The organism is Bacteroides sp. RTP21281st1_H5_RTP21281_210402 (assembly GCF_040918965.1).
In the GTDB taxonomy this organism is placed as follows: Bacteria; Bacteroidota; Bacteroidia; order Bacteroidales; family Bacteroidaceae; genus Bacteroides; species Bacteroides congonensis.
The window spans coordinates 173,015-217,796 of sequence record NZ_JBCOWR010000013.1 but is presented as its reverse complement, the minus strand read 5'-3'; the positions used below and the strand labels follow the sequence as shown (position 1 = coordinate 217,796).

The window sequence follows — 44,782 nt, the reverse complement described above, 5'->3', positions numbered from 1 at the left end:
ATTCCGAACAGAGAAGTTAAGCCTCGTCACGCCGATGGTACTGCGTAACAGTGGGAGAGTAGGTAGCCGCCGTTTTTTAAGAAGCCTCGCTTGTCTATTTGACGGGCGAGGCTTTCTTTTTTTACTGTTCCGGCATTTATACGACTCTTTTTAACAGTCGCAAACCTTATAATACGTATTAAAAAAGTGAATATTTACAGGTAATTTGTATGTTATGAGGATATTTATTTGTATCTTTGTCGCCCGAATTGTAAGCTAACGATTTAAAAAAGAGAGAAGCTTTGGGAAAATTTGATAAATACAAAATTGACTTGAAAGGTATGCAAACAGACTCTGCTAAGTATGAGTTTGTATTGGATAACCTTTACTTCGCTCACATTGACGGACCTGAAGTTCAGAAAGGAAAGGTTAATGTTACATTGACCGTGAAAAGAACCTCTCGTGCTTTCGAGATGAGTTTTCAGACAGACGGAATGGTATGGGTACCATGCGACCGTTGCCTGGATGATATGGAGCTAACAATCAGTTCTTCTGATAAACTGATGGTGAAGTTTGGAAATGGATATGCAGAAGAAGGCGACAACCTTATTGTGATTCCCGAGGAAGAAGGAGAAATCAATGTTGCATGGTTCATGTATGAGTTTATTGCACTGTCTATCCCGATGAAGCATGTACACGCTCCCGGTAAGTGCAATAAAGCGGTAACAAGTAAGCTGAACAAGCATTTGAAAACAAATGCGAATGATGATAGCGATGATAATTTCGACACGGGTGGAGAGGACATCGTAATAGAGGAAGAAGCGGAGGAACAAATTGACCCTCGCTGGAATGAATTAAAAAAAATATTAGATAATAATTAAAGTTTTAAGAAAATGGCACATCCTAAGAGAAGACAATCAAGTACGAGACAAGCAAAGAGAAGAACTCATGATAAGGCAGTAGCTCCTACTTTGGCTATTTGCCCGAATTGCGGTGAATGGCATGTATACCACACTGTATGTGGCGCTTGCGGTTACTACAGAGGTAAGCTCGCTATTGAGAAAGAAGCAGCTGTATAATTAGTACAGTCATACTGAAACAGCCTGAGGGTAATTCTCTCCGGCTGCTTTAAGTATTATAGTATTGCTAATTTAAAATAGGTTTGATGGAAAAAATAAATGCAGTAATCACAGGAGTCGGTGGATATGTTCCCGATTATATCTTGACTAACGACGAGATATCAAAGATGGTGGATACCAACGATGAATGGATTATGACTCGTATCGGAGTAAAGGAAAGACATATTCTGAATGAGGAAGGATTAGGTAGTTCATACATGGCACGCAAAGCTGCCAAACAGTTGATGAAAAAGACTGGCGCTAATCCGGACGATATTGATTTGGTTATTGTGGCTACGAGTACTCCTGACTATCACTTCCCTTCTACAGCTTCTATTCTTTGCGACAAACTCGGACTGAAGAATGCGTTCGCTTTCGATTTGCAGGCTGCTTGTAGCGGTTTCCTGTATTTGATGGAGACGGGTGCGAATTTTATCCGTTCGGGAAGATATAAGAAAATTATCATTGTCGGTGCCGATAAGATGTCGTCAATGGTTAACTATACAGATCGTGCTACCTGTCCTATCTTTGGTGACGGTGCTGCCGCCTTTATGCTGGAGCCTACTACGGAAGATTACGGAATTATGGATTCGATACTGAGAACGGATGGTAAAGGCTTGCCTTTCCTTCATATGAAAGCCGGTGGTTCGGTTTGTCCGCCATCTTATTTCACGGTTGACAATAAAATGCATTATCTGCACCAGGAAGGAAGAACAGTATTCAAATATGCTGTTTCCAGTATGTCGGACGTTTCTGCTGCCATCGCAGAAAAGAATGGACTGACAAAAGATACAATCGACTGGGTTGTGCCGCATCAGGCAAATGTCCGTATTATCGAAGCGGTGGCTCATCGTATGGAATTGCCGATGGACAAAGTGCTGGTGAATATCGAACATTACGGTAACACAAGTGCTGCTACGCTTCCTTTGTGTATTTGGGATTATGAAGATAAACTCAAGAAAGGTGATAACATCATTTTCACTGCATTCGGCGCCGGATTTACTTGGGGTGCGGTTTACGTGAAGTGGGGTTATGACGGAAAGAAGGAACAGTAACACTCGTTACTAAACTATAACACTCAAAAACGCATCTTATTTCGGTTCGATGCGTTTTTTTGTCTCAACCAATAAAATGAAGAGAAATGCATAAAGCAGGTTTTGTAAACATCGTAGGAAATCCGAATGTCGGAAAATCGACATTAATGAACGCTTTGGTGGGCGAACGTATCTCGATTGCCACCTTTAAGGCGCAGACTACTCGTCATCGCATTATGGGAATCTATAATACGGATGAAATGCAGATTGTTTTTTCTGATACTCCGGGAGTATTGAAACCTAACTACAAGCTACAGGAGTCTATGCTGAACTTTTCTACTTCGGCACTGGCGGATGCGGATGTTTTGCTTTATGTGACTGACGTGGTAGAGACACCGGATAAGAATAATGAGTTTATGGCAAAGGTACGTGAAATGACGGTGCCTGTCTTATTGCTCATTAACAAGATTGACCTTACCGACCAGGAAAAGCTGGTCAAGCTGGTAGAAGAATGGAAGGAACTGCTTCCGCAGGCCGAGATTATTCCGATTTCTGCCGCATCGAAGTTCAATGTGGATTATGTGATGAAGCGGATCAAGGAATTGCTGCCCGACTCTCCCCCTTATTTTGGGAAAGACCAATGGACGGACAAGCCTGCACGTTTCTTCGTGAATGAGATTATCCGTGAAAAGATTTTGCTCTATTACGACAAAGAGATTCCCTATTCGGTGGAAGTGGTCGTGGAAGAGTTTAAGGAAGAGCCGAAGAAGATTCAGATTCGGGCGATCATTTATGTGGAACGTGATTCGCAGAAGGGAATCATTATCGGTAAACAGGGAAAGGCGCTGAAGAAGGTTGCTACTGAAGCCCGCCGTGAACTGGAACGTTTCTTTGGAAAGACTATTTACCTGGAAACGTATGTGAAAGTTGATAAGGATTGGCGTAGTTCGGATAAGGAATTGCGTAATTTCGGTTATCAGTTAGATTAAGAGTATTCATGCGACTGGGATAGTCGTGAAAAAACAAGGTATTGAACTATGAGTAATTTAGTTGCAATTGTAGGACGCCCCAATGTGGGCAAGTCTACCTTATTTAACCGTCTGACGAAAACTCGTCAGGCTATTGTGAATGAAGAAGCGGGGACAACCCGAGACAGACAATATGGCAAGTCAGAGTGGCTGGGCCGTGAGTTTTCCGTGGTAGATACCGGCGGATGGGTAGTAAACTCGGATGATATTTTCGAAGAGGAAATTCGCAAGCAGGTATTGCTGGCAGTGGATGAAGCGGATGTGATTTTGTTCGTAGTGGATGTGATGAACGGAGTGACCGACCTGGATATGCAGGTAGCGGCTATCCTGCGTCGTGCCAACAGCCCGGTGATTATGGTTGCCAACAAGACGGATAACCATGACTTGCAATACAATGCCCCCGAATTTTATAAATTGGGATTGGGTGACCCTTATTGTATTTCTGCTATGACAGGAAGTGGTACGGGTGATTTGATGGACTTGATTGTCAGCAAATTCAAGAAAGAGGCTTCTGAGATTCTGGATGACGAGATTCCTCGTTTTGCCGTAGTAGGCCGCCCGAATGCCGGAAAATCTTCTATCGTAAACGCGTTTATCGGTGAAGAACGCAACATTGTTACCGAGATTGCCGGAACAACCCGCGATTCTATCTATACCCGTTACAATAAATTCGGATTTGATTTCTATCTGGTAGATACAGCCGGTATCCGTAAGAAGAACAAGGTGAATGAAGACTTGGAATATTATTCAGTGATTCGTTCGATCCGTTCCATCGAAGGTTCGGATGTTTGTATTCTGATGTTGGATGCAACGAGAGGGGTTGAAAGCCAGGACTTGAATATCTTCTCACTGATTCAGAAGAACCAGAAGGGATTGGTGGTCGTTATCAATAAATGGGACTTGGTGGAAGACAAATCGGTGAAAGTGCAAAAAGAATTTGAAACGGCTGTGCGTTCACGCTTTGCCCCGTTCGTGGATTTCCCTATTATCTTTGCGTCCGCATTGACCAAGCAACGTATCCTGAAAGTGCTGGAAGAAGCGCGCAATGTATATGAGAACCGGACAACAAAGATTGCGACTGCCCGTTTGAATGAAGAAATGCTTCCGTTGATCGAGGCATATCCGCCCCCTTCAAACAAAGGCAAATATATCAAGATTAAGTATATCACGCAGTTGCCGAATACACAAGTGCCTTCATTTGTCTATTTTGCCAATCTGCCGCAGTATGTGAAGGAGCCTTATAAACGCTTCCTTGAAAACAAGATGCGTGAGAAGTGGAACCTTACAGGTACGCCGATTAATATTTATATCCGACAGAAGTAAGATATATATCCAATAAAAAACGCCCGGAAACGTAATGCTTCCGGGCGTTTTTTATCGGGTAGTTTTTATTTCTCCAACTGGAAATCCTTGCGGCGTAGTACGAAACTGTTACTCAGATACTTTTCACGTACAATCTGATTCTCGGACAATTCTTCGGGTGTACCTTGGAAAAGAATCTTTCCTTCGAAAAGCAGATAGGCGCGGTCGGTAATACTGAGCGTTTCCTGCACGTTGTGGTCGGTAATCAGGATGCCGATATTCTTATCTTTCAGTTTCCACACGATTTGCTGGATATCTTCTACGGCAATCGGGTCGACACCGGCGAAAGGTTCGTCGAGCATGATGAATTTCGGGTCGATGGCAAGGCAGCGTGCAATCTCCGTACGGCGGCGCTCACCACCGGACAACTGGTTACCGTTGTTCTTGCGTACCTTTTGCAGGCGGAACTCCGCTATCAGGCTTTCGAGCTTTTCCTTTTGATATTCTTTGGGCTTGTTGGTCATTTCGAGCACGGCGGCAATATTGTCTTCCACGCTCATCTGACGGAATACGGAGGCTTCCTGGGCAAGGTAGCCGATTCCCGTTTGCGCCCGTTTATAAACCGGATATTTGGTAATCTCCAGGTCGTCGAGGAAGATGCGCCCTTCATTCGGGGTAATCAATCCTACGGTCATATAGAATGAAGTCGTCTTGCCGGCACCGTTCGGCCCCAGCAAACCCACAATCTCACCTTGCTTCACATTGATGGAAACGTGGCTTACAACGGTTCGTTTACCGTACTTTTTCACCAGGTCTTCCGTGCGGAGCACCATCTTGCTTTCTTCCATATTCTAGTTATTTTGCGGCAAATGTAGTAAAAATAAGCCGAAATAATGTACATTTGCAGACAAATAGTGTGAGTTATGATAAAAGCATTGAGAACCGTCGGAAGATATTTCATGCTGATGGGACGGACTTTTTCCCGTCCTGAACGTATGCGTATGTTTTTCCGGCAATACCTTAACGAGTTGGAGCAGCTAGGCGTGAACTCCATCGGAATCGTGCTGTTGATTTCGTTTTTCATCGGCGCGGTGATTACCATTCAGATTAAGTTGAATATCGAAAGTCCGTGGATGCCCCGCTGGACGGTAGGATACGTGACCCGTGAAATTATGTTGCTGGAGTTTTCTTCTTCCATCATGTGCCTGATTCTTGCGGGTAAAGTAGGGTCGAACATTGCTTCGGAGTTGGGAACAATGCGCGTGACGCAACAGATTGACGCGCTCGAGATTATGGGGGTCAATTCCGCCAACTATCTGATTCTGCCTAAGATTTCGGCTATGGTGACCGTTATTCCCATATTGGTGACATTCAGTATATTCGCCGGTATCATAGGGGCCTTTTGTACCTGCTGGTTTGCCGGAGTGATGAATGCCGTCGACCTTGAATATGGTTTGCAGTATATGTTTAATGAGTGGTTTATCTGGGCGGGTATCATCAAATCTCTCTTCTTCGCCTTTATTATTGCAAGTGTGTCCGCTTTCTTCGGATATACGGTGGAAGGCGGTTCGATTGCTGTGGGAAAGGCTTCTACGGATTCCGTAGTGTCGAGCAGTGTCCTGATTCTGTTTGCGGATTTGGTATTAACTAAACTTTTGATGGGATGATTGAGGTTAAAGGACTTTATAAATCGTTTGACGATAAGACAGTATTGAGCGATATCAATGCGGACTTTGAGAATGGAAAGACAAACCTGATTATCGGCCAGAGTGGTTCCGGTAAAACGGTGCTGATGAAATGTATCGTAGGACTGCTGACTCCTGAGAAAGGTGAGGTCTTGTATGACGGACGAAATCTCGTGATGATGGGGAAGAAGGAGAAGAAGATGCTCCGCAAGGAAATGGGAATGATTTTCCAGAGTGCCGCTCTTTTCGACTCCATGTCGGTGTTGGACAATGTGATGTTTCCTTTGAATATGTTCAGCAATGATACATTGCGCGAGCGCACCAAACGCGCCATGTTCTGCCTGGAACGTGTCAACCTGACTGAAGCGAAAGATAAGTTTCCCGGAGAAATCAGTGGAGGTATGCAGAAGCGTGTAGCTATCGCGCGCGCCATTTCGCTGAATCCGCAATACCTGTTCTGCGATGAGCCGAACTCGGGACTGGATCCAAAGACTTCATTGGTGATTGACGACTTGATTCACGATATTACACAGGAATATAATATGACCACGATTATCAATACGCATGATATGAATTCGGTATTGGGAATCGGTGAAAAGGTGATTTATATCTATGAGGGACATAAGGAATGGGAAGGGACGAAAGACGATATCTTCACTTCTACCAATGAACGCCTGAACAACTTTATCTTTGCTTCGGATTTGCTTCGCAAGGTAAAAGACCTTGAAGTGCAAAGCATGGAAGGTTGAAATGGGAAAGAATTGGAATAAGGCAATAAAAAAGGAAATAAGGCTATAAAAAAACTTCTGTCATCAAGTGGCAGAAGTTTCTTTTTTTTCTTGGCTATGTAGCGTCGGCAATTAAGCTCTGGGTCTAGCTTCTTTAACTACCATAGTACGTCCCATGTATTCAGCTCCGTTTAGTTCTGCGATAGCTTTGGCAGCTGCAGCATCGTCTTCCATTTCGATGAAAGCGAATCCTTTTGATTTACCGGTTTCACGGTCCATAACAACTTTAACTGATGATACTGCGCCGTAATCTTCCATCACTTGTTGCAGATCTCCTTCCTTAACACGGTAGTTAAGGTTTCCAACATAAATGTTCATAATGAAAATGATAAAAAATAAATAAATGAATAAAACTCTCTGGACAGATGGTTACTAATAAAAGGATTAAAACGACAGAGAGTTTACAAAAGCGTTTCTGGAACGGAAGTAAAAACCTTGTAATCAAATCGAGAAACTAATGGTCCATCAATCCGGGACAAAGAAAAGAATAATTTTTGGATTGACCATCTTTTTGATGATTTTATTTGCAGAAAATGAGCAAAAAAGGAAAACGATTGTTGCAATGAAGTATTGTTTATCAGCGATTTGTTAGTTATGTATTCTAAATAGATACGAAATAAATCAGCAATGTCTTTTGAAATTTAAAAGATTAGCACTAATTTTGCACCCTCGTTTGAGTATAGAACAAAGTATAAATCAAATAAATAATTGTCAGAATGAACGTTTCATTACAAAACATTGACAAAGTAAGCGCAGAGCTTACTGTGAAGCTTGAGAAAGCCGATTATCAGGAGAAAGTAGACAAAGAGTTGAAATCACTCCGTCAGAAGGCGCAAATCCCGGGATTCCGTAAAGGCATGGTTCCGGTGAGCCTTATTAAAAAAATGTATGGTAAGTCTGTTATTGCAGAAGTAGTGAATAAAGCACTGCAAGAAGCTGTTTACAATTATATTAAAGAAAATAAGGTGAACATGTTGGGCGAGCCGTTGCCTAACGAAGAAAAGCAACAGAATATTGATTTCGATACAATGGATGAATTCGATTTCGTATTCGACATCGCTTTGGCACCTGAATTCAAGGCTGAAGTAAGCGCTGAAGATAAAGTAGATTATTATACAATCGAAGTATCTGAAGAAATGATCGACAACCAGGTGAAGATGTACACTCAACGCACCGGTAAGTACGATAAGGTAGATGCTTACGAAGATAACGACATGCTGAAAGGTCTGTTGGCACAGTTGGACGAAGAAGGTAACACGAAAGAAGGCGGTATTCAGGTAGAAGGTGCGGTAATGATGCCTTCTTATATGAAGAACGACGATCAGAAAGCTATCTTCGCTAATGCAAAGGTGAACGATGTATTGGTATTCAACCCGAATGTTGCTTATGACGGAAACGCTGCCGAGCTGGGTTCTTTGTTGAAGATTGACAAGGAAATCGCGAAAGACGTGAAGTCTGATTTCAGCTTCCAAGTAGAAGAAATCACTCGCTTTGTTCCGGGTGAACTGACTCAGGAAGTGTTCGACCAGGCATTCGGTGAAGGTGTTGTGAAGACTGAAGAAGAATTCCGCGCTAAAATCAAAGAAGAAATTGCGGCAAGATTCGTTGCCGACAGCGATTATAAGTTCTTGATTGACATTCGTAAAGTGATGATGGATAAAGTAGGTAAGCTGGAATTTTCCGATGCATTGCTGAAACGCATCATGTTGCTGAACAACGAAGAGAAAGGCGAAGAATATGTAGCTGAAAACTATGATAAGAGCATCGAAGAACTGACTTGGCACCTGATTAAGGAACAGTTGGTAGAATCCAACGACATCAAGGTGGAACAGGAAGATGTTCTGAAGATGGCAAAAGACACAACGAAGGCGCAGTTTGCTCAATACGGCATGCTGTCTGTTCCCGAAGATGTGCTTGACAACTATGCACAGGAGATGTTGAAGAAGAAAGAAACTATCAACAACCTGGTGAGCCGTGTTGTAGATGTGAAGTTGGCTGCTGCCCTGAAAGCACAGGTAACTTTGGAAAACAAGAACGTTTCTATCGAAGAATTCAATAAGATGTTTGAATAATCGTTCGGTTGAACAGCATATAATGTCACAGAAACACAGAGTTTTTATAAAATTATAACTCTGTGTTTTTTTGTGTCTCTGTATTCTTTTTCGTTTCTTTGTACTTACGTTTATTTTAAATTTTAAGAAAGGAACAATTAACATGGATGATTTTAGAAAATACGCAACCAAGCATTTAGGAATGAATGGCATGGTATTGGATGATGTGATTAAATCGCAGGCCGGGTATTTGAATCCCTATATTCTGGAAGAAAGGCAGTTGAACGTAACTCAACTCGACGTTTTCTCACGCTTGATGATGGATCGCATCATTTTTCTGGGTACCCAGGTAGATGACTATACGGCAAATACGCTTCAGGCACAGTTGCTGTATCTGGATTCTGTAGATCCGGGCAAGGACATTTCTATTTATATCAACTCTCCGGGCGGAAGTGTATATGCCGGACTGGGCATTTATGACACGATGCAGTTTATCTCCAGTGATGTTGCCACCATCTGTACAGGTATGGCGGCTTCGATGGCGGCTGTATTGCTGGTAGCCGGTGCCGAAGGCAAACGTTCTGCGTTGCCCCACTCACGCGTGATGATCCACCAACCGATGGGCGGTGCGCAGGGACAGGCTTCGGACATTGAAATCACGGCCCGTGAGATTCAGAAATTGAAGAAAGAACTTTATACAATCATCGCCGATCACTCGCATACTGACTTTGATAAGGTATGGGCGGATTCAGACCGCGACTACTGGATGACAGCGCAGGAAGCGAAAGAATATGGTATGATTGATGAGGTATTGATTAAGAAATAAAAATGGCTGATTCAAGAACAAAGAAAAAGTGTAGCTTCTGCGGCAGGTCGGAGAATGAAGTCGGATTCCTGATTACGGGAATGAACGGTTACATCTGCGACAGTTGCGCTACCCAGGCTTATGAGATTACTCAGGAAGCTCTGGGTGAGGGCAAGAAAAGCGCCGGAGCTACCAAACTCAATTTAAAGGAACTGCCCAAGCCGGTAGAAATCAAGAAATTCATCGACCAGTATGTAATCGGACAGGACGACGCGAAACGTTTCCTTTCCGTATCGGTCTACAACCATTATAAACGCCTGTTGCAAAAAGACAACAGTGATGATGTGGAGATTGAAAAGTCTAACATCATTATGGTGGGTAGCACCGGAACGGGAAAAACATTGCTGGCACGTACCATTGCCAAGTTACTGCACGTACCGTTTACGATTGTGGACGCTACGGTGTTGACGGAAGCCGGTTATGTGGGCGAAGATATTGAAAGTATCCTTACCCGTCTGCTTCAGGTAGCCGATTATAATGTGGCGGAAGCGGAACAGGGTATTGTGTTTATCGACGAAATCGACAAGATTGCCCGTAAAGGTGATAATCCTTCCATCACTCGCGACGTGAGCGGTGAAGGCGTGCAACAGGGATTGCTGAAATTGCTCGAAGGCTCAGTGGTGAATGTTCCTCCCCAGGGCGGACGCAAGCATCCCGACCAGAAGATGATTCCGGTGAATACCAAGAATATCCTCTTTATCTGTGGCGGTGCTTTCGACGGCATCGAGAAGAAAATCGCGCAGCGGTTGAATACGCATGTCGTAGGTTATACGGCTTCGCAGAAAACAGCGACGGTAGACAAGAATAACATGATGCAGTACATCGCTCCCCAGGATTTGAAGTCATTCGGACTGATTCCAGAGATAATCGGACGCCTTCCGGTATTGACGTATCTTAATCCGTTGGATCGCAACGCGCTCCGTGCTATCCTTACCGAACCGAAAAACTCTATCATCAAGCAGTATATCAAACTGTTTGAAATGGATAACATCAAGCTGACATTTCAGGATTCTGTCTTCGAGTATATCGTGGACAAGGCGGTGGAATACAAGCTCGGTGCCCGTGGATTGCGCTCTATTGTGGAAACAATCATGATGGATGTCATGTTTGAAATCCCCTCGGAGAATAAAAAAGAGTATGAGGTGACGCTGGATTACGCGAAACATCAACTGGAGAAAGCGAATATGGCACGACTACAAACCGCTTAAAATCAGAGCGTAAGGCGACAAAAAATGATTGTTACTGTATTTTCTTGAAAATATTAGTCACATTTTGCTTGGTAATTACGAAGTTGTTTATAACTTTGTTTGGCTCTCTTGAAAAAGGGGGCTTACTTAAAGTTGAACCATGAACTGAATAAAACAACCTAAGTTAAGATGGCAGGGAAGATTAATTTAACAAATGAACTGAAGAAGTATTTCGGATTTAATAAGTTCAAAGGAACTCAGGAGGCAATCATTCAGAATTTGCTCAGTGGTAGAGATACCTTTGTGCTGATGCCTACCGGTGGCGGGAAATCTTTGTGCTATCAGTTACCTTCACTCTTGATGGAAGGTACGGCTATTGTAATTTCTCCGCTTATTGCGTTGATGAAGAATCAGGTGGATGCCATGCGTAATTTCAGTGAAGAAGACGGCATTGCCCATTTTATCAATTCTTCGTTGAATAAAGGTGCGATAGACCAAGTGAAAACGGATATCCTTGCCGGAAAGACAAAATTGCTATATGTGGCACCGGAGTCTCTGACGAAGGAAGAAAACGTAGAATTTTTGCGCTCAGTGAAGATTTCGTTCTATGCAGTAGATGAAGCTCACTGTATTTCTGAATGGGGACATGACTTCCGGCCTGAATACCGTCGGATCCGGCCTATTATTAATGAAATCGGAAAAGCTCCGTTGATTGCGCTTACTGCGACGGCAACGCCAAAGGTACAGCATGATATCCAGAAAAACCTGGGAATGGTAGACGCCCAAGTTTTCAAATCTTCGTTCAACCGCCCGAACCTATATTATGAGGTACGCGCGAAGACTGCCAATATCGACCGGGATATAATCAAGTTCATCAAGAACAATCCGGAGAAATCGGGCATCATCTATTGCCTGAGCCGGAAAAGAGTGGAAGAACTTGCTCAAATCCTTCAGGCGAATGGCGTAAATGCGCGTCCGTATCATGCGGGGATGGATTCGTTGACGAGAACCAAGAATCAGGATGACTTCCTGATGGAAAAGGTGGACGTCATTGTGGCTACTATCGCTTTCGGTATGGGAATAGACAAGCCCGACGTGCGGTTTGTGATTCACTACGATATTCCGAAGAGTCTGGAAGGATATTACCAGGAGACAGGACGCGCCGGGCGAGATGGCGGTGAAGGTCAGTGCATAACCTTTTATACAAACAAAGACCTGCAGAAGCTCGAAAAGTTCATGCAGGGAAAACCTGTGGCAGAGCAGGAAATTGGAAAGCAGCTTCTGTTGGAAACCGCTGCTTATGCCGAATCTTCCGTATGCCGGCGCAAGACGTTGCTGCATTATTTCGGCGAAGAATATACGGAGGAGAATTGTGGAAATTGTGACAACTGTTTAAACCCTAAGAAACAAGTGGAGGCTCAAGAATTATTGTGTACCGTGATTGAAGCGATTATCGCGGTGAAAGAAAATTTTAAAGCAGATTATATAATAGACATACTACAAGGTAAAGAAACTTCGGAAGTACAGGCACATTTGCATGAAGACCTTGAGGTTTTCGGTTCCGGTATGGGTGAAGAGGACAAAACATGGAATGCGGTGATTCGTCAGGCTTTGATAGCGGGTTACTTGAGCAAGGATGTGGAACATTACGGACTCCTGAAAGTGACGGAGGAAGGGCATAAGTTCCTGAAGAAGCCGAAATCATTCAAGATTACAGAAGACAACGACTTTGAAGAGACTGAAGAAGAAGCACCAGCACGTGGCGGAGGTTCTTGTGCGGTAGACCCGGCTCTTTATTCAATGTTGAAGGACTTGCGGAAAAAGCTCTCGAAGAAACTGGAAGTTCCGCCTTATGTAATTTTTCAGGATCCGTCTTTGGAAGCGATGGCTACTATCTATCCGGTGACACTGGATGAACTGCAAAATATCCCCGGTGTAGGTGCCGGAAAGGCAAAACGCTACGGCGAAGAGTTCTGTAAACTGATTAAGCGCCACTGCGAAGAGAATGAGATAGAGCGCCCTGAAGACTTGCGCGTACGTACCGTTGCCAATAAGTCGAAGATGAAGGTGGCTATCATTCAGGCTATTGACCGCAAGGTGGCGTTGGATGACATCGCTCTTTCCAAAGGAATCGAGTTCGGCGAATTGCTGGACGAAGTGGAAGCGATTGTGTATTCGGGAACGAAACTGAATATCGATTATTTCCTGGAAGAAATCATGGACGAAGACCATATGCTCGATATCTACGATTATTTCAAGGAATCTACCACAGATAAGATTGACGATGCGCTTGATGAATTGGGCGACGACTTCACGGAAGAAGAAGTTCGCTTGGTACGTATCAAGTTCATCTCTGAAATGGCTAATTAAAAAAAAGCGAAAAAAATAGGCGTGCAGGTATGCTGTTTTGAATAAAAACTGTATATTTGCACGCAATAATTTTTAAACGCATAGCCCTATGTCATTTATTGCTGATAAGATTGTAATGGATGGGTTGACTTACGACGACGTACTGTTGATCCCCGCTTATTCTGAAGTTTTACCGCGCACTGTCGACCTCTCGACAAAGTTTTCTAAAAACATTGAGTTGAAAATTCCGTTTGTGACGGCTGCCATGGATACGGTTACCGAAGCGAAAATGGCTATTGCCATTGCTCGTGAAGGCGGTATTGGCGTGATTCACAAAAATATGTCTATCGAAGAACAAGCAAGACAAGTTGCCATTGTGAAACGTGCCGAAAATGGTATGATTTATGACCCTGTAACTATCAAGAGAGGTTCTACTGTCAGCGATGCTTTAGGTATTATGGCCGAATACAAAATCGGTGGTATCCCTGTTGTGGATGATGAAGGTTATTTGGTAGGTATTGTTACCAACAGAGATTTGCGTTTCGAAAGAGACATGGATAAACGTATCGATCTGGTAATGACTCCGAAAGAGAGATTGGTGACTACGAACCAGTCTACCGATCTGGAATCTGCCGCACAGATTCTTCAGAAACATAAGATTGAGAAACTTCCGATTGTTGGAATGGATGGAAAGTTGATCGGTCTTGTTACGTATAAAGATATTACAAAAGCAAAAGATAAACCGATGGCTTGTAAAGATGCCAAAGGTCGTTTGCGTGTAGCTGCCGGTGTAGGTGTGACTGCCGATACACTGGATCGTATGCAGGCTTTGGTAGATGCGGGTGCGGATGCCATCGTTATCGATACGGCTCACGGACATTCTATGTTCGTTATTGAAAAGTTGAAAGAAGCGAAAAAACGTTTCCCGGGCATTGACATTGTGGTAGGTAACATTGCTACCGGAGCTGCTGCGAAGGCTTTAGTGGAAGCGGGTGCTGATGCTGTGAAAGTCGGTATCGGTCCGGGTTCTATCTGTACGACTCGTGTGGTGGCAGGTGTGGGTGTTCCTCAGTTGTCGGCTGTGTACGATGTGGCGAAAGCATTGAAAGGTACAGGCATTCCTTTGATCGCTGATGGTGGTCTGCGTTATTCGGGCGATGTTGTGAAAGCACTGGCTGCCGGTGGATACAGCGTGATGATCGGTTCACTGGTTGCTGGAACTGAAGAGTCTCCAGGTGATACTATCATCTTCAATGGCCGTAAATTCAAATCCTACCGCGGTATGGGTTCTTTGGAAGCAATGGAAAACGGTTCGAAAGACCGTTATTTCCAAAGTGGAACAGCCGATGTGAAGAAACTCGTTCCGGAAGGAATCGCTGCCCGTGTTCCTTATAAAGGTACGCTTTTCGAAGTGGTTTATCAGTTGACAGGCGGTCTGCGTGCAGGTATGGGATACTGTGGCGCTGCCAGTATTGAGAAACTTCACGATGCGAAGTTTACGCGTATTACCAATGCAGGTGTAATGGAAAGCCATCCGCACGACGTGACGATTACCAGTGAATCGCCTAATTATAGCCGTCCGGAATAACATATATAAACGGTGAACTGTTAACTAACGGTGAACGGTGAACAAGCTGTGTCAATCAGCGTATGTTTGCTGCTCACCGTTCGTTGTTTGTAAAATAGGAATTGATGATGAAAAGAAGTCTGTTGTCAGGGTGTGTATGTCTCTTTGCAGTCTCGGTCTTTGCCCGGCAAGACCCTGTGTTGATGCGTGTCAATGGGAGAGAGATATCCCGTTCGGAGTTTGAATATTCATATCGTCGCAATACGGCCGATACGGGTACTAATCTTTCTCCGAAGGAGTATGCGGAACTTTTTGCCCGATCCATGCAGAAGGTGGAAGCTGCCAAAGCAGCCGGACTCGACACGACTTACGCTTTTCGTAAACAACAGGAGATAAACCGGACTAAACTGACGGAATCTTATCTGATAGATAAACCGACGTTGGATAGTTGTGCCCGTGCCCTATATCAGAAGATGGGACTAAAAGCACGTAGCGGACAAGTACAGGTCATGCAGATTTTTAAATATCTGCCGCAAACGATTAGTTCCCGTCACCTGGAAGAGCAAAAGACCCGTATGGATTCTATCTACCGGGCTATACAAAATCAACCCGGACTGGAGTTCTCCAGTTTGGTGGAAAAATATTCGGATGACAAGCAGAGCCGTTGGATAGAAGGTTTGCAGGCAACCACTGAATTTGAGAATGTGGCTTTCGCCCTGTCGAAGGGAGAAGTATCCCAACCTTTCTTTACTCCTGCGGGAATCCATATCCTGAAAGTGACAGACCGGAAAGAACTGCCTGCCTATGAGGAAGTCGTCGATAAACTGATGGAGCGTATGCGACGGAGGGAGATATTGGATAAAGCCACAACGAAAGTAGTGGAACGATTGAAAAAAGACTGGAAATATACTCCCAATCAGGTAGGTATAGATGAACTGTTAATAAAAGGCGGAACAGGACAAACCTTGTTCACCATTGATGGACAGAACTATACGGGAGCCATGTTTAAGCGCTTTGCCGCTTCACATCCGCAGGCCGTAAAACGGCAGCTTGATGAATTTACAGCCAAGTCGTTATTGGATTATGAAAGCAGAAATATGGATAAAAGGCATCCCGAAATTCGTTATGCCCTGCAAAAATCCAATGAAGATTATCTCATAAAAGAGGTGACACGCCAGAAAGTTGATTTGCCTGCAATGAACGACCGTGCCGGATTGGCGACTTATTTCAAGTTTCATTCGTCGGATTACCGTTGGGATACTCCCCGGTATAAGGGAGCAGTTCTTCATTGCGCAGACAAAAAGACCGCCAAACAGGCAAAAAAAATGCTGAAGAAACTGCCACAAAATGAATGGACGGATAAACTTCGGCAAACATTTAATAAATCCGGAGTAGAAAAGATACAAATTGAACAGGGTATTTTTGCCGACGGAGACAATAAATATATAGATAAACTGGTTTTCAAGAAGGGCGGATTTGAATCTTTGGTGTCTTATCCTTTTACCATTGCTGTTGGCGAAAAACAGAAGGGACCGGATGATTATCGGGAAGTAATAGACCGGGTGCGGAGGGATTATCGAACCTATCTTGACACGTACTGGACGCGGGAATTGAGGGAGTCCGGTAAGGTTGAAATAAACCAAGAGGTTTTAAAAACAGTTAATAATAACTGATGTAACCGATTATTCACTATCTTCGTACCTTAAATAAGTAGATTTCAGTTGACAATGCGAATATTAGTCCTCTTACTGATTACCCTTCTTACTTGTGGAGCGTGCAAGGAACGGCGCGACCACAAAGGAAAGACTCCTTTGGTAGAGGTGGACGGTAATTTTTTATATAAAGAAGATTTGATGTCTGTACTTCCTGTCGGATTGTCAAAAGATGATAGCATTCTCTTCGCCGAGCATTATATTCGTAGCTGGGCAGAAGAGATTTTGTTGTATGAAAAAGCAGCAAACAATATTCCCGACAATGTGGATGTAGAGAAGCTGGTGGAGAATTATCGGAAAGCGTTGATTATGCACACTTATCAGCAGGAACTGATTAATCAGAAACTGACGAACGATATTCCCGAGCAGGAACTTGCGGAGTATTACGGGAAAAACAAGGAGCTGTTTAAGTTGGAAAGCCCGCTGATAAAGGGATTGTTCATTAAAGTGCCGTTAACGGCCCCGCAGTTGAATAATGTCCGCAGATGGTATAAGTCGGATAAACAGGATGCAGTAGAGAGTCTCGAGAAATATAGTTTGCAGAATGCAGTGAAATACGAGTACTTCTATGACAAATGGGTGCCGGTGACAGATGTACTGGACTTGATTCCGCTGAAGGACGAAGCGCCCGAGGAATATGTGAATAAACACCGGCAGATAGAATTGAAAGATACGGCATACTATTATTTCCTCAATGTGAGCGACTATCGTGGAGTAGGAGAGGAAAAACCGTATGAGTTTGCCCGCCCGGAAGTGAAAGACTTACTGGTCAATCAAAAACGGGTGAGTTTTATGGAACAAGTAAAAAGCGACCTGTACCAACAAGCAGCAAGCAAGAAGAAGATTATATATAATTATTAAATACAAAGAATGAAGAAGTTTGTGAACTTTAGATTTGTTGTTACCCTTGTCCTGGCAGTATTTGCTAATGTGGCAACTTATGCACAGGACAATGTGGTTGATGAAGTAGTTTGGGTAGTAGGTGACGAAGCTATTTTAAAATCAGATGTAGAAGAGGCACGTATGGATGCCCTGTATAACGGCCGCAGATTCGAAGGCGACCCTTATTGTGTAATCCCTGAAGAAATTGCAGTGCAGAAGCTGTTCTTGCACCAGGCAAAGTTGGATAGTATCGAAGTTTCCGAAGCGGAAATCATACAACGTGTGGATATGATGACCAACATGTATATCCAGCAGATTGGTTCTAAAGAAAAAATGGAGGAGTACTTCAATAAAACCGCGACACAGATTCGTGAGACATTGCGTGACAATGCACGTGACGGTCTGACGGTACAGAAGATGCAGCAGAAACTGGTAGGAGAAATCAAGGTGACTCCGGCAGAGGTACGCCGTTACTTCAAAGACCTTCCGCAGGACAGTATTCCGTATATCCCGACACAGGTGGAAGTGCAGATTATCACCTTGCAACCGAAGATTCCTATCTCCGAAATCGAAGATGTAAAAAAGACTTTGCGTGACTATACCGACCGTGTGACTAAAGGGGAGATTGACTTCTCTACACTGGCGCGTCTGTATTCCGAAGATAAGGCATCTGCCATCAAAGGTGGTGAGTGCGGGTTTATGGGACGTGGTATGATGGATCCGTCTTACGCGAATGTGGCATTCAGCTTGCAGGACCCGAAGAAAGTTTCCAAGATTGTAGAATCGGAATTCGGTTATCACATCATCCAGTTGATCGAGAAACGTGGTGACCGTGTGAATACCCGTCACATCCTGTTGCGTCCGAAAGTATCTGAAAAAGAACTGACCGAGGCTTGTGCACGTCTGGACTCTATTGCTGATGACATCCGTGCCAACAAATTTACGTTTGACGAAGCGGCTGCCGTTATCTCACAAGATAAGGATACCCGCAACAATCATGGTATCATGGTGAACATCAACGAGAACTCAGGTGTTACTACTTCCAAGTTCCAGATGCAGGATCTTCCGCAGGATGTAGCTAAGGTAGTAGATAAGATGAATGTGGGTGAGATTTCAAAAGCCTTTACAATGATAAACGAGAAGGATGGAAAAGAAGTCTGTGCTATCGTGAAGTTGAAAGCGAAAATCAACGGTCATAAGGCTACTATCGCAGAAGACTATCAGGACTTGAAAGAAATCGTAATGGACAAGCGTCGCGAAGAGATGCTGCATAAGTGGATTCTTGACAAACAGAAACATACGTATGTACGTATCAACGAAAACTGGCAGAAGTGTGACTTCAAGTACCCGGGTTGGGTGAAGAAGGATTGATGTTTAACAGCTTGATTTTATATGCTGAAACAAAATAAGAAAGATAAACAACAAGACAGGCATAGATGGCTCCTTATAGGCTTTCTATGCCTGTTTGGTGTATGTCTTGTGGCGCAAAACCCCAAGAAACCATCGGACGACAAGAAGCAGCCGGAGAATAAAAAGACGAAAGTTTATTTGCTCCATGCTGACGAAGGACAGGCGGATAAACTGGCTCGTCCGGATGTGCAAGTGTTGATCGGTAACGTGAAAATGCGCCATGACAGTATGTATATGTACTGTGACAGTGCATTGATTTTCGAGAAAACGAACTCGGTGGAAGCCTTTAGCAATGTGCGTATGGAGCAGGGAGACACCTTATTTATATACGGTGACTACCTTTACTATGACGGAATGACGCAGATAGCCCAACTCCGTGAAAACGTGAAGATGATTAACCGCAACACCACCCTGCTGACAGACAGTCTGAACTACGACCGTCTCTACGACCTCGGATATTACTTTGAAGGCGGAACTTTAATGGATGAAGAAAATGTGCTGACTTCCGACTGGGGGGAATATAGCCCTGCGACAAAGCAATCAGTATTCAACCATGACGTGAAACTCGTGAATCCTAAGTTCGTATTGACTTCCGATACACTGCGCTACAATACCGATAATAAAATTGCCGTTATCCTCGGCCCTTCCAATATCGTGAGTGATAATAATCACATCTACTCCGAACGGGGATTCTATAACACACTGACCGAGCAAGCCGAACTGCTCGACCGTTCTGTCCTGACCAATCAGGGAAAGAAACTGGTAGGTGACAGTTTGTTCTATGACCGCGTCATCGGTTATGGCGAAGCCTTTGATAATGTGAGAATGACGGATACCATCAACAAGAATATGCTGACAGGCGATTACTGTTTCTATAATGAGTTGACGGACTCCGCCTTTGCTACCAAACGGGCTGTTGCCATTGATTATTCACAAGGCGATAGCCTCTTTATGCACGGTGATACTTTGCAGATGGTGTCTTATAATCTGAATACCGATTCTTTGTTCCGCCTGATGAAGGCTTACCATAAAGTGCGTATGTACCGTACCGATGTGCAGGGAGTATGTGACTCACTGGTTTATAACTCGAAAGATTCCTGCATGACGATGTACACCGACCCGATTCTCTGGAATGACGGTCAGCAGCTACTTGGCGAGCAGATTAAGATTTATATGAACGACAGCACCATTGACTGGGCGCATATCATCAACCAGGCACTGACGGTGGAAATGAAAGACTCCATCCACTATAATCAAGTGTCCGGCAAGGAGATGAAAGCCTATTTTGAAAATGGAGATATGCGGCATATCGAAGTGATTGGTAATGTGCAGACCGCTTTCTACCCCGAGGAAAAAGACAGCACAATGACCGGATTCAATTGCCTGGAAGGTAGTGTGCTTCATCTTTATATGAAAGATAAGAAAATGGAAAAAGGACTGTTTATCGGCAAGTCCAACGGAACCATGTATCCGATGGACCAAATACCGCCCGACAAACTGTGCCTTCCTACTTTTGCCTGGTTCGACTATGTCCGTCCGCTGAATAAAGACGATATATTCAACTGGAGGAGCAAACGGGCGGGAGAAACCCTGAAACCTACCACCGATCGGCGACCGAAAACAGAAAAGCGAAACTTAATTAATATGAAGTAGTATGGGAATGTTTAATTCGATGAGGAAACCTCGTGGTTTTAATCATCAATACATTTACGTCAACGAGCGCAAGGAAAAGCTCGACAAGATGGAAGAAAAGGCAAAGCGCGACTTGGGCATGCTGCCGGAGAAAGAATTTGATCCGGAAGATATCCGTGGCAAGTTTGTCGAGGGAACGACCCATCTGAAAAGAAGAAAGGCAAGTGGCCGTAAACCGGTTTCCTTCGGAGTCATATTGGTTATCATTGCTTTCCTTCTATTTATATGGCATTATTTGGCGACAGGAAGCTGGAGTTTTTAAAAAAGTGAATGAAAGATGATAACAGGCACGGATTACACGGATTTCACGGTTTTTGCAATTTACCACCGCGTAATCCGTGAAATCCGTGCCTGAAAGAATATGAACAGGAGAATTATGAGCGATATTATTCATTTGTTACCTGATTCGGTAGCTAACCAGATTGCTGCCGGTGAAGTGATACAACGTCCGGCATCTGTTATCAAGGAACTGGTGGAGAACGCGATTGATGCAGATGCGCAAAATATACATGTATTGGTGACTGATGCGGGGAAAACCAGCATACAGGTCATTGACGACGGAAAGGGAATGTCCGAAACGGACGCCCGTCTTTCCTTCGAGCGCCATGCTACTTCCAAGATACGTGAAGCTGCTGATTTGTTTGCTTTGCGTACGATGGGATTTCGCGGAGAAGCTCTGGCTTCCATCGCGGCAGTGGCACAGGTGGAACTGAAGACACGCCCTGAATCGGAAGAACTAGGAACGAAACTGGTGATAGCAGGCTCTACGGTGGAGAGTCAGGAAGCTGTTTCCTGCTCTAAAGGGAGCAATTTCTCCATAAAGAACCTGTTCTTTAACGTCCCTGCGCGCCGTAAATTCCTGAAAGCAAACTCAACGGAGTTGAGTAATATCCTTGCCGAATTCGAACGGATTGCTCTGGTTCATCCTGAAGTTGCTTTTTCACTGTATAGCAATGATTCCGAACTTTTTAATCTTCCGGTATCTCCGTTGCGTCAGCGTATTATGGCCATCTTCGGTAAAAAGCTAAATCAGCAGTTACTTAATATAGAGGTGAATACCACCATGGTGAAAATCTCCGGCTACGTCGCCAAACCGGAGACAGCCCGTAAGAAAGGCGCTCATCAGTACTTCTTCGTCAACGGACGCTATATGCGCCATCCTTACTTCCACAGGGCGGTGATGGAGGCTTATGAGCAGTTGATTCCTGCCGGCGAACAGATTTCTTACTTTATCTATTTCGAAGTAGACCCAGCTAATATTGATGTGAATATCCATCCGACCAAGACCGAAATCAAGTTTGAGAATGAACAGGCCATCTGGCAGATACTTTCAGCATCGGTCAAGGAGTCGTTGGGTAAGTTCAGCGCTATTCCTTCCATTGATTTTGATACGGAAGATATGCCTGATATTCCCGTATTTGAACAAAAGACAACTTCTGAGCCGCCCAAGGTACATTATAATTCGGATTATAATCCGTTCAAAGTATCCGCAGGCGGTAGTGGCGGCGGTTCGTACAGCCGTTCAAAGGTGGAATGGGAAGATTTATACGGTGGTCTGACGAAAGCCAGCAAGATGAATAATCCGATGCCGGAACCTGAAATGGAGTGGGAAGACTCGGTTGTCAGCGAAGAAACGTCCGTTATAGAAGAAAAAGTGGAGACAGTGACCTCTATGGCTTCTTCCACTCTATATGCCAGCGAGCCTGTGATAGAAAAAGGGAACCAGCATTTGCAGTTTAAGGGGCGGTTTATTCTGACTTCCGTAAAATCCGGTTTGATGCTTATCGACCAGCATCGGGCGCATATCCGGGTGCTTTACGACCGTTATATGGTTCAGATTCAGCAGAAGCAGGGAGTATCGCAAGGTGTTCTTTTCCCCGAAATATTGCAATTGCCGGCTTCGGAAGCTGCTGTGTTGCAAAGCATTATGGATGATTTATCCGCCGTCGGTTTCGATTTGAGTAATTTGGGTGGCGGAAGTTATGCCATTAACGGAATCCCGTCGGGTATCGAAGGGCTGAATCCGGTCGAATTGGTGCGCAATATGCTACATACGGCGATGGAAAAAGGGAACGATGTGAAGGAAGAAATCCAGAATATACTGGCATTGACATTGGCGCGTGCGGCGGCAATCGTTTACGGACAGGTGCTTAGCAACGAGGAAATGGTCAGCCTGGTGGATAATCTTTTTGCCTGTCCCTCACCGAATTACACTCCGGACGGGAAAACTGTTTTGACGACAATCAAGGAAGAAGATATCGAACGTTTATTCAAATAAAGCAAATAATTTCATCTATTTCTAAAACCTTTTAGTTCAGTTCGTGTTATTTAATTAGTTCAACAAAGAAAAAGATTTAAATAACCACTTAACTATTAGGTATATGAAAAAGATTCTGATGTTGCTGGCTTTTGCCGGCGTTGCGTCTGTCGCTTCTGCGCAGCAGACTATGACGGTAACTGAATACGAAGTGATTCAGGTACAAGATAAATATCAAGTAATAACCAACCCGTTCTGGAGCAACTGGTTCTTCTCAGTAGGAGGCGGTGCTCAAGTGTTGTATGGTAACAATGACCATATCGGCAAATTCAGAGACCGCGTCGCTCCTACATTCAACGTGTCTCTCGGCAAATGGGTGACTCCGGGCTTCGGATTGCGTATGCAATACAGCGGACTGCAAGCTAAAGGATTCACAATGAATGAAACTGCCAATTATGTAGTCGGTGGCCCGAGAGAAGACGGTTCTTACAAACAGAGGTGGGATTACATGAACCTTCACGGTGATTTGATGATTAACCTGAACGCGCTCTTCGGTGGATACAACCCGAACCGTGTATATGAAATCATTCCTTATATCGGTGCCGGCTGGGCTCATTCTTACTCAAAGCCTCACACTAATGCCGCTACTTTCAATGCAGGTATTATCAACCGTTTCCGCCTGTCCAGTGCTGTCGACTTGAACATTGAGTTGAGTGCGACCGGCCTTGAAGGCAAATTTGACGGTGAACATGGTGGTAAACGTGATTATGACGGTATCCTCGGTGCTACTGTCGGCGTAACTTATTATTTCCCGACTCGTGGATTCCAGCGTCCTGTACCACAGATTATCTCCGAACTCGAATTGAATCAGATGCGTAACCAGATGAATGCGATGGCAGCCGCCAATATGCAGTTGCAACAGCAGTTGGCCAATGCACAACAACCGGTTGAAGTGGAAGAACAGGAAGCGGTAGTCATTACAGACCCGAATATCGCTCCGCGTACCGTATTCTTCACGATTGGTTCGGATAAACTGTCTCCGCAAGAAGAAATGAACCTGTCTTATCTTGCCAGCCGCATTAAAGAATTCCCGGGCACTACCTATACTATCAACGGATATGCCGACTCTGCAACAGGTAGTCCGGCTTTCAACCAGAAGTTGAGTCTGGAACGTGCACAGGTTGTTAAAGACTTGCTGGTTAAGAAGTATGGTATTCCTGCTGATAACTTGAAGGTTGCCGCCGGTGGTGGCGTCGATAAGTTCGGTCAACCGATTCTGAACCGTGTTGTGTTGGTAGAAACTGCAAAGTGATAAAGTAAATTCAATATCCGGTGATTTTCCGTAACCGCCGACTGAAAAGAAAAGCGGCTGAAAGTGAACCCTGAAATAAAAGGTTTCTGCTTTCAGCCGTCTTTTTTATTAGTTCAATCGAGAACTGACGCCTGCTTAAAAATAGACAAAGTAGTAAAAAACCGAACAGATAATGGGGAAAAATAATATAATCTGTTCGGTTTTTTACTATCTTTAATTATTAAAATCATAAAGTATTATGAGAAATCTAATTATTTTACTTTTCGTATGTATTCTGTTTCCACTCTCTGCGCTAGCTACAATGCAAGAACCGGATCGTATTCTTTATAAAGGAAGATTGTTATTGACGGGGTCTATTACGATGGGAGGGTATCCCATCGTTACAGATAGTACTTATAAATATACCAAATGGAATACTGCTTGTGCAAGAGGTTATGTCGCTACTTGGGAACTAAGGAACGACAGTTTGTTTCTTGCTAAAGTATATGATGCTGATTTTGATGAGATTCCATTGTCTGTGCTCTATCCACATAGGGATACATCATCAGGAGTTTTTGCTTCTTGGTTTAATTATATGTTGTTTGCCAGAAGGGGGGGATAGGACACCTGTGTTTTTTGCTAAATTTAAAGAAGGGAAAGTTGAAGCATTTCATGAAGTTACTGGATATTCTTTTCCTATGGATTTTTCAGGCATATGGTGTGGTGAAGATAGTTTATGGCAAGTAAAATTAGATTTGGTATGTGGTGATAAAGAAAAGATTACTGGTATCTATACTGCTCGAAAGAAGAATGGAGATTTGCAATGTCGTGTGGCAGAAAACATAAACTTTGCAGTCCGTGGACGGCAGCGGTATGAAGAGATAAGCATGTATATTCAAACGGATACTATAAAAGGGAATGAAATATGGATAATGGTTTCTCCTTTGAAAAACGATTTGTTAGAATTTAGAGTTATATTTCCTGATTCGTCTGTTCCGGAGATTCCTGAAAAATGTCGGTTGAGGCGTTGTTCACTTTGATAGCTGAAAGATTCTTCTTTACCAAAATAATCGTATTGTTTAGTTATTTTTTCTATATTTGTGATATTGAATCAAATACAAAATACTATGGGCGATTTGAATAGTGTATATCCGCTGCTCGGTATAGTGATACTTATTGTTTTGCTATGTCGGTTTGATGGTCGGTTTACGAAGATGGAGAAAGAACTTGATGTAATAAAAAAACAGATGGATGCTCTTCTGAAAAGGCAGGCAAAAATGGCTCCTGGTGATATGACATCAAGTGAAGAGATGCCTGAAAAAGTAGTAGCAGAAGTCTTGTCAAAAGAAAAATTGCTTGAAGAGGAGTTGGTTGTTCAAAGACAAAGTACGATTGTAGAGACTGCGGTTGTCGATAATTTGAAAGATGCCCCGAAAGAGATTTCGGAAGATGTTCCGGAAAAGATTCAAGAAGAGATTATTGAAAAGATTACAGTTGAGGATATTGCTGAGAAAGATTCTGTAATATCCCCGACTCCGATTGCCGCAAAACCGATTACCCCGAAACCGTCGAAGAAACAAGTAAACTACGAAAAGTTTATCGGTGAAAACCTTTTCGGAAAGATTGGTATTCTCATATTTGTGATAGGGGTGGGGTTCTTTGTGAAGTACGCTATTGACAAGAACTGGATAAACGAGACTTTCCGTACCGTACTTGGTTTCCTGACGGGGGCGGCACTACTGTTTGTTGCCGAACGCTTGCAGAAGAAATATCGTACATTCAGTTCACTGCTTGCCGGTGGTGCTTTCGCTGTGTTCTATCTCACGGTTGCTATCGCATTCCATTATTATCATATCTTCTCGCAGACTGTTGCATTTATTATTCTGGTAGCTATCACTATATTTATGTCTGTTCTGTCTGTGATATATGACAGGCGTGAGCTGGCTATTATTGCACTTGTAGGTGGATTTTTAGCCCCCTTCATTGTGAGTAGCGGTGAAGGAAGTTATCAAGTTCTGTTTACTTATGTGAGCATTTTGAATTTGGGAATGTTCGGGCTTTCCATCTATAAAAAGTGGAGTGAGCTTCCGATTATCTCATTTGTCTTTACTTGCCTTATCATGGCTAGTTTCTTATTGTTGAGTTATTCTTCCCGCTCTACGGTCATTTCGGGGCATTTGCTGATGTTCGCTACCCTGTTCTATTTTATCTTTTTGCTTCCAGTGTTTTCCATTCTCCGTGGAGAGAAGATACAGGCAATGAGCCGCGGGCTGGTATTTGTCATCATCACTAATAATTTTGTCTATCTGCTTTCGGGGATTCTATTCCTGAAGAACATGGGACTGTCTTTTAAGGCGAGCGGTCTGTTGAGCCTGTTTATCGCTCTCGTTAACTTGGGGCTGGTTCTTTGGTTGTGGAAGAATAGGAAGGAATATAAATTCCTCGTGCATACCACGTTGGGGCTTGTGCTGACATTTGTCTCCATTACAGTTCCGATTCAACTGGACGGAAACTATATAACCTTGCTGTGGGCATCGGAAATGGTATTGCTGTTGTGGCTCTATGTTAAGTCGAAAATTAGAGTATATGAGTATGCGGCTAAAGTTCTGGTAGGACTCACTTTCGTTTTTTACTTGATGGATGTGTATAGTGTGATGTTTGAACATCATTCCTTGGATACAATTTTTCTGAATAGTTCATTTGCCACCTCTTTGTTTGTGGGATTAGCGACAGGAGCATTTGCTTTATTAATGGAATATTATCATTCCTTCTTCTCTACGGCACGTCGGTTGAAATACAGCTTCTGGAATCCTTTTATGCTTATCGTCTCCGTAATCATACTTTATTATACATTTATGATGGAATTCAATTTGTATTTTGAAGGGGCGACGAGAAGCGGAGCAATGTTCTTGTTTACTGCCGTTTCCATTTCGAGTGTTTGCTATGCTTTCAGAAAACGATTCCCGATAACGAAACATCTCACTTCTTATATCTTGACTATCGGGGCAAACGTACTTGTATATATTATAAATATATGGGGCGACCAGAGAATATGGACTTCCCCTCCTGTTGTACTACCATGGCTGACAGCTGCGTTCGTAATAGCGAATTTGTATTATGTAGCACGTATGTACTATACATCAATCGGCATAAAATCCCGTTTCACCGTATATCTGAATATTCTTGCCACGCTCCTTTGGCTGACAATGGTACGCTCTTTCCTTTGGCAAGTAGGAGTGGACGATTTCAGTGCCGGGCTGTCACTCTCATTAAGCATTGCCGGGTTCGTCCAAATGGGGTTGGGCATGCGCCTGCATCAGAAAGTACTCCGCATGGTGAGCCTTGCGACTTTCGGAATAGTCCTGCTCAAACTCGTCTTTGATGATTTATGGGCTATGCCGACCATCGGCAAGATTATTGTATTTATCATTCTGGGATTGATATTGCTGATACTTTCATTCCTTTATCAGAAACTAAAGGATGTGTTGTTCAAGAATGACGAGGAAGAAACAAACTGAATCTTTGAAAAATATCCGATAAGAAAGGCTGCCTGTTCTACAAAAGAAGGGCAGCCTTTACCTTATAATTATGTTTATTCCCAGACGAAATCTTTTACTCTTGCGAGAAACGTTTCACCTGCTCTTCAATCAATTCCTTGTCATCAAAGTAATTAATCTTCATCGCCTTCTTTACGTCAGCCAAAGTCTCGGCAGCCGTAGCTCTTGCCACTTCGCAGCCTTGCTGAAGCATCTCGTAGATAGCAGGGATATCCTTGCTGAACTCCTTGCGACGATTGCGAATCGGCTCCAAAGTCTCCTGCATGATGGAATTCAGGAAACGTTTTACTTTCACGTCACCCAATCCGCCGCGTTGGTAATGAGCTTTCAACTCTTCCAGATTCGGATAGTCCGGCAAGAAGCGTTCGAAATGTTCGGGGCGGCAGAAAGCGTCGAGATAAGTAAATACGGTATTGCCTTCAATCTTTCCCGGATCTTGTACGCGGAGATGTCCCGGGTCAGTGTACATACTCATGATTTTCTTCTGAATCTCTTCCGGTTCTTCCGACAGATAAATACAGTTGCCGAGTGATTTGCTCATTTTCGCCTTGCCGTCGGTTCCCGGCAGACGCAGGCAAGCCGCATTGTCCGGCAACAGGATTTCAGGCTCTACCAGAGTTTCACCATATATATAGTTGAACCGGCGGACGATTTCGCGTGCCTGTTCGAGCATCGGTTCCTGGTCTTCGCCGACGGGGACGGTCGTTGCACGGAACGCCGTGATGTCCGCAGCCTGGCTGATGGGATAAGTGAAAAAACCTACGGGGATACTCGCTTCAAAGTTACGCATCTGGATTTCCGCTTTCACAGTCGGGTTACGTTGCAGGCGGGATACGCTGACAAGATCCATAAAGTAGAAACTGAGTTCGCACAGTTCCGGGATTTGCGACTGGATGAAGATAGTGGCCTTGGACGGGTCGATGCCGCAAGCCAAATAATCGAGGGCAACCTCGATTACATTCTGACGTACCTTTTCAGGATTGTCTATATTGTCGGTCAACGCCTGCGAATCGGCGATGAAGATAAACATCTTACTGTAATCACCTGCGTTCTGCAAGTCAACTCTGCGTTTCAACGAACCTACATAATGTCCGATATGAAGTCTGCCGGTAGGGCGGTCTCCCGTCAATATGATTTTTTCTTTTCCCATTGTTATTACCTTATTAATATAGATTTAGCGGCAAAGATACAGATAAAAACTGAAAGGAGCACTAAAATGCGCTCACTTCACTGTAAAAAAGTAGGCGTTTCTTTTTGCCATGTGCAAAATATGTCGTTACTTTGCACAAATTTTGAAATCGACAATGAACCAACAAGAAATCAGAAGTAAGTATTATCTACATTCGGATGTTTTGCACCCGGAAACGGCAGGCTTCTTCTCTTTTCTCCAAAAACGATATTTTAGTTCTTTGGTAATGCGTTAATCCTTTTTTGAGGGTAACGCATTTTTTTTATGAACGAACTTAGAAACAACAACTTATTATAACAACAAAAGAAATGGAAAAGGAAATCAAGAAAGTTCTCGTTTTGGGCTCTGGAGCACTCAAAATCGGACAGGCCGGAGAGTTCGACTACTCAGGCTCACAAGCACTGAAAGCTTTGAAAGAAGAAGGTATCAGCTCAGTATTGGTAAACCCGAACATCGCAACCATTCAGACTTCTGAAGGGATTGCCGATAAAGTGTATTTCCTTCCCGTAAACACTTATTTTGTAGAAGAAATTATCAAGAAAGAACGTCCCGACGGTATCCTGCTGGCATTCGGCGGACAGACTGCGCTGAACTGCGGCGCAGAACTCTACACACAAGGTATTCTTGATAAGTACGGAGTGAAGGTGCTTGGTACATCGGTAGAAGCCATCATGTACACAGAAGACCGCGACCTGTTCGTTAAGAAACTGGACGAAATCGACATGAAGACCCCGGTGAGCCAGGCTGTAGAAAGCATGGAAGACGCGATTGCCGCAGCACGCAAAATCGGTTATCCGGTGATGGTACGCTCTGCTTACGCACTGGGTGGTCTTGGTAGCGGTATCTGCGCTAACGAGGAAGAATTCCTGAAACTGGCGGAAAGCTCATTCGCCTTCTCTAAACAAATCCTTGTAGAAGAATCTCTGAAAGGCTGGAAAGAAATTGAATTTGAAGTAATCCGCGACGCTAACGACCACTGCTTCACAGTAGCCAGCATGGAAAACTTCGACCCGCTGGGTATCCACACAGGTGAATCTATCGTTGTTGCTCCTACTTGCTCACTGGACGACAAGGAACTGAAAATGTTGCAGGAACTTTCTACGAAATGTATCCGCCACCTGGGTATCGTAGGTGAATGTAACATCCAGTACGCATTCAACTCTGATACGGACGACTACCGTGTGATTGAAGTAAACGCCCGTCTGAGCCGTTCTTCCGCTCTGGCTTCCAAGGCTACCGGTTATCCGTTGGCATTCGTTGCCGCCAAGATTGCTTTGGGTTACTCACTCGACCAAATCGGTGAGATGGGAACTCCGAACTCAGCTTATGTCGCTCCGCAACTCGACTACTATATCTGTAAAATCCCTCGTTGGGACTTGACGAAATTCGCCGGTGTATCCCGCGAAATCGGTTCAAGCATGAAGTCAGTAGGCGAAATCATGTCTATCGGCCGCTCTTTCGAAGAAATCATCCAGAAAGGTCTTCGTATGATTGGTCAGGGTATGCACGGTTTCGTAGGAAATGATGATTCACATTTTGACGATCTCGACAAAGAGCTGTCTCGCCCTACAGACCTGCGTGTCTTCGCTATCGCGCAGGCAATGGAAGAAGGATATACTATCGACCGTATCCATGAACTGACTAAGATTGACCCTTGGTTCCTCGGCAAACTGAAAAATATCGTTGATTACAAAGCCAAATTGTCTACTTATAATAAGGTGGAAGATATCCCGGCTGACGTAATGCGCGAAGCTAAGATCTTAGGTTTCTCTGACTTCCAAATCGCCCGTTTCGTTTTGAACCCGACCGGAAACATGGAGAAAGAAAATCTTGCTGTACGTGCTCACCGTAAATCTTTGGGTATCCTTCCGGCTGTAAAACGCATCAACACCGTCGCTTCCGAACATCCGGAACTGACCAACTACCTGTATATGACCTATGCAGTGGAAGGTTATGATGTAAACTATTATAAGAATGAGAAATCAGTAGTCGTACTGGGTTCGGGTGCTTACCGCATCGGTAGCTCGGTAGAATTTGACTGGTGTTCGGTGAACGCTGTTCAGACTGCCCGCAAACTGGGTTACAAGTCTATCATGATTAACTACAACCCCGAAACGGTTTCTACCGACTACGATATGTGCGACCGTCTGTATTTCGACGAACTTTCCTTCGAACGTGTACTTGACGTAATCGACCTTGAACAACCTCGCGGCGTCATCGTTTCCGTAGGTGGACAGATTCCGAACAACCTGGCTATGAAACTGTATCGTCAGTCAGTTCCTGTACTGGGTACTTCTCCGATTTCCATCGACCGTGCCGAAAACCGTAACAAGTTCTCCGCTATGCTCGACCAACTGGGTATCGACCAACCGGCTTGGATGGAACTTACCAGTCTTGAAGAAGTGAAAGGCTTCGTAGAAAAAGTAGGTTATCCAGTATTGGTTCGTCCTTCTTACGTTCTTTCGGGAGCTGCAATGAATGTTTGCTACGATGACGAAGAACTGGAGAACTTCCTGAAGATGGCTGCCGAAGTTTCTAAGGAATATCCGGTAGTTGTTTCCCAATTCCTCGAAAATACAAAAGAAATTGAATTTGACGCTGTTGCGCAGAACGGTGAAGTGGTAGAGTACGCAATCTCCGAACACGTGGAATTTGCGGGTGTTCACTCCGGTGACGCTACGTTGGTATTCCCGGCTCAGAAGATTTACTTTGCGACTGCACGCCGCATCAAGAAAATCAGCCGTCAGATTGCCAAAGAACTTAATATTTCCGGCCCGTTCAACATTCAGTTCCTTGCCCGCAACAATGAGGTGAAAGTTATCGAATGCAACCTGCGTGCTTCGCGTAGCTTCCCGTTTGTTTCCAAAGTACTGAAACGCAACTTTATCGAAACCGCTACCCGCATCATGTTGGATGCTCCCTATTCACAACCGGATAAATCGGCATTCGATATTGACTGGATCGGTGTAAAAGCTTCTCAGTTCTCTTTCTCCCGTCTGCATAAGGCTGACCCGGTATTGGGCGTAGATATGTCTTCTACTGGTGAAGTGGGATGTATCGGTGACGACTTCTCCGAAGCATTGCTGAACGCGATGATCGCTACCGGCTTCAAGATTCCTGAAAAAGCAGTAATGTTCTCTTCAGGTGCTATGAAGTCGAAAGTTGATTTGTTGGATGCAAGCCGTATGTTGTTCGCGAAGGGATACAAAGTGTATGCTACCGCCGGAACTGCCGCATTCCTGAATGCTCATGGTGTAGATACGACTCCGGTTTACTGGCCGGATGAAAAACCGGATGCAGAGAACAACGTAATGAAGATGATTGCCGACCACAAATTCGACTTGATTGTCAACATTCCGAAGAATCACAGCAAACGCGAATTGACGAATGGTTACCGTATCCGCCGTGGTGCTATCGACCATAATATTCCGTTGATTACAAATGCCCGTCTGGCAAGTGCCTTTATCGAGGCATTCTGTGAACTTAAACTGAATGATATTCAGATTAAGAGCTGGCAGGAATATAAATAAAAAAACTGCTTTAGCTGATTATCCCAATAAAAGAACTCCCTCTCCGGTTTGTCCGAAGGGGGAGTTTTTCTTTTGCGGTAAGGACTAAATTTCAGAGCCATAATGATAGAACCGTTTCCCTATAAGGGAACGTGAGTATCCATACCGGGAAACGCTAGTATCCTCGTAGGGAAACGGTTGTTTCTCCGTAGAGATACGGGAGTTTCCGTTACAGGAAACGATAGGAAACTATAAGTCTCTGATTCTTAAATTAGTAGGATTACTTTCTATTATTTGCTTACACAGTAATTATATACCTTTAGATTTTCTATCTGGCTATTGAAATCTCCGGCTTTTTCCAACGGGAAAAACAATGTACGGATATAGTTCATGGAATCTTTTCCCGCATTGAAGTAAAGTTTCTGCATATTCATTTCTTCAATTACCTTTCCGTTCACTCTAAGTGTAGTGCTGCGGCTGTCACCTTCAATCTGAACCGTAGCCTTCTCTCCCGGATTCACCTTATATGGGAAAGTATTCAAATAACCGTCGCGTGCAAAACCCATCATGCCGCGAATCGGGTCTGTCAGGTAGAAGACGGCGTTCGGTGAACGGAATAGTTCTGTTCCGCTTTTCTCCAGTGCTCCGGTGATGTCGAAACTTACCGTATAGTTATAGCCGATTTCAGGATAATCGGACGTACTGCCGGGAGTAACTGTGGAACGTTCATAGACTAATGCGGGGCTCTTGCCGATTCTTCCCATCTGATTGACTCCGGGAGCTTCGCTGATGGCGGCACGCTTTTCATTATATGTTTCGTAAGGCAGACTCGTATCTTTGCCTGTCCACATTTTCACGGCAAGAGTTTGCAGGGCGGGGAATACACGGTGATGAATATCTTTCACTGAAATACCATTACCAACGTGGTCGTTCCAGACAGCGAACATACCTCCGAGGATGGCAGGGTGCTTTTCTTCGAATACGGCTTTGCCGATATGCGCCGGTGTCCATTTGTTATATAAGAATGATTCGTTGAGGTAATCGTAGTAATATCCGGCTATGGGAACCAGGTAAACCATTCCATCGGGAATACTGATAAGCTGGTAGCCGTCTTTTATCATGGTTGCCGGGTCGGCATATCCGTTGTACCAAGCATTCATGAGAACGTTCTCTGATTTGACGGGAGTGTCACCTTTGGCATGGGTGAGTGCGCCCCAAACCATGGCTTGTTTGCCGAATCCTTCTACCAGGCGGATATAATGATCGGTGAACGCACGGAATTTTTCTACCACGTCCTTTTTCGCATTCGAGTATTCGTCAGTACCGATATGTACGCGGTTTCCTACAAATACGGGATTGTCTCCTTCCAGATATTCTTTGAACAAGGCATCCATAAATTCATAAGTTTCCGGCTTGAACAGGTCAAGATGATCCATTCCGTACTCCTTGCTGCCGATTTCCGGTTTGTAATGGGCGAACGCAAGTGAATGGGCGGGGATATCAATCTCCGGTATGATTTCTATAAAGTTGGCTGCTGCCTGTTTTTGGAAATCAATAAATTCTTTTTTTGAATAAGAACCGTCGCGGGCAGTCAGTCCCGGATAAGTGTCAGACTCCAGGCGGAAAGCGGCATACGTCTTGTCCCAGTTGTGTTCAAAGTATTGCTTGAACCCGTTATCATTCAGATGGACTTGCAAGGTGTTCATCTTATAATAAGCCATGATTTTCACCAGGTCTTGGAGATAAGGCATCGGGATAAATTTCCGACCGCAGTCTATCATAAACCCACGGATGGGATAGTCGGGATAATCACGGATAGTCCCTTTGGGAAGTTGATGGTCGGTGGTTTGTTCCGCTATTTGCAGGAGGGTGCGTGTACTCCAGTAAAGTCCGGTAGGAGTCGGAGCGGAGAGCGTCACGCGGTCGGCTATCTTGATGTCATAGCCTTCTTGTCCCAGTTTCTTGTCTTTCGACAATGATAGGACGAAATCTCCGGCTTTCGCTTTGCCTTCCGTCACGTTCAATACTTGTCCGAACATTTGTTGATAGTCATCGGCGAACATTCGTGCTATTCTCAATAGTTCGGGATTGGATGAAGTGCAGACGATTTTCGCATCCGTTTCCGGAATAAAATTACCGTCTTTTCCCGTCCATTGTTTCAGTTCGGGAACTACGAATGGTTTCGGATTAACGGCTGCGCGGGATAAATTCCCGGTCAGACAAAAGATTGTCAATAGGCATAGCACTTTCAGGGGGATCAGTGTGTGTCTCATAAGGGGGATTTTTGTTATTAATAAATGATTAAAGTTAATTGTCGGGCGAAAATAAGGATAATTTGGCTATCCGCCGGTAAGAGAAGCGATTTATTTTTTATTTTTGTTCTTTAAAAAGATAAAATCAGATTTAAACATGTTAGTACTTCTATCCTGTGCCAAGACTATGAGCGGGACTTCAAAGGTGAAAGTGCCTTTGAATACAGTTCCGCGTTTTCAAAAAGAAGCGTCGGGGATTGCTTTGCAGATGTCCCAGTTTTCGGTGGACGAACTGGAACGCTTGTTGCGTGTGAATTCGAAGATAGCCGTAGAAAATTATAAACGTTATCAAACCTTTCATGGGGAAGGAACGCCTGAACTCCCCGCTTTGCTGGCTTACACCGGAATCGTGTTCAAACGTCTGAACGCGAAGGATTTCTCCAAAGATGATTTTGAATATGCGCAGGAACACCTGCGACTGACCTCTTTCTGTTATGGCCTGTTGCGGCCGTTGGATACCATTCGTTCCTATCGTTTGGAAGGCGACGTGGTGCTGCCGGAATTGGGAAATCAGACCATGTTCTCTTATTGGCAGTCCCGCCTGACGGATGTGTTCATAGAAGATATAAAGAAGGCGGGTGGAGTACTCTGTAACCTGGCAAGTGACGAGATGAAAGGCTTGTTCGACTGGAAACGGGTGGAGAAAGAAGTGCGTGTCATCACCCCCGAATTTCAAGTGTGGAAGAATGGAAAATTGGCTTCGATAGTAATCTATATAAAGATGTCCCGTGGCGAAATGACACGTTTCATCCTGAAGAATAAGATTGAAAATCCTGAAGAACTGAAAAAATTCTCTTGGGAAGGATTCGAATTCAATGCATCCCTTTCGGACGAAAAGAAGTTTGTATTTACGAATGGTAGAGAAGTATAAGGTATGCTTAGGCAGAAGTATAAAATAGTTGCGGCGGTTATTAGCTTAAAGAATTGACATCTGCACGAAAAAAAACTTTTTTTGTTATTTGTTGATAATCAGTAGTTTTGTCAAAAGGGTAAAAACTTTCTTGAAAAATAATAGAAGAAATGTTTGGAGGTTTCAAAAAAAGCCGTACCTTTGCATCGCTTTTGAAACGGAAGTGTAAGGGCGTTTAGCTCAGCTGGTTCAGAGCATCTGCCTTACAAGCAGAGGGTCGGCGGTTCGAATCCGTCAACGCCCACTACCAAAAGGGAAGTCTTACGAAGTATTTCGTGAGACTTTTTTTATTTCTTACCGCTTTTATACAAACTTTCTCTATCCTTTTGCCTTATAACTCAGGAAAAAGAGTTAATTTTGCAGTCTGATAATTATCTTAAGAAAACGTATGGAACTTGATGTATTAACGGCCATATCCCCGATTGATGGTCGATATAGAGGCAAAACTAAAGCTTTGGCAGCCTATTTCTCTGAATTTGCACTGATTAAATACCGTGTACAGGTAGAGGTGGAATACTTTATCACCTTGTGCGAACTTCCTTTGCCACAACTAAAAGGAGTCGATAGCAGCGTGTTTGAAACTTTACGGAATATCTACCGTAACTTCTCCGAAGCAGACGCACAACGCATTAAAGATATCGAAAGTGTGACGAATCACGACGTGAAGGCCGTAGAATACTTCCTTAAAGAAGAATTTGACAAAATGGGCGGAATGGATGACTATAAGGAATTCATTCACTTCGGACTGACTTCGCAGGATATTAACAATACGTCTGTTCCCCTTTCTATCAAGGAAGCACTGGAACAGGTCTACTATCCGTTGGTTGAAGAACTGATTGCGCAGTTGAAAACGTATGCGACAGAATGGGCTGATATCCCGATGCTTGCCAAGACTCACGGTCAACCGGCTTCTCCTACCCGTTTGGGCAAGGAAGTGATGGTATTCGTTTACCGTATGGAACGCCAGTTGGCAATGTTGAAGGCTTGTCCGATTACTGCCAAGTTCGGCGGTGCTACCGGAAATTACAATGCGCACCATGTAGCATATCCCCAGTATGACTGGAAACAATTCGGCAATCTATTTGTTGCAGAAAAACTAGGATTGGAACGTGAGGAATATACAACGCAGATTTCGAACTATGATAACCTTTCCGCTGTTTTTGATGCAATGAAGCGTATCAATACCATCATGGTAGATATGAACCGTGACTTCTGGCAGTATATCTCCATGGAGTACTTCAAGCAGAAAATCAAAGCCGGAGAAGTGGGCTCAAGCGCCATGCCGCACAAAGTGAACCCGATCGACTTCGAAAATGCGGAAGGGAACCTGGGCATTGCAACTTCTATTTTGGAGCACCTGGCAGTGAAACTTCCGGTTTCACGTTTGCAACGTGACCTGACCGACTCTACCGTTCTGCGTAACGTAGGCGTGCCTTTCGGTCATATCGTGATTGCGATTCAGAGTTCTTTGAAAGGATTGCGCAAGCTGCTGCTGAACGAACCGGCCATTTATCGTGATTTGGATAATTGCTGGAGCGTAGTGGCGGAAGCTATTCAGACAATCCTGCGCCGTGAGGCTTATCCGCATCCGTATGAAGCTTTGAAAGCTTTGACCCGGACGAACCAGGCGATTACAGAAAGTTCTATCAAAGAGTTTATCGAAGAATTGAATGTAAGCGAAGAGATTAAAAAAGAGTTAAGAGCAATAACCCCGCATACTTATACGGGACTTTAATTGTTTACTTATACAATAAACGTGTTTTTTAAATAGGCCGTGAGGCCAAAGTCTAATTTTATTCGAATAAAAAAATGAGCACAGAAAACGAAGAATGGCGCGAAAATTCTTTCAATGAGGAGAATACAGGTGCCGGCCGTGATGGTAACAGGTCTTACAACAGAGAAGGTGGAGAACGTCCGTATCGTCCTTCTTACAACCGTGAAGGCGGGGAGCGTCCGTATCGCCCGCGATTTAATACCAATAATGAAGGTGGAGAACGCCCGCAGCGTTCTTATGGCGACCGCTCTTACGGCGACCGTCCTCAACGTCCTTCCTACAATCGTGAAGGTGGCGATCGCCCGTATCGTCCTCGCTTCAATAACAATGAAGGTGGCGAACGTCCGCAACGTCCCCGCTTCAATAGCGAAGGTGGTGGCTCTTACGGCGACCGTCCCCAACGTCCTTCTTACAATCGTGAAGGTGGTTCATATGGCGACCGTCCGCAACGTCCCCGCTTCAATAGCGAAGGTGGTGGCTCTTACGGTGACCGTCCCCAACGCCCTTCTTACAATCGTGAAGGTGGTGACCGTCCGTACCGTCCCCGCTTTAATAATGAAGGTGGCGACCGTCCGCAGCGTCCTTACAATCGTGAAGGTGGCGACCGTCCGTATCGTCCCCGTTTCAATAACGGTGAAGGTGGTGGCGGCTATCGCAGCAACAACGGTGGCGGTGGTGGTTATCGTCCGAGATACAACAACGACCGTCAGGGCGGATACCGTCCTCGTCCTCGTACCGGCGATTATGATCCGAATGCCAAGTACAGCATTAAGAAACAAATCGAGTACAAGGAACAGTTTGTTGATCCGAACGAACCGATTCGTCTGAATAAGTTCCTGGCTAACGCAGGTGTTTGTTCACGTCGTGAGGCTGACGAATTTATCACAGCAGGCGTGGTTTCTGTAAACGGTGAGGTGGTTACTGAATTGGGTACAAAAATCAAACGCTCGGATGTGGTGAAGTTCCACGAGGAACCGGTTAGCATCGAACGTAAGGTATACGTACTGCTGAACAAGCCCAAAGATACCGTTACTACATCGGATGACCCGCAGGAACGCCGTACGGTAATGGATTTGGTGAAAGGCGCTTGTAACGAACGTATTTACCCGGTAGGACGTCTTGACCGTAACACAACCGGTGTACTGTTACTGACGAATGACGGTGACCTGGCTTCCAAGCTGACACACCCGAAGTTCCTGAAGAAGAAAATCTATCACGTTCAGTTGGACAAGAATCTGGCAAAAGCGGATATGGAGCAGATTGCAGCCGGCATCCAGTTGGAAGACGGCGAAATACATGCAGATGCTATCAGCTATACAGATGATTTCAGAAAAGACCAGGTAGGTATCGAAATTCACTCCGGCAAGAACCGTGTTGTTCGCCGTATTTTCGAATCATTGGGTTATAAAGTAATAAAACTCGACCGTGTATTCTTCGCCGGACTGACCAAGAAAGGTCTGCGTCGCGGAGACTGGCGTTACCTGACGGAAGCAGAAGTAAACTACCTCCGAATGGGTTCGTTTGAATAATAAGTCAATAAATAACAACTTGACAGGGGACGAGGAAAGAGAGCAGGAAAAAATGAATCTTGCAATTGAAACCTCGTCTTCTTGTATCTAAAAAGAAAAAGTTAAATGGAAAAGATTGGTAGAACAAAAATTGTTGATCTGTTGAAGCGCACAGATATTGGTGCTATGGTCAATGTGAAAGGATGGGTTCGCACCCGCAGAGGTAGCAAACAAGTAAACTTTATCGCACTGAATGACGGTTCTACAATAAATAATTTGCAGGTCGTAGTAGATTTGGCTAATTTCGATGAAGAGATGCTGAAACTGATTACCACCGGCGCTTGTATCAGCGTGAACGGAGAAATGGTAGAGTCAGTTGGTTCCGGCCAGAAAGTGGAAGTACAGGCTCGTGAAATCGAAGTGCTGGGTACTTGCGATAACACATATCCATTGCAGAAGAAAGGTCATTCTATGGAATTCTTGCGTGAGATTGCTCACTTGCGTCCGCGTACCAATACATTTGGTGCAGTGTTCCGTATTCGTCACAACATGGCGATTGCTATTCACAAGTTTTTCCATGACAGGGGTTTCTTCTATTTCCATACGCCGATCATTACAGCTTCTGACTGTGAAGGTGCCGGACAGATGTTTCAGGTAACTACCATGAACCTGTATGACTTGAAGAAAGACGAGAGAGGTTCCATCTCTTATGAGGACGACTTCTTTGGCAAGCAAGCCAGCCTGACCGTTTCCGGTCAGTTGGAAGGTGAGTTGGCCGCTACTGCGCTGGGCTCTATCTACACATTCGGCCCTACGTTCCGTGCCGAAAATTCCAATACTCCTCGCCACCTGGCAGAGTTCTGGATGATTGAGCCGGAAGTTGCCTTCAACGACATTATTGACAATATGGACTTGGCTGAAGAGTTCATCAAGTATTGTGTGAAATGGGCGTTGGAAAACTGTACGGACGACGTGACGTTCCTCAACAATATGTTCGATAAGGGATTGATTGAACGTCTGCAAGGTGTATTGAAAGATGATTTCGTTCGTCTGCCTTATACAGACGGTATCAAGATTTTGGAAGATGCCATAGCAAAAGGCCATAAGTTTGAGTTCCCGGTTTACTGGGGCGTAGACTTGGCTTCCGAGCACGAACGTTATCTGGTGGAAGAACATTTCAAACGTCCGGTTATCCTGACTGACTATCCGAAAGACATCAAGGCTTTCTATATGAAGCAGAATGAGGATGGTAAGACGGTACGTGCAATGGATGTTCTTTTCCCGAAAATCGGTGAGATTATCGGTGGTTCCGAACGTGAATCGGATTATGACAAGCTGATGACCCGTATTGAAGAAATGCATATCCCGATGAAGGATATGTGGTGGTATCTGGATACCCGTAAGTTCGGTACTTGTCCTCACTCCGGCTTCGGACTCGGTTTCGAACGTTTGTTGCTTTTCGTAACAGGTATGTCGAACATCCGTGACGTGATACCGTTCCCGCGTACACCAAGAAATGCTGATTTCTAATATTTCGGTATATTTATGTAAGACTCGCATAATCTTTCGGTTATGCGAGTTTTTTTATGCCATTCATTGTTCTATTCTCAAAATAAATTTTTATATTTGGGGATACGCATAGAAGAGTGTTAACTAAAATAATACGACAATGAAAAAGCTCTATTTCTCTACCATGCTTTCAATAATGTTGTTGGCGGTAACAGGTGCGATGGCCCAGAAGAAAACTAAATTCAAAGCGGCCGAGTTGAAAGGTATTTGGCAACTTTGCCATTATGTGTCGGAATCTCCCGATGTTCCGGGAGAGTTGAAACCCAGTAATACATTCAAAGTATTGAGTGATGACGGAAGAATTGTGAACTTCACTGTTATCCCCGGTTCCAGTGCGATTATTACAGGATATGGGACATGGAAACTCTTGACGGACGATTCTTATAAAGAAAGTATAGAAAAGAATATTCATCTTCCGATGTTGGACAATCAGGATAATATTCTCGAATTTGAAATTAAGGACAGTGATTTCCTGCATTTAAAATATTTCATCAAGAATGATTTGAATGGAAATGAACTGAATACCTGGTATTATGAAACTTGGAAACGGGTGGAAATGCCGGCTAAGTTTCCGGAAGATATTGTGCGATAACATATAATTGATGTGGAAGTTATTCGTTAATAATAATTGAGGGTACTATTTATATTTGTCATGTAGTTTTCTGTGATGGATATTATTTAGTCGGTTTTTATCATGCGGAGACTTTTTCAATAGGGAAAGTCTCTGCATGTTTTTAGAGGATTTAATTCTATCTTTACACTTGCCTCTAGGGAGAGGTTATCTTTTTCTTTCGTGTATGAGATAAAATCTACCTATAATGCTTAAAAATATACTCGGATACCTTCTCTCGACAATAACTTTCACTATCTTTGTGTGTGGAAGTTTGTAAAACTGTTGATTAAGATAAGGAAATAGCAGGAGGACAGAAAATGGATCCAATGAAATATATTGTACCGGACAGAAAACGTTTGCCTTACGGCATGATGAACTTCGCGGATATCCGCCTCGAGAATTATTATTATGTGGACAAGACCCGTTTCATCTCCATGATAGAACAGGCCGACCGCTATTTCTTCTTCATCCGTCCGCGTCGTTTCGGCAAAAGTCTTACATTGAATATGCTGAGACAATACTATGACGTGTATACCAGGGATAAATTCGATACCCTTTTTGGTGACCTCTATATCGGAAAGTATCCCACTCCCGACCGTAACAGTTATCTGGTGCTTTATCTTAACTTCTCCGGTATTATCGGTGAGCTAAACAACTATCGCAACGGACTGGATGCTCATTGCAGAATCACTTTCGAGAACTTTTGCAAGAAATATGCCGACCTTCTGCCTCAAGGCACGCTGGAAGGATTTTACCAAGTTAGTGGAGCCGTAGAACAATTGGATTACCTCTATCAAGCCTGCGAACGTGCCGGACAGAAAATGTATCTTTTCATTGACGAGTACGACCACTTCACTAACGCTATCCTTTCCGATGCTGATAGCCTACACCGCTACACCAATGAAACACACGGCGAAGGCTATCTGCGTGCCTTCTTCAACAAAGTAAAGACAGGGACGGATTCCAGCATCAAGCGTTGCTTCATTACCGGTGTCAGCCCTGTGACGATGGACGACCTCACCAGCGGCTTCAATATCGGCACGAATTACTCGCTTACATCGGAATTTAATGAAATGATGGGATTCACTGAAGGAGAAGTACGCGAAATGCTGACTTACTATTCAACCAACAGTCCCTTCCAGCATAGCGTAGATGAACTGATTGAAATAATGAAACCGTGGTATGATAACTATTGTTTTGCACAGGAATGTTATGGAGATACCACGATGTACAATTCTAATATGGTGCTCTACTTCGTTAAAAACTACATCATGCGTGGTAAAGTTCCCCAAGATATGGTAGAAGATAATATCCGCATTGACTACGAGAAGCTACGTATGCTTATCCGCAAGGACAAAGAGTTTGCTCATGATGCTTCTGTCATTCAAACGCTAGTAAGCCAAGGCTTCATCACCGGCGAGTTAAAGAAAGGTTTCCCTGCCATCAACATCACCCATCCAGACAACTTCATAAGCCTGCTCTACTATTTCGGCATGCTCACCATCAGCGGATTGTATAAAGGAAAAACCAAACTGACCATCCCTAACATAGTGGTTCAGGAACAACTTTATACTTATTTGCTGAGTACGTACAATGATGCCGACTTGAGTTTCAGCAGTTACGAAAAGAGTGAACTTGCCAGTCGGCTAGCCTATGATGGCGACTGGAAAGCCTATTTTGGCTACATTGCCGACTGCCTGAAACGTTACGCTTCCCAGCGCGACAAGCAGAAAGGCGAATTTTTCGTTCACGGCTTCACTCTTGCCATGACTGCGCAGAACCGCTTCTATCGCCCTATCTCCGAACAAGACACGCAAGCAGGCTACGTAGACATTTTCCTTTGTCCCTTGCTCGACATCTATCCCGACATGAAGCATAGCTACATTGTTGAGTTGAAATACGCCAAATATAAAGATCCAGAAACCTGTGTGGAGGAACTGCGTCAGGAAGCCATCGTACAGGTCAATCGCTATGCGGATACCGATACGGTGAAACAAGCCGTCGGCTCTACGCAGTTGCACAAGATTGTAGTGGTATATAAAGGTATGGAAATGCGGGTATGTGAGGAACTATAATTGGTTGCTATTTCCTTCAGTGTTATAGGTTATAAGTTTCTACATGATGTGCGTTTGAGGGGGAGCGGATTAACTTCCTGAAAGTAAATGGAAGGAATTGTGGAATCCGTGCCGTTTTATTTAAATAAAAGATAAAAACGAAACAGTTTTGGACGAAATCAAAGTCCGTTGAAATAGAAACGGAAATGAAAAAGAAGATATATAAACTCTGTTTCTTCGCATAGCCTTACCTTTGCCTGCATCAACAATAGTAGAATTATAACAATGAAAAACAAACTTTTACTGGCTGTAGGAAGTCTTGCTTTCCTGACTGCCTGCAATGCTCCGAAAGGAAATGAGATGGAATGGTTCGACCATGCAGTGAAAACATCCGGACATCAGTTGCTCTATATGGCTGAACAATTGAAGGATGAGCCGGATACCGCCTGCTTCCCCCGTTCGATAAAAGAGGGAAAGTACCGGTTGGAACATCCCACGGACTGGACAAGCGGTTTCTACCCCGGTTCGATGTGGTTGGCATACGAGTTGACCGGTGATGAGGCTTTGGCAAAGGAAGCACGGAAGTACACGAACCGCCTGCAGGATATGCAGTATTACACGGGGAATCACGATTTGGGTTTTATGATGTTTTGCAGTTACGGGCAAGGCCTTCGATTGAAACCGGAGCCGGCTGACAGTCTGATTCTTGTTCATTCATCCGAAAGCCTTTGCTCCCGTTTCAGCCCGAAAGTGGGGTTGATTCGTTCATGGGACTTCGGCGACTGGAGTTATCCGGTGATTATTGATAATATGATGAACCTCGAAATGCTGTTCTGGGCTTCGGAACAGACCAATAACCCTAAGTATCGTGATATTGCTATTTCCCATGCCGACAAGACGCTGAAGAATCATTTCCGACCGGACATGACTTCTTATCATGTGGTAAGTTATTCGGCGGACAGTGATACGGTGGAATCAAAAGGAACTTTTCAGGGATATGCCGATTCTTCCGCCTGGGCACGTGGTCAGGCATGGGGAGTGTATGGTTACACCATGTGTTACCGTTTCACCAAACAGCAGAACTACCTGGATGCCGCCCATAAAATAGCCCGTTTTATTATCGACCACCGTCCGGCGGAAAATGATTATATTCCTTACTGGGATTATGACGCGCCCAAGATACCGGATGAGCCGAGAGACGCTTCCGCCGCCGCTGTAACAGCTTCCGCATTACTGGAACTGAGCGGATATGGGGACAAGAAACAAGGGGAGGAATATTTCCGTTATGCGGAAAATATCCTGAAACAACTGTCGTCCGAAGAATATCTGGCGAAAGAGGGAGAGAACCACGGTTTTATCCTGCTTCATTCTGTCGGCAGTTTCCCGCACGACAGCGAAATTGATACGCCGTTGAATTATGCCGATTATTACTATCTGGAAGCTTTGAAACGCTATAAGGATTTGAAAGAGAAATCGGATAATTAATTTGAGTTTCGCATATGCTGCATTCCGCATGGCTTCCGGAAGGAGGAGAAGCTATGCAGAAACTTGCGGGACTTCAGTAGTATAGTATTAGTTTTTTAGGTAGAT

34 protein-coding genes and 1 tRNA gene are annotated in these 44,782 nt (G+C 44.2%); 31 read left to right on the top strand and 4 right to left on the bottom strand.

Annotation, left to right across the window (positions count from 1 at the left end; all coding sequences use genetic code 11):
- Window positions 1–281: 281 nt before the first annotated feature.
- The 5 genes from AB5443_RS18820 to der all read left to right on the top strand — a co-directional run bounded on the left by AB5443_RS18820 (window position 282) and on the right by der (window position 4,482).
- Window positions 282–860 (top strand): DUF177 domain-containing protein, encoded by a 579-nt coding sequence (locus AB5443_RS18820; RefSeq protein WP_195663539.1) that lies wholly within the window; start codon window positions 282–284, stop codon window positions 858–860.
- A 12-nt stretch (window positions 861–872) separates the two neighbouring features.
- A complete protein-coding gene (gene rpmF / locus AB5443_RS18815; protein ID WP_004296852.1) occupies window positions 873–1,058 on the top strand; it encodes a 50S ribosomal protein L32 in 186 nt (61 codons plus the stop codon).
- An 86-nt stretch (window positions 1,059–1,144) separates the two neighbouring features.
- Window positions 1,145–2,152 (top strand): beta-ketoacyl-ACP synthase III, encoded by a 1,008-nt coding sequence (locus AB5443_RS18810; protein ID WP_044654976.1) that lies wholly within the window; start codon window positions 1,145–1,147, stop codon window positions 2,150–2,152.
- An 86-nt stretch (window positions 2,153–2,238) separates the two neighbouring features.
- On the top strand, window positions 2,239–3,120 hold the full coding sequence (gene era, locus AB5443_RS18805; RefSeq protein ID WP_073347496.1) for a GTPase Era: 882 nt from the start codon (window positions 2,239–2,241) through the stop codon (window positions 3,118–3,120).
- A gap of 48 nt (window positions 3,121–3,168) precedes the next feature.
- Window positions 3,169–4,482: a ribosome biogenesis GTPase Der gene (gene der / locus AB5443_RS18800; protein WP_044654978.1), complete on the top strand. Its 1,314-nt coding sequence runs from the start codon at window positions 3,169–3,171 to the stop codon at window positions 4,480–4,482.
- A gap of 65 nt (window positions 4,483–4,547) precedes the next feature.
- Here the strand turns inward: der and lptB are convergent, their stop codons facing one another.
- A complete protein-coding gene (gene lptB, locus AB5443_RS18795; protein ID WP_044654979.1) occupies window positions 4,548–5,309 on the bottom strand; it encodes an LPS export ABC transporter ATP-binding protein in 762 nt (253 codons plus the stop codon).
- 75 nt (window positions 5,310–5,384) lie between these two features.
- Here lptB and AB5443_RS18790 point away from each other — a divergent pair, with 75 nt between their 5' ends.
- Together AB5443_RS18790 and AB5443_RS18785 are read left to right on the top strand one after the other, a co-directional pair.
- Window positions 5,385–6,128 (top strand): ABC transporter permease, encoded by a 744-nt coding sequence (locus AB5443_RS18790; RefSeq protein WP_044654980.1) that lies wholly within the window; start codon window positions 5,385–5,387, stop codon window positions 6,126–6,128.
- A complete protein-coding gene (locus AB5443_RS18785; protein WP_044654981.1) occupies window positions 6,125–6,895 on the top strand; it encodes an ABC transporter ATP-binding protein in 771 nt (256 codons plus the stop codon). The genes AB5443_RS18790 and AB5443_RS18785 overlap by 4 nt, the downstream gene beginning before the upstream one ends.
- 111 nt (window positions 6,896–7,006) lie before the next feature.
- Here the strand turns inward: AB5443_RS18785 and AB5443_RS18780 are convergent, their stop codons facing one another.
- Entirely contained in the window at window positions 7,007–7,252 is a 246-nt protein-coding gene (locus AB5443_RS18780; RefSeq protein WP_004297160.1) for an RNA-binding protein, read from the bottom strand.
- Window positions 7,253–7,650: 398 nt separating this feature from the next.
- Here AB5443_RS18780 and tig point away from each other — a divergent pair, with 398 nt between their 5' ends.
- The 15 genes from tig (at window position 7,651) to AB5443_RS18705 (ending at window position 27,715) form a co-directional block, all read left to right on the top strand.
- A complete protein-coding gene (tig, locus tag AB5443_RS18775; RefSeq protein WP_044654667.1) occupies window positions 7,651–9,006 on the top strand; it encodes a trigger factor in 1,356 nt (451 codons plus the stop codon).
- Between the two features lie 142 nt (window positions 9,007–9,148).
- Window positions 9,149–9,811, top strand: a complete 663-nt coding sequence (gene clpP, locus AB5443_RS18770; RefSeq protein WP_004297164.1) for an ATP-dependent Clp endopeptidase proteolytic subunit ClpP — start codon at window positions 9,149–9,151, stop codon at window positions 9,809–9,811.
- Between the two features lie 2 nt (window positions 9,812–9,813).
- On the top strand, window positions 9,814–11,058 hold the full coding sequence (gene clpX, locus AB5443_RS18765; protein ID WP_277135008.1) for an ATP-dependent Clp protease ATP-binding subunit ClpX: 1,245 nt from the start codon (window positions 9,814–9,816) through the stop codon (window positions 11,056–11,058).
- A 168-nt stretch (window positions 11,059–11,226) separates the two neighbouring features.
- Window positions 11,227–13,407, top strand: coding sequence for a DNA helicase RecQ (recQ, locus tag AB5443_RS18760; RefSeq protein ID WP_022137750.1), 2,181 nt, complete (start codon window positions 11,227–11,229; stop codon window positions 13,405–13,407).
- Window positions 13,408–13,495: 88 nt separating this feature from the next.
- A complete protein-coding gene (gene guaB / locus AB5443_RS18755) occupies window positions 13,496–14,974 on the top strand; it encodes an IMP dehydrogenase (protein ID WP_022137749.1) in 1,479 nt (492 codons plus the stop codon).
- Between the two features lie 107 nt (window positions 14,975–15,081).
- Window positions 15,082–16,626 carry a peptidylprolyl isomerase gene (locus tag AB5443_RS18750; protein WP_277135046.1) on the top strand — a complete coding sequence of 515 codons (1,545 nt, stop codon included), beginning with the start codon at window positions 15,082–15,084 and terminating at the stop codon, window positions 16,624–16,626.
- A 54-nt stretch (window positions 16,627–16,680) separates the two neighbouring features.
- A complete protein-coding gene (locus AB5443_RS18745) occupies window positions 16,681–17,526 on the top strand; it encodes a hypothetical protein (protein ID WP_044654670.1) in 846 nt (281 codons plus the stop codon).
- A 9-nt stretch (window positions 17,527–17,535) separates the two neighbouring features.
- Window positions 17,536–18,918 carry a peptidylprolyl isomerase gene (locus tag AB5443_RS18740; RefSeq protein WP_022137746.1) on the top strand — a complete coding sequence of 461 codons (1,383 nt, stop codon included), beginning with the start codon at window positions 17,536–17,538 and terminating at the stop codon, window positions 18,916–18,918.
- 21 nt (window positions 18,919–18,939) lie between these two features.
- Window positions 18,940–20,610: an OstA-like protein gene (locus AB5443_RS18735; protein WP_277135009.1), complete on the top strand. Its 1,671-nt coding sequence runs from the start codon at window positions 18,940–18,942 to the stop codon at window positions 20,608–20,610.
- A gap of 1 nt (window position 20,611) precedes the next feature.
- On the top strand, window positions 20,612–20,911 hold the full coding sequence (locus AB5443_RS18730) for a hypothetical protein (RefSeq protein WP_022137744.1): 300 nt from the start codon (window positions 20,612–20,614) through the stop codon (window positions 20,909–20,911).
- 114 nt (window positions 20,912–21,025) lie between these two features.
- A complete protein-coding gene (gene mutL, locus AB5443_RS18725; protein WP_022137743.1) occupies window positions 21,026–22,927 on the top strand; it encodes a DNA mismatch repair endonuclease MutL in 1,902 nt (633 codons plus the stop codon).
- 103 nt (window positions 22,928–23,030) lie between these two features.
- Window positions 23,031–24,218 carry an OmpA family protein gene (locus AB5443_RS18720; protein ID WP_277135011.1) on the top strand — a complete coding sequence of 396 codons (1,188 nt, stop codon included), beginning with the start codon at window positions 23,031–23,033 and terminating at the stop codon, window positions 24,216–24,218.
- A gap of 238 nt (window positions 24,219–24,456) precedes the next feature.
- Window positions 24,457–24,819 (top strand): hypothetical protein, encoded by a 363-nt coding sequence (locus AB5443_RS18715; RefSeq protein WP_277135013.1) that lies wholly within the window; start codon window positions 24,457–24,459, stop codon window positions 24,817–24,819.
- Complete coding sequence (locus AB5443_RS18710) at window positions 24,800–25,237, top strand: hypothetical protein (protein WP_277135014.1); 438 nt, start codon at window positions 24,800–24,802, stop codon at window positions 25,235–25,237. The genes AB5443_RS18715 and AB5443_RS18710 overlap by 20 nt, the downstream gene beginning before the upstream one ends.
- An 87-nt stretch (window positions 25,238–25,324) precedes the next feature.
- Window positions 25,325–27,715 carry a DUF2339 domain-containing protein gene (locus tag AB5443_RS18705; protein WP_277135015.1) on the top strand — a complete coding sequence of 797 codons (2,391 nt, stop codon included), beginning with the start codon at window positions 25,325–25,327 and terminating at the stop codon, window positions 27,713–27,715.
- A gap of 94 nt (window positions 27,716–27,809) precedes the next feature.
- Here AB5443_RS18705 and trpS read toward each other — a convergent pair whose 3' ends face one another.
- The gene (trpS, locus tag AB5443_RS18700) at window positions 27,810–28,904 is read right to left on the bottom strand and encodes a tryptophan--tRNA ligase (protein ID WP_073347521.1); all 1,095 of its coding nucleotides are present in this window, start codon (window positions 28,902–28,904) and stop codon (window positions 27,810–27,812) included.
- A 347-nt stretch (window positions 28,905–29,251) separates the two neighbouring features.
- On the opposite strand from trpS, the gene carB reads away from it, so the two are divergent.
- Window positions 29,252–32,473, top strand: coding sequence for a carbamoyl-phosphate synthase (glutamine-hydrolyzing) large subunit (gene carB / locus AB5443_RS18695; RefSeq protein WP_277135017.1), 3,222 nt, complete (start codon window positions 29,252–29,254; stop codon window positions 32,471–32,473).
- 269 nt (window positions 32,474–32,742) lie between these two features.
- Here carB and AB5443_RS18690 read toward each other — a convergent pair whose 3' ends face one another.
- Complete coding sequence (locus tag AB5443_RS18690) at window positions 32,743–34,725, bottom strand: family 20 glycosylhydrolase (protein WP_277135018.1); 1,983 nt, start codon at window positions 34,723–34,725, stop codon at window positions 32,743–32,745.
- 136 nt (window positions 34,726–34,861) lie between these two features.
- On the opposite strand from AB5443_RS18690, the gene yaaA reads away from it, so the two are divergent.
- The 8 genes from yaaA (at window position 34,862) to AB5443_RS18650 (ending at window position 44,677) form a co-directional block, all read left to right on the top strand.
- Window positions 34,862–35,635, top strand: a complete 774-nt coding sequence (gene yaaA, locus AB5443_RS18685; protein ID WP_277135019.1) for a peroxide stress protein YaaA — start codon at window positions 34,862–34,864, stop codon at window positions 35,633–35,635.
- A gap of 208 nt (window positions 35,636–35,843) precedes the next feature.
- Window positions 35,844–35,918 (top strand) — tRNA-Val (locus AB5443_RS18680).
- Between the two features lie 144 nt (window positions 35,919–36,062).
- Complete coding sequence (gene purB / locus AB5443_RS18675; RefSeq protein WP_195405707.1) at window positions 36,063–37,409, top strand: adenylosuccinate lyase; 1,347 nt, start codon at window positions 36,063–36,065, stop codon at window positions 37,407–37,409.
- Between the two features lie 74 nt (window positions 37,410–37,483).
- Window positions 37,484–38,977 (top strand): pseudouridine synthase, encoded by a 1,494-nt coding sequence (locus AB5443_RS18670; protein ID WP_277135020.1) that lies wholly within the window; start codon window positions 37,484–37,486, stop codon window positions 38,975–38,977.
- Window positions 38,978–39,082: 105 nt separating this feature from the next.
- A complete protein-coding gene (gene asnS, locus AB5443_RS18665; protein WP_277135021.1) occupies window positions 39,083–40,486 on the top strand; it encodes an asparagine--tRNA ligase in 1,404 nt (467 codons plus the stop codon).
- Window positions 40,487–40,625: 139 nt separating this feature from the next.
- Window positions 40,626–41,117, top strand: a complete 492-nt coding sequence (locus AB5443_RS18660) for a DUF4488 domain-containing protein (RefSeq protein ID WP_277135022.1) — start codon at window positions 40,626–40,628, stop codon at window positions 41,115–41,117.
- Between the two features lie 338 nt (window positions 41,118–41,455).
- A complete protein-coding gene (locus tag AB5443_RS18655; protein WP_277135023.1) occupies window positions 41,456–43,213 on the top strand; it encodes an ATP-binding protein in 1,758 nt (585 codons plus the stop codon).
- 264 nt (window positions 43,214–43,477) lie between these two features.
- Window positions 43,478–44,677 carry a glycoside hydrolase family 88 protein gene (locus AB5443_RS18650; RefSeq protein WP_044653749.1) on the top strand — a complete coding sequence of 400 codons (1,200 nt, stop codon included), beginning with the start codon at window positions 43,478–43,480 and terminating at the stop codon, window positions 44,675–44,677.
- Window positions 44,678–44,782: the final 105 nt, after the last annotated feature.

What these genes read in the sequence shown, in the direction of transcription:
- asnS (WP_277135021.1), top strand. Translation starts at nt 39,083, where the DNA reads ATGGAAAAGATTGGTAGAACAAAAATTGTTGATCTGTTGAAGCGCACA.
- yaaA (WP_277135019.1), top strand. Translation starts at nt 34,862, where the DNA reads ATGTTAGTACTTCTATCCTGTGCCAAGACTATGAGCGGGACTTCAAAG.
- recQ (WP_022137750.1), top strand. Translation starts at nt 11,227, where the DNA reads ATGGCAGGGAAGATTAATTTAACAAATGAACTGAAGAAGTATTTCGGA.
- AB5443_RS18790 (WP_044654980.1), top strand. Translation starts at nt 5,385, where the DNA reads ATGATAAAAGCATTGAGAACCGTCGGAAGATATTTCATGCTGATGGGA.
- carB (WP_277135017.1), top strand. Translation starts at nt 29,252, where the DNA reads ATGGAAAAGGAAATCAAGAAAGTTCTCGTTTTGGGCTCTGGAGCACTC.
- AB5443_RS18735 (WP_277135009.1), top strand. Translation starts at nt 18,940, where the DNA reads ATGCTGAAACAAAATAAGAAAGATAAACAACAAGACAGGCATAGATGG.
- AB5443_RS18655 (WP_277135023.1), top strand. Translation starts at nt 41,456, where the DNA reads ATGGATCCAATGAAATATATTGTACCGGACAGAAAACGTTTGCCTTAC.
- AB5443_RS18660 (WP_277135022.1), top strand. Translation starts at nt 40,626, where the DNA reads ATGAAAAAGCTCTATTTCTCTACCATGCTTTCAATAATGTTGTTGGCG.
- trpS (WP_073347521.1), bottom strand. Translation starts at nt 28,904, where the DNA reads ATGGGAAAAGAAAAAATCATATTGACGGGAGACCGCCCTACCGGCAGA.
- AB5443_RS18730 (WP_022137744.1), top strand. Translation starts at nt 20,612, where the DNA reads ATGGGAATGTTTAATTCGATGAGGAAACCTCGTGGTTTTAATCATCAA.
- clpP (WP_004297164.1), top strand. Translation starts at nt 9,149, where the DNA reads ATGGATGATTTTAGAAAATACGCAACCAAGCATTTAGGAATGAATGGC.
- AB5443_RS18740 (WP_022137746.1), top strand. Translation starts at nt 17,536, where the DNA reads ATGAAGAAGTTTGTGAACTTTAGATTTGTTGTTACCCTTGTCCTGGCA.
- AB5443_RS18705 (WP_277135015.1), top strand. Translation starts at nt 25,325, where the DNA reads ATGGGCGATTTGAATAGTGTATATCCGCTGCTCGGTATAGTGATACTT.
- AB5443_RS18780 (WP_004297160.1), bottom strand. Translation starts at nt 7,252, where the DNA reads ATGAACATTTATGTTGGAAACCTTAACTACCGTGTTAAGGAAGGAGAT.
- era (WP_073347496.1), top strand. Translation starts at nt 2,239, where the DNA reads ATGCATAAAGCAGGTTTTGTAAACATCGTAGGAAATCCGAATGTCGGA.
- guaB (WP_022137749.1), top strand. Translation starts at nt 13,496, where the DNA reads ATGTCATTTATTGCTGATAAGATTGTAATGGATGGGTTGACTTACGAC.
- der (WP_044654978.1), top strand. Translation starts at nt 3,169, where the DNA reads ATGAGTAATTTAGTTGCAATTGTAGGACGCCCCAATGTGGGCAAGTCT.
- AB5443_RS18745 (WP_044654670.1), top strand. Translation starts at nt 16,681, where the DNA reads ATGCGAATATTAGTCCTCTTACTGATTACCCTTCTTACTTGTGGAGCG.
- lptB (WP_044654979.1), bottom strand. Translation starts at nt 5,309, where the DNA reads ATGGAAGAAAGCAAGATGGTGCTCCGCACGGAAGACCTGGTGAAAAAG.
- tig (WP_044654667.1), top strand. Translation starts at nt 7,651, where the DNA reads ATGAACGTTTCATTACAAAACATTGACAAAGTAAGCGCAGAGCTTACT.
- AB5443_RS18650 (WP_044653749.1), top strand. Translation starts at nt 43,478, where the DNA reads ATGAAAAACAAACTTTTACTGGCTGTAGGAAGTCTTGCTTTCCTGACT.
- clpX (WP_277135008.1), top strand. Translation starts at nt 9,814, where the DNA reads ATGGCTGATTCAAGAACAAAGAAAAAGTGTAGCTTCTGCGGCAGGTCG.
- AB5443_RS18720 (WP_277135011.1), top strand. Translation starts at nt 23,031, where the DNA reads ATGAAAAAGATTCTGATGTTGCTGGCTTTTGCCGGCGTTGCGTCTGTC.
- mutL (WP_022137743.1), top strand. Translation starts at nt 21,026, where the DNA reads ATGAGCGATATTATTCATTTGTTACCTGATTCGGTAGCTAACCAGATT.
- AB5443_RS18810 (WP_044654976.1), top strand. Translation starts at nt 1,145, where the DNA reads ATGGAAAAAATAAATGCAGTAATCACAGGAGTCGGTGGATATGTTCCC.
- AB5443_RS18715 (WP_277135013.1), top strand. Translation starts at nt 24,457, where the DNA reads ATGAGAAATCTAATTATTTTACTTTTCGTATGTATTCTGTTTCCACTC.
- AB5443_RS18670 (WP_277135020.1), top strand. Translation starts at nt 37,484, where the DNA reads ATGAGCACAGAAAACGAAGAATGGCGCGAAAATTCTTTCAATGAGGAG.
- AB5443_RS18750 (WP_277135046.1), top strand. Translation starts at nt 15,082, where the DNA reads ATGAAAAGAAGTCTGTTGTCAGGGTGTGTATGTCTCTTTGCAGTCTCG.
- AB5443_RS18785 (WP_044654981.1), top strand. Translation starts at nt 6,125, where the DNA reads ATGATTGAGGTTAAAGGACTTTATAAATCGTTTGACGATAAGACAGTA.
- AB5443_RS18690 (WP_277135018.1), bottom strand. Translation starts at nt 34,725, where the DNA reads ATGAGACACACACTGATCCCCCTGAAAGTGCTATGCCTATTGACAATC.
- purB (WP_195405707.1), top strand. Translation starts at nt 36,063, where the DNA reads ATGGAACTTGATGTATTAACGGCCATATCCCCGATTGATGGTCGATAT.
- rpmF (WP_004296852.1), top strand. Translation starts at nt 873, where the DNA reads ATGGCACATCCTAAGAGAAGACAATCAAGTACGAGACAAGCAAAGAGA.